The sequence below is a fragment of the Roseobacter sp. AzwK-3b genome (assembly GCF_000170875.1).
Taxonomy (GTDB): domain Bacteria; phylum Pseudomonadota; class Alphaproteobacteria; order Rhodobacterales; family Rhodobacteraceae; genus Roseovarius; species Roseovarius litoreus.
The window spans coordinates 1-57,671 of the sequence record NZ_ABCR01000012.1; the positions used below are offsets into that span (position 1 = coordinate 1).

Sequence of the window (57,671 nt, forward strand, 5' to 3'; positions counted from 1 at the left end):
GTACGGCAGAGCTTGTTCTCGACTGGTTGGAGTGGCGCGGGGACCAGATAACACCGCTTTTTTGTCCAATCTATCACGGCCACGCCATCGACCGACCGCTGGAAGCCTCGATGGTCAAGCGTCTCGTCAAGGACGCAGCGCGTGAGGCAGGGCTTGATGCGGATGACGTGGCGGCGTTCAGTGGGCATTCCATGCGCGTGGGCGCAGCTCAGGACTTGCTGCGCAACGGGTTTGACACGGCCGCGATCATGCGCGCGGGCGGTTGGAAATCCGTGAATGTCCTTGCGCGTTACCTCGAGCAGGCCGAACAGAATGTCTGGGCGTAATTGCGCACTAAGGCGCGCATGCTGACGCCCGCACAGTCATGAAGACATATGTCAGCAGCCTCTCGAGAACATCACATCTATTCGCCCGGTCCATTCATAGGCAAGCAGACCGATCCATTCTTTGATGCTGAGGTTCAGCTTCTCGAAATTGCCCGTCGGATCCCATTTGAATTCCAAGTCAGTTATTGATCGGTAATCTACAGGGAACGGCGTGATATCCCGCCAGCCAGCCGCACAAAATGTGGCGAGGCTGCGCGGCATATGAAAGGCCGACGTGACCAGAACCCACGGGCCTATTCTTGGATCATCCACCAGCTCACGCGAAAACGCGGCATTTTCCGCTGTATTGCGCGCCCGACCTTCCAAAATAATCCGCTCTGGGTCGACACCCAAAGACTCGAAATACGCCTTGGCCACGATTGCCCCGGACACACCGCCAGCTAAAAACTGACCGCTGCCGCCCGTGAAGATCAGCTTGGCATCCGGATAGGCAAGGGCCAAGGCCACGCCAGCGCTCATTCTGTCCCCGGCCCCATTGGTCTCGGGCAGGCCCGACGCGGCAGACATCGCTCCGTCTTCTCCGCCGCCCAAAACAATTATACCGGCCGGCGGTGCAATATCAGGCGCGGACGGGTAGCGCTGCTCCAATGGGCGCATGATAAGCTGACCAAGAGGCACAAACCCCATGAAAAGCACAAATAGCAGCGTGCCATTGACCCAAAAGCCGATTGCGGCCATGCGTTGCGCACGCACGGCGCGCCGCGCGAACAGCAGGAAAAAAACGATCCAGCTTTCAGGCTGCGCCACAAACCAGAACAGTTTTGACAGTATGAAAAAAACCGTATCTGACACGCGCCGCCTCCCCCGCCCTCCGATCGCGAGACAGTTAGACGACCTGCCGAAGATGACCACAGCAACCACTTGTCCCTGCCGAAATTAGGCTCAAATCGGCAACTAACCGCCCATTTTGGCGAGATTGGCACTGTGAATGTAACAAAATAATGACCCTCAAAACGCGCCCTTCCGCCCTAAAGCGTTTTGCGGAATGCAGTGTTTATGTGATTCTATGCAAAATTTCCGCCTTTAGCCGGTCCCTCCGGTCAAAGGCGGCTCGATTTAAATCACAATGTTCATCAAATGTTCCAAAATTTATTTCGGAAAGACACGCGCGACAGCATTGGTCGGAGGTGCCGCTGATACCGGCGACCAAAAGCGTTTTGCGGGTACCTGACTTACAGATGCTCGCAAAACGCGGTGCGGTGATCGATCATTGCTCACGCCCCACCTTGGCTGGTGCCTCAGGTAAAAGGCGGACCATATGAGCGAATAGCCCTTCACTCGCGGGCGTAGACATCCTCATATCGCACGATATCGTCTTCGCCCAGATAGCTTCCCGTCTGTACTTCAATCAACACCATCGGAACTTTACCGGGGTTTTCCAAACGGTGGACGGCGCCCAAGGGCACGTAGACCGATTGGTTCTCATACATGAGCTTCACCTCATCTCCAATCGTGACCCGCGCAGTGCCTGAGACCACGATCCAATGCTCGGCGCGGTGCACGTGGCTTTGCAGGCTCAACTGCCCCCCTGGCTTGACGACAATGCGCTTGACCTGAAACCTGTCAGAGAGCGCCAGCGTCTCGAAATATCCCCATGGCCTCTGATCACTGGGAAATTGGTCCGCCTGAGGCACCTTTTTTGAGCGCAACATTTTGACGACTGCGCCGACATTTTGCGCGCAGGACCGATCGGCGACCAGAACCGCGTCCGGCATGGCCACCACCATCACATCCTTCAATCCCAGACCCACAACTTGAAGGTCCGGGCTTTCAGAGCGCAGGAGGCTGTTTTCACAAGCGAGAGCTGTGGCGGGCCCCGATAAGCTCACCCCATTTGCGTCCGCGCCCGCCTCTTCGTGCACGGCCGCCCAGCTACCCAAATCCGACCAGTGATGGGTATAGGGCACAACGGAAAGATTATCGGCCCGTTCCATCACCGCGTAATCCAGCGAGATATCCTCCGCGCGCAACCAGGCCTCAGGATCAAGCCGCAAAAACCCAAGGTCTGCTTTTGCGTCATCATAAGCTTGCTGGACGTGATCAACGAGCTCTTCAGCATGAACAGAAAAGGCCGCCAATATGTCTTTTGCAGCAAACAGGAAAATGCCGGAATTCCACAAATAGGTCCCATCCTTGACCATGGATTGCGCCGTCCGCGCGTCGGGTTTTTCCACAAAGCGCTCCAGCAGCACCGCGGCCCCCGACCCGTCAGGTGCTGCGCTGAGCGCCAGGTAGCCATAACCTGTCTCTGCATGGGTGGGCGTAATACCGAAGGTCACCAGCCTCCCAGCGCGCGCGGCCTCGGCCCCTGTGGCCACCGCATCATGAAACGCATCAATATCCGGGATCACGTGATCTGACGGCGCGACCAACATCAACGCCTCAGGATCCTGGCTCGATATATGCAGGGCTGCCGCAAGGACCGCAGGGGCGGTGTTGCGCGCCTGCGGTTCAATCAAGATAGCGCCCGGATCCACACCTATTTCCGTGAGCTGCTCCGTCACAAGAAATCGGAAATCTGCATTGGTCACAGCCACCGGAGGCGCAAACGAAACCGCCACCGATCCGCCGCTCAAACGACGCGCGCAGCCCTGCAACAGGCTTTCGTCGCCGAGGATCTTGGCAAATTGCTTCGGATAGCTCTTGCGCGACAAGGGCCACAGACGGGTGCCAGAGCCCCCGCAAAGAAGTACCGGTGTGATGGAATACATTGTCTTCGCCTGCTCGTTTTTTTTCATTTAGAGACTTTTTGGATTACCTTAACGACAGCCACTAGGCATGACCAAGGCAATATTTTGACCGCCCCCTGAAACCCCGAAATAAAGCTGCCACTTTTAACCGAAAACCCCTTTTGGACAGCCAAGTCGCTTGCCGTAGGCGCCGCCCTCATATCGGCAAGCGTAACAGCCTATAGGCGTGCAATTCTCAAAAACGTGGCCAATATCACGACGCGCCGTTGAACGAACCGAACGCCAGATCGAAAACATCAAGGGCAACATGCGCAACGATTGACGCATCAAGATTTTTGGCGCCTCGGTCGCCAGATATATCTTAAAGAGATCGCGATACGCGCGAAGCTTTGGCCACCGAGCTCATCCTGTCGCTCGCCACAGTTGGCGTAAGACGCCTTGCGATCGGCGGAGCGCTTGCGGCAGTGAAGGCAACTCAGCGAACACAAGGCCAAGTTGACCTAGACGCCATTGCGAACACGGCAGCTTACCATCGGCTGCACACTATCGTGCGGGCAAACGGCGTCTCAGCAGATTAGCCCAAGCAAGGCTCAACCAAAACACTCCCAAATACGCGGAGTCTTACGTCAGGTGTTTTGACCCATAAACCCTTTATATGAAGAAAGCCTCTTCCGGCCAAAATGACCGTTCGCAGTGACACTTGAGCCTTTGTCGGCGTGCTCCCGAGGCGAACTCCCGCTTCGCGCAAATGGGACAAAGGTCGGACATAACGTGGTCCTTTGAACGCATCCAACCAGATCTGTGCAGGCGTAGGCTACGGGGATTGACGCCGTGCTCTGAGCATAAAACGTCGTCCTGCCCGCGAGGAAATGTGATGCCCCGAGACTTAACCGAGTACGAGGACGACCTGCTCAATCTGATCGCGCAACCGGATCAGATCGAACTGGTCAGCGTGCCGACTGGCGCACCAAGCCGTTCCGGTAAAATCAGTCAGCTCTTCCAATTGTATGGTGGATATTCTGACGACGCTCATGAAGACGAGCCAATCCGCAAGCTGCGTGCCCAGCCAGAAATCACGCCGGATATAGAGCGCGACTTTATCGAACGCGCAGAACAGTCGCTGATCGTGGCCACGGAAGAGTGCCCGCTCAGCCTTTGGGGCCGCATCTCCCGCTGGATTACATCTTTGCGCAGGTCCAAGCCAACGGTTACGCAGGAGTGCGCAGCACAACTTTCTTGAGGCGCGTAGACCAGCCAAAAGCTTAACTTGTCATCCGCCTGGGAGTTTTTAACGCGGTCTGCCTTTACCCGAAAACGACAGCTAAGAGCGGGACGCGCGCACCGATTGAACGGAGGCGTGAATTACGCAAAAATCTGTGAACAAAGTGTTTCGCGAAGCGCTTGAACCGCGTTTTGGTCCTGAAAGTTTCGCGCTCAAAGGACCTGCGCGTCCGCCCCGCTTATGGCCTCATTCTCAACCCATGCCGCAAACGCGCGGCGTCTTTGCGATTTCGCTTCCCCGAGATACCGCTGATAGAGCTTGTAGCGCTTCTCAACGAGCGAGGCCCCCAGGACGCAGTCCCCATTGATGTCGCGCTTGACGCTCATATTCACCCGCATCCCCTTTTGGGACAGGGCTTCAAAATCGATGATCTCATATGCGAGTTCTTCGATATCAGCGATATCCGAGCAGATATCATGCATCGTCGACGCCTGAGCTTTGCGCTTATGTTCAATGACCTCCGCTTTTGCGCGCGCAAAAGCCTCTTCCACAGCCACGAGACGGGTTTCCGCCTCCGCGAGCGTCAACGCAAGAAACCCGCGCGTGTCCTGTGGCATGAGATCCTCAGGCGTAATCTCCGGGCGGCCCAGAATGACGGACAGCCAGGCTTTGAGCAGCTCAGGATCCGGGCGCGAGGTCAGCCCATGTTTTCTGGCATTTCCGGCCACTGTCGCCTTGCCAGCGGCCGTTTTAGGCCCCGTGCTCTTTTGCGCATTGGCCCTGTTGCGAGGCGTATGTTTTTTCTCGTTCATGATTTGTTCCCACAAAGAAAATACATCCCGGCCGTAACTCTGCGTGTCGGGCATGTGTCCAGGTTTCGCACGGCTATCAGCATGGCTCTGCCGTCCCGTCGATAATGGGCTTCTGCTCACGCTCTTCTTTGCCACCGCAGGTCTCTTTTTGCGCAAATTTGCGCAATTGATCCCTGTCCAAGATCCGCACCTCGGCGCATCGGTTTGGTGGCGGGGTCAGTTTCTGGATCCGCATCAATTCCTTGTAGATAGGCTCCAACGCTTTGACCTTGTCCATCATTTTATAGGATCTTGAAACGCGCAGCTCTCCAGTCCCACGGCGCTTGTGGATCTTGAGCTTGAAGGATTTCAAAGCTGCAAATTTCTCGGGATCCGACGTGGTGACGTTAAGCTTGGGCACGCCCTGCGCGTCAACCCAGACGATGTCAGACAGGCCGGCGAAAGCAATCGCGTTGCGACGGTCTTTCTCCTCCTGCAGCAGGCGCGCAATTTCTGATCTCAAATGCTCCACTTTGCGTCTCCATACCGCCCCGCTCGGGGCGTCACTTCGCTTGTCAAGATCAACACAGCCCCGCCAGGTGCTCCTTGGATGTCGCAGATCCACCAGACTGAGGGCTGTGTTCGCTTAGCTGCGCGTGTGCCCGATGATGCGGGTGCCCCGAACCGGTTTACCCGATCCTTCAATGGTCACTGGGCGTGTTTTGACGAGCGCATCATAGTCACGCTTGGCGTCGCGTACGCGGCGCTCAAGCTCTTTGATTTCGGCCTCATGATAGCTCGCCCCCGTTGAGGTTGCGCGGTAGGCTCGTGACGCAAGCTCGATGGGCTCCATGCCCAATTTCTGGATCTCCCGCGCAGTGTCGGCGCGCAAGTCAGGCACCACCGCCACCGAGTACAAAGCGAAGCGCTTAGCTTGCTCGACAGCACTTTCCTCATTGTATTCCCCGCGATCACGGCCATGCTTTTCTTTCAGGACCCTCGTTTCCTCCTCCCACTTGGCTCTTGCCGCAGCCATGTGGGCCTCCATGACGGCCTCCATTGTATATCTGCGCAAGCACGCGTCTCGCATCGCCCTGTGCTGATGCAACTCCCACTCAAGAGCGACCACGCGTTCAGCCAAAATCTGTTCATACGCCGAGGCAGGCTGCAAACTATCTATCACCCCCGCACGGAACGCATTGTACTGATACATATCCTCGCCCACAGGCGGCACGTACTTAAACAACAGTTTCGTAAATGCCTCGAGGTCGAAATCCTCAGGATCGGCTTTTGATGTTACAGAATTCGTCATTGTCTACATCCTTCTCTTGGAGTGATACCCACACTCAAATACCATATGTAGACATAAATTTCAACGATTACACAACATGTAGTTATTTTATACTTAAAGCTCCTCTCGCACCCATATGTAGATCATGTCAGCAGGGACGCCTCCGTCGCCCCGATGAAAAACGCTCCATGTCCTTCAATCGCTCTCGAAAAGCCTCTGGCCAGGAGGGCCCACCCTTGCCCTGCATATACGGCAAACAGTCCCAAAGCCGCGCTTCTGCAGGACAACCGCAAGCGTGTTATCGCCAGCACGGGCAGCGCTTGGCGGGCGCGTCTATTTTGGCAAGCGTCGGTTTCGTCGCCACACGCGTTGTCACAGGCGGATGGGCTGCGCTCACGGTCGGCGCCGCGCTCTTATGCGGAGGCGCCACATCCTATGGGCTTTCTGCGGCGTTTTGCGAAAAACCTGACACAGCGATTTTCGCGAAATGCGGTGCTCGGTTCACTCGTTGCACGCGGTCCGCCTGTCGCTGATGCCTCAGGTTAAAGGCGGACCGCTTAAAGCTCAAGAAACGTGCCAGAGCATCACGATGCGCCGTCGAACAAACCGAATGCGTGATCAAAAGCATCGAAAGGGCATGCTCAAAGATGGATGAGTCTGGATTTTTGGCCACTCAATAGCTATGCATATGCCATGGAGATCGCAAAATGCTCGAAGCGTTGACACCCGAAGTAATCCTGTCACTCGCGACAGTTGGCGTAAGCGGACTTGCGATCTGTGGAACGCTCGTTGCATTGAAGGCAACCAAGCGAAAGCAAAATCAAGTTGACGTGGACGCCATCGTGAAAACCGCGCCTTACCATCGGCTGCACAACGCCTTGTAGGCGAATAGCGTCTGAGCATTTGATCCCAAAAAGAAACTCAATCAAAATACCCTAAAATACATATCAGCACCGTTCAATTATCGCGCCTCAAGATGGTGCGCACACATTATCACGCGCGCAAACGATCATAATGTCTCAAGAACCAGGCGTATGTTTCCTCCACACCGGCACGCAGAGGGATTTGGGCCGTCCAGCCCATGGCCGACAATCGGGTCACATCCATCAGCTTGCGCGGCGTGCCATCGGGCTTTGACCGATCCAGCCTGATCTCTCCGCGAAAGCCGACCACATCCGCAATCAACTCTGCAAGCTCCAGAATGCTGATATCCTCACCACAGCCCACATTGATATGGCTCAGCATCGACCTCGTGTTCGCAGCATAAACGTCAGGCTCCAGATCAAGCACAAAGAGGCTCGCCGCCGCCATATCATCCACGTGCAGAAATTCACGACGTGGCGTGCCACTACCCCAGATCGTCACATGATCCAATGACTGCTCTTTTGCCTCATGAAACCGACCCATCAAGGCCGGCAGAACATGCGAATTCTCCGGATGGAAATTATCGCCCGGCCCATACAAGTTGGTCGGCATGACGCTGCGACAATCAACCCCGTATTGCCGGTTGTAACTCTCACAAAGCTTGATGCCCGCAATCTTGGCCACGGCATAAGGCTCGTTTGTAGGCTCCAGCGGCCCTGTCAACAGCGTGTCCTCCGCCATCGGCTGGGCCGCATCGCGCGGATAAATGCACGACGAGCCAAGCTGCAAAAGCCGCCCCACCCCGGCGCGATACGCCTCATGGATGACATTCGCCTCAATCATCAAATTGTCGTAGATGAACTCCGCCGGGTAGGTGTTGTTGGCATATATCCCCCCAACCTTTGCTGCCGCCAAGATGACAATCTCGGGCCGCACCTCTTGCATGAAGGCACGCACAGCCGCCTGATCCGTCAAATCAAGCTGGTCGTGGGTGCGCGTGATCAGCTCGATATCAGCACCGTTCAGCTGCCGTGCCTCAAGATGGCGCGTAATGGCTCCACCCACCATGCCGCGGTGGCCCGCCACATATATCTTTTGCACCACGTCAGCCCTCCACTGAAATCGGCAGTGCCATGCCATTGTCTTTTAAGAGCGCATGGCGGCGCGCTGTTTTCAGGTCTTCCGCCACCATCTCTGCACACATCTCTTGCGCCGTGATTTCCGGCTCCCAGCCAAGATCCGCCTTGGCCTTTGCCGGATCGCCGAGCAGCGTTTCGACCTCAGCGGGCCGGAAATACCGCATACCTATTCACATAATGCCATCATTATATTGTGTCCAAGGTGTATCAAAACCCCAATTATTTTGAAACAAATCTGCTAAAAATTGCGCCCTATTGGGCGCACATCCCACCCAAAACTCAGCTTCACAAGAACCAAAATATGCGTCATGCTTCGTTCTCCAGTTCAGATCGTCTGGTCGTAATCGCCGACCAACGGCTCGGTCCGGATGACGGCATCGAGATCGGCGAAGATCGCGCGCATCTCGGCGTCGCTGTCGCTGCTTTCGCAGACCACCACGAGATTGGGGGTGTTGGAGGAGGCGCGCACCAGCCCCCATGAGCCGTTGTCGAGGATCACGCGGGCGCCGTTGACGGTGACCACTTGCCTGATGGGGCGACCGGCGAGCGTGTCGCCGGCATCGGCCTTGGCGACGAGCTTGGCCACGATCCGGTCCAGCACCGCGTATTTCTCGGTGTCGGCGCAATAGGGCGACATGGTGGGGGTCGACCATGTCTGCGGCAGGGCGCGGCGCAGGTCGGACATGGACATGTCGGGATTGCGGTCCATCAGTTTGCAGATCTCGACCGCGACACGCATGCCGCAATCATAGCCCCGGCCCACCGGTTCGGCGAGGAAGTAGTGGCCGGATTTTTCGAACCCGGCGAGGGCGCCGATCTCTTTGACCCGGCGCTTCATGTGGCTGTGACCGGTTTTCCAGTAATCGGCCTTGGCGCCGTTCTTGTGCAATTCGGGATCGCTGGCGAAAAGGCCGGTGGATTTCACATCGGCCACAAAGGTGGAGCCGGGATAGAGGCGCGACAGGTCGCGGGCCATGATGACGCCGACCTTGTCGGCGAAAATCTCTTCGCCCTCGTCATCGACGACGCCGCAGCGGTCGCCATCGCCATCGAAGCCGAGCGCGAAATCAGCGCCGGTGGCGCGCACGCTGTCGGCCATGTCGTGCAGCATTTCCATGGCTTCGGGGTTGGGGTTGTAGTTGGGGAAGGTGTAATCAAGCTCGTTATGGGAGGCGATCACCTCGACCCCGATACGCTTGAACAGTTCGGGCGCGAAGGCCGAGGCGGTGCCGTTGCCGGTGGCGCAGACGACGCGCAATTTGCGGGTCATGCGGAAATCGCCGACCAGATCATCGAGATACGCCTCGCGCACGCCATCGACGAATTCATAGGACCCGCCGGGGGCGGGCTGACCCTCGCCGCTCAGCACGATGTCGCGCAGTTCGGCCATTTCATCGGGGCCGTGTGTCAGGGGGCGGTCGAAGCCCATCTTGACGCCTGTCCAGCCGTTGGGGTTGTGGCTGGCGGTGACCATCGCAACGGCGGGCGCATCGAGGTGGAACTGGGCGAAATAGGCCATCGGCGACAGGGCCGGGCCGATGTCGCGCACCCGGATGCCGGCCTGCAGCAGGCCGATGATGAGCGCGTGCTTGATGGCCAGCGAATAGTCGCGGTAATCGTTGCCGACGGCGATTTCGGGGCGGATGCCACGGCGCTGCATCTGGGTGCCGAGGCCGAGGCCAAGCGCGGTCATGCCGGGCAGGTTGATCTCAACAGGGTATTTCCAGCGCGCGTCATATTCGCGAAAGCCCGTGGGTGCGATCATCGCATCGCGCAGGAATTCCGTAAGCGGTCGCTGGCCCTCACCTTTTACCCGCTTGTCTGACCTGCGATGCCATGTCCGATGGAGATCGGTGCAGGAGTTTCGCGATGGCGACTACGTTGGAGTTTCTCCGGGATTACGGGGTGGACATAAGGACCAACGGACAGCGACGCTGGCCGGATGAGATAAAGGCTCGGATCGTTGCTGAGAGTTTGCAGCCAGGTGTGAGCGTGAATGCAGTTGCGGCGCGGTATGGTCTTCGGGCGAACCATTTATCGGAATGGCGTAGTCGGGCACGTGATGGCCGGTTGGTTTTGCCTGTGGTTGAAGATGACAGCTTCTGTTTTGCACCGATCGTCGTGTCGGATGGTGGCGGCGGTGCGGATGTGCCGGCTGTCGCCGGGCAGCCCACAAAGCCTGACGGGTTGTCCTGTAAACCCATCGAGATTGCGATAGGTCGTGTGACAATCCGGGTCGATGGCACCACCAGTTCTGACCGGATTGCCGAGATCGTGCGGGCAATCGGGGCGCGGCCATGATGTTCCCGTCAAACCGCGTGCGGGTTCTGGTCTCGACGCAGCCAGTGGACTTCAGGAAAGGTCATGATGGTCTGGCGGCAATCGTGTCATCTGTGCTGCGCAAGGATCCGTTCACCGGCACGGTGTTTGTGTTCCGATCGCGCCGTGCCGATCGGCTGAAGCTTCTTTACTGGGACGGCACCGGTCTGGTGATGGCTTACAAGCGACTGGAGGAGGCAACCTTCACCTGGCCTGCGATCAAGGACGGGGTGATGGCGTTGAACCATGCCCAGTTCGAGGCGCTGTTTGCCGGGCTGGACTGGCGTAAGGTTAAAGCCTTAGAGGCGCGCCCCCCTGCTGCGGCAGAGTGAATCAACCATATGTTTTTGCGTGATTTTACTGGGGCATCTGGGTAGCTATGGCCTATGCAAACTGCCCCGCAACTTGATCTTTCCGCTATCCCGGCTGCGCAACGCGCGGCGGTTCTGGCGTTGATGGAAAAGGTAGCGGCGCTCACAGAAATAACCCAACGGCAAGAGCACCTGATCGCCGAGTTGAACCATGCCCTGCATGGGAAGCGGTCGGAAAAGCTGACCGAGGATGAGCGACAGCTGGCGTTCGAGGATCTGTCCATCGCACTGGCAGAGGTCGAGGTGCAGAAGGAACATCTGGCTGACAGGTCAGGTGACAAGACGACAACCAAGCCTGCGCCGAAGCGCACCATCGGCAATCTGCCGACAGCATTGCCCCGCATCGAAGAGGTCATCGAACCCGAGAGCCTGATTTGCCCTTGTGGCTGTGGCGTCATGCACAAGATCGGTGAAGACCGCAGCGAGCGGCTTGATATCGTGCCAGCGCAGTTGCGCGTCATCGTCACCGTGCGCCCGAAATACGCCTGCCGGACCTGCACCGACGGCGTGACCCAAGCCCCCGCACCATCGCATCTGATCATGGGCGGCCTGCCGACCGAGGCGACCATCGCCCATGTGCTGGTCAGCAAATATGCCGACCACCTGCCACTATACCGCCAAAGCCAGATTCTGGCGCGGGCGGGTCTTGATCTGCACCGCGCTGTGCTGGCCGATTGGGTGGGTAAGGCGGCGTTCCATCTCAAGCCCGTCGTCGACCGGCTGACCGACCATCTGAAGCGATCCAGCAAGCTGTTCATGGATGAAACCACGGCCCCGGTGCTGGACCCAGGGCGCGGCAAAACCAAAACCGGGTATCTCTGGGCACTGGCCCGCGATGACCGACCATGGGGCGGTGAGGACCCGCCAGGCGTGGTCTACTTCTATGCCCCCGGGCGCGCGGGCCAGAATGCCGAAACATTCCTGACAGGCTTTGATGGCATCCTTCAGATCGACGGATACCAGGGCTACAACCGGCTGACCAAGCCTACCCGCAAGGGCGGCAATCCCATTCGCGTGGCCCATTGCTGGGCCCATGCCCGGCGCAAACTGAACGAAGTCTTTGACCGCGATAGATCAGAGATCGCCGCCGAAGGCCTGCGCCGCATCGCCGGGATCTATGCCGTCGAAGCTGACATTCGTGGCATCTCCCCCGGCCAGCGATTGTCTGCCCGCCAGACCCACAGCGCTCCACTGGTCGCGGCATTCGGTGATTGGCTGCAGGCTGAGCGACGCAAGGTCTCTGCCAAATCCCGCTTGGGCGAAAAGCTGACTTACATCCACAATCACTGGGACGGGCTGCAGACCTTCTTGGCTGATGGTCGCGTCGAGATCGACAACAACCGCGTCGAAAACATGATCCGACCGATCGCTTTGAACCGCAAGAACTCACTCTTCGCGGGTCACGACGAGGGCGGCATCGCTTGGGGCCGCATTGCCTCGCTCATCGAAACCTGCAAAATCAACGGCGTCGAGCCCTTCGCCTATCTCAAGGCAACCCTCACAGCGATCGCCAATGGCCACCCGCAAAACCATATCGAAGACTTGCTACCGTGGAACTTCAAGCCGTCAAGCTAAGCCGTCAGTGTTGTCCAGCGAACGTGTGTGGACGCCCCCATGAATGCAAGTACTTTTTTTGGCACGATAGGGCATGTGATCAGGTGCAGTCGTGTGTCCGGCCTCGAAGTTACGGCCTTTATACGCCGCGGGCCTGTATGGAGATATGCAGATCGGGTCCAGTTCGCTTACCCGCGCTTGATAGCGCATCGTCCGCAATGATGGTTTTCCCGATCCAATCTCTTGATCGTTTGCCCTTACGTTCCTCCGTCCTGCTCACATTCGCGGCGACACCCCGGCGAGTTTGACCTATGCGGTCGCCATCGCCGGATCTCTGTAATCTTCAGCTTTGCGCATGAGCGCCCAGGCCGTGCGTGCCATTCGGTTGGCCAGCGCTACCGCAACCAGCATCTTTGGCTTGCGCTCAAGCATTCTCGCAAGCCACGAGCCTTCTGGGGCGCCCTTACGTGCTGCCCATCTGACCACTGCAACAGCGCCAACGATCAGCAACCTTCGGATGTCACGCTGGCCCATCTTCGAGGTTCGGCCAAGCCGTTCCTTTCCACCGCTTGAATGTTGTCTTGGCGTAAGGCCAACCCACGCCGCGAAGTCGCGCCCTTTTTTGAAGGTTTCCATGGGTGGTGCGAATGTAGTGATCGCCGCCGCGGTGATTGGACCGATGCCTGGAATCGTCGTCAACCGCCGCGCAGTGTCGTCGGTGCTTGCACGTCTGCGCAGTTCAGCATCCAAGTTCGCCACCTTCTCACTCAAGCCAGCGATCTGGTCCAAGAGCAGCTGCGCCAGATCTCGTACCACCGCAGGCAAAGCGCCGTCGTCGCCATTGATGACCGCAGCGAGGCGGCCGACATGAGCGGGACCTACGGGCGCGACGATGCCTTGCTCGGCTAAATGGGCTCGAAGGGCGTTGATCGTCTGTGTGCGTTGCCGAACCAGAAGATCGCGGGTACGATACGCCATCATTGCTGCTTGCTGTTCCTCGCTCTTCACGGCTACGAACCGCATGGTCGGACGCGATGCCGCTTCTGCGATTGCCTCCGCATCGGCCATGTCATTCTTTTGGCGCTTCACGAACGGCTTCACGTAGGCTGGTGGGATCAACCGAACTTCGTGACCGAGGCTGCCTATTGCACGGCCCCAGTGATGAGCGCTGGCGCAGGCCTCCATCGCCACAATGCAAGGCGGTTGCTTGCTCAGGAAATCAAGCAGCTGCGCACGCGACAGCTTGCGCCGGAATAAAACAGAACCATCTCCCGCGGCGCCATGCGCCTGAAATATGTTCTTGGCCAGATCCAGGCCGATGATGCTAGCCTCGTTCATGGACGCTCTCCTCGTAGAAGTGTTTCAACACCCACTACTTTGGCACATTCGATGCCGCCGGGGGGCGTCCACCCCATCGCTTACGGAATTCCCATGTGTTGGGGGTGACGGTGGGCAAGGGTTTGGTCATTCTGTCCTCTCAAAAAACGATGCGTAGAGACAAAAAGTCCCGACCGCGTCGGCAAACACGATCGGGACAAAGGTCGATCAGATGAGCCAAGTGCAGTCCGCAACGTCAGGCTCGGTAGATGAGGTTACATAAACGCTATGTGACTTCTGCCTTTAGCGCGTCGACCAGATCGGTTTTTTCCCAGCTGAAGCCGCCATCGCCATCGGGCTCGCGCCCGAAATGGCCGTAAGCGGCGGTGCGCTGGTAGATCGGCTTGTTCAGCTCCAGCTTGTCGCGGATGCCGCGCGGGGTCAGGTCCATGACCTTGGCGACGGCCTCTTCGATCTTGGCGGGCGGCACGTCGCCGGTGCCGTGGGTGTCCACGTAGATCGACAGCGGACGCGCCACGCCGATCGCATAGGAGAGCTGCAGGGTGCAGCGTTCGGCCATGCCTGCGGCGACCACGTTCTTGGCGAGATAGCGCGCAGCGTAAGCGGCCGAGCGGTCCACCTTGGTCGGGTCTTTGCCGGAAAACGCGCCGCCGCCATGCGGAGCGGCGCCGCCATAGGTGTCGACGATGATCTTGCGACCGGTGAGGCCAGCGTCGCCGTCAGGGCCGCCGATCACGAAGGTGCCGGTCGGGTTGACCCACCATTCGGTGCGGGCGGTGATCCATTCGGCGGGCAGAACCTCGCGGATATACGGCTCGACGATGGCGCGGATGTCGTCGCTGGTCTGGGCTTCGCTTTCGTGCTGGGTCGAGAGCACGATCTGCATGACTTCGACCGGCTTGCCGTTTTCGTAGCGCAGCGAGAGCTGGCTTTTGGCATCAGGGCGCAGCGAGGGTTCGACGCCGGATTTGCGCACCTCGGCCAGCCGGCGCAGGATCGCGTGGCTGAACTGGATCGGGGCGGGCATGAGCGCGTCGGTTTCGTTGGTGGCATAGCCGAACATGATGCCTTGGTCGCCTGCGCCTTCGTCACCGCGTTCGCCGGTCACGCCTTGGGCGATATGGGCGGATTGCTCGTGCAGAAGGTTGGTGATCTCGCAGGTTTCCCAGTGGAACTTGTCCTGCTCGTATCCGATGTCCCGGATGCAAGCCCGAGCGATGTCTTCGATCCGGTCCATGTAGACGCGCAGGCGGTCCTGATCCTGAAGTCCGACCTCGCCGCCGATGACGACGCGGTTGGTGGTGGCGAAGGTTTCCGCAGCCACGCGGGCGTTGGGCTCCTCGGCCAGGAAAGCATCGAGGATGGCGTCCGAAATCCGGTCACAGACCTTATCGGGATGCCCTTCTGAGACGGACTCGGAGGTGAAAATGTAGCTATCGCGTGTCATATCTTGTCCTCAATACCGGTAGTGCTCGGGCTTGAACGGGCCTTCGGGTTTCACGCCGATATACTCCGCCTGATCGGGCTTGAGCTCGGTCAGCTTGACGCCGATCCGGCCAAGATGCAGGCGAGCAACCTTTTCATCCAGATGCTTGGGCAGGATGTAGACCTTGTTTTCATACTGATCGCCACGCACCCAAAGTTCGATCTGCGCCAGCACCTGATTGGTAAACGAGGCCGACATCACAAAGCTGGGGTGGCCAGTGGCATTGCCAAGGTTCAACAGGCGGCCTTCGGACAGCAGGATGATCCGGTTGCCCGAGGGCATCTCGATCATGTCCACCTGTTCCTTGATGTTGGTCCATTTGTGGTTCTTGAGGCTGGCCACCTGAATTTCATTGTCGAAATGGCCGATATTGCCGACGATCGCCATATCCTTCATCTCGCGCATATGCTCGATGCGGATCACGTCCTTGTTGCCGGTCGTGGTGATGAAGATATCGGCGCTCGCAACTTCATCTTCCAGAAGCGTCACTTCGAACCCGTCCATCGCAGCTTGCAGCGCGCAGATCGGATCGACTTCGGTCACTTTCACACGGGCGCCGGCGCCGGCAAGCGATGCAGCACTGCCTTTGCCCACGTCGCCATAGCCACAGACCACGGCCACCTTGCCGGCCATCATCGTGTCGGTCGCGCGGCGGATGCCATCGACCAGCGATTCCTTGCAGCCATACTTGTTGTCGAATTTCGACTTGGTGACGCTGTCATTCACGTTGATCGCCGGGAAGGGCAGCTGCCCGTCGCGCACGAGCTGATAGAGCCGGTTGACGCCGGTGGTGGTTTCCTCGGACACGCCCTTGATCTGGTCACGCACCTTGGTGAACCAGCCGGGGCTTGCCGCCATGCGCTTGGCGATCTGCGCCTTGATGACCTCTTCCTCTTCCGAGGTGGGGACGGGAATGATGTCTTCACCCGCCTCGGCGCGCGCGCCCAGCAGGACATAGAGCGTAGCGTCGCCACCATCGTCGAGGATCATGTTCGGGCCGTCTTCGAAAAGGAACGACTTGTCGAGGTAATCCCAATGCTCTTCCAGCGTCTGACCCTTGATCGCAAAAACCGGAACACCCGATTTCGCGATGGCGGCGGCCGCGTGATCCTGTGTCGAGAAGATGTTGCAGCTGGCCCAGCGCACATCGGCGCCGAGCGCGACCAGCGTCTCGATCAGAACGGCGGTCTGGATCGTCATGTGCAGCGACCCAACGATGCGCGCGCCCTTGAGCGGCTTTTCCTCACCGTATTCCTCGCGCAGGGCCATCAGCCCCGGCATTTCCGTTTCCGCGATATCCAACTCTTTGCGGCCATATTCAGCCAGGTTGATATCCTTTACGATATAGTCAGTCATTATGGTCCGATCTGTGGAGGTCACGTTTGAGATATGTTGCGCCGCGAGCTATCAGTCCGCACCTTTTTTGAGGCCTGCGCCATGCAAAGCCTTGCTAAACTCGGGATGCTCCATGGCAAAATCGACAATCGCTTCCAAATAGCCGAATTTTGAACCGCAATCGTAGCGCTTGCCCGAAAGTGCTATAGACTGCACACGTCCCTCTTGAGCACGTACATTAATCGCATCGGCAAGTTGGATTTCGCCACCAGCACCGGGCGGCAGATCCTGAAGGATGTCCAGGATTTCGGGCTCGAGGATGTAACGACCGATCGAAGCAAGCCGCGACGGAGCATTCGACGCAGGTTTCTCAATAAGGCCAGCCACATCGCCCTCGTCTTGTCCCGGAACGATAATTCCGTATTTGGACACTTCGCTCTCTGGGACTTGCATGACAGAGAGCTGTGTTTTGCCCTGCGCAGCATACCCACTGACGAGCTGCGACATCGGACTATGCTGGGCTTTGATCACATCGTCTGCCAATAGAACCGCAAACGGATGACGACCAATCACCGGGCGCGCGCACAGTACAGCGTGCCCCAAGCCATAGGCGCGTGGTTGGCGGATAAAAATACAATTGACGTGGCTCGGCAGGATATGACGGACGCTTTCTGCCAAAGCACTTTTGCCTTTTTCCTCAAGTTCGCGCTCAAGTTCCGGGTTGGCATCGAAATGATCTTCGATAGCCCGCTTATGGCGCCCCGTTATGAAGACAAGCTCCGTCATCCCAGCTGCAACAGCTTCTTCCACCGCATATTGAATGATAGGTTTGTCTATAATTGGAAGCAGCTCTTTCGGCATGGCTTTTGTCGCAGGCAAGAAGCGTGTTCCAAGACCAGCGACAGGGAAAACTGCCGTTTTAATTCGAGATGTCATGACAGATAGAGTTCCTTATGTTTGCAAAACAGAGGTGGTCGCGGCAATTCGGACCAGTTGTTAACCGGGATTATTCACGACGCGCACGCCAGCAGTCAGTAGTTGCTCTTCTACGCGCGGGTGACCTGCTGTCCGGGTTTTTACGGCGGACGGGGTGTGTCTTCGAGAGCTTTTCAAGTTGGTGTTTCAAGATTGGCGGGTCGCGATGTCTGCGTCATGTGGGGCGCGGCGGGGCAGCGCGTCGCACAGGAGCCTTATGAGGCTCTGACGTGGGCATGAGGCTGGCAGCGTCATTATGATCCTGGTTTTCTTCTCGACGATGGTCGCGGTCAGTTTGACCAAGTGCAGGCGCAGCGTGTCGAACTGAGCGCGCCGCCATTGCGAGCGTTTCGGACAGGCCGCGCGGAGCGTCCACCACAACCAGTAGGCGCAGCCGTGAAGCATGAGCCGCATTTGGTTGGCGCTTGCGCCCATGCACGATGTGCAGTCCGAGGCGAGATGGCTCTTCCAGCCCTTGATGTGGTTATCGGCCTGACCGTGGGCGGATTAGATCTTCTCGTAAAGGTGCTTGCCGCGCGGGCCCATCAGATTGGTGACGATGAAGCGGGTGTCGCGTCCCATGGAGCTGACTTCGACCCGGGCAATGACGCGTCGCTCTTTCGACCACGACCGGGCCGCGTAGGAGAAGGACTTGAACCGGCGCGGTTTCTCGCCATTGCGTACATAGCGGTCTGCCGTGGAACCCTCCAGGGTTTGCACCAGCGCCTGGCCTTCAGCCGCATGCGCATGACGCGGTAGATTCCGCGTTTCATCAACTCTGGGACGCATCCCAGCTTTTCTGCAAGTATTGCACATATACAGTGGAGCCGGCATTGTAATGCACACGAAGGCTAGCTGCAGGTTCGGCTCCCATCTTGGCGTAGAAGCGATGTGCTGGGAGCAAAGCTTCTCCAACCACAATGCGAAACGCTGGAATGTCCTGCTGACGAAAATGCATGCATAAGGCAGTATACAGCCGTTTTGCCACGTCGCCTCCCCGTGCATCCAGAGCAACTGCGATGGAGAACAACTCAGCTCGTGGAAGCTCACACTCAAGTCCATCGTCGCCTCCACGCAGTAGTATCTCGATAATGCCCCAAAGTTTGCGAGGGCGGAGCACAACATGTACTAGTGAGAGAATTAAAGCAGGACAATCTCGCAGCATCTGTTTGTAGATCGGCCCCATGCCGATGCCGCCACTGACGAAACCGATCACATCTGAACCGTCACGCTGAACGATTAAAACCGCAGAGTCGCTACGATCGATGGCGCGGTAAAGAACTGTGAGAAACCGGACACCCAGACTTGAAAGAAACCCCTGATCTATGCGCGCAGCATGCAGCCGAGCGACCTGTCTCAGCGTTTCCCCATCAAGCGACAAGGGACACCGAAGGCCAATTTACTTCCCGCGCGATTTCCTCAGGTGGCGAAGGCAGATCGGGGAAAACCTTCCAAACAAGCCCAGAACGTGGTCGGGCGACAACCCAGACGGTCAGGGCGATCAGCGCAAGGTAAGCAAAAACACTCTGGTTCTGCACATACCACTCCTCGAGTAAACCCTTGTAGGGCATGATCAACTCATCATAGACCCGATTAGGGTCCTTTGCAGCATGCATCATGTCTTCTTCCCCACGGAACACAATTGAGCCAAGACCAGAAAGTCCCGGACGCACCGTGACAATTGTTTTCTGTGAGCGCGAGGGGAAAGCATCAAAACAGCGCTGCGTCTGAGGCCGAGGGCCAATGAGGCTCATGTCCCCCTTCAGGATGTTTATAAGCTGCGGCAACTCATTGATCTTAGTCTTGCGCAGGAAGCGGCCGACTGGCAGGACGCGGGGATCGTCCCTTAGTGTCACAGTACCAGTGCCCATGTTGGGGCTGTCTTTGAGCATGGTGGCAAATTTCAAAAGCTTGAACGGTTTGCCCCCGCGGCCCACTCGGTTTTGCGCGAAAAACACTTCACCCTCGCCAGTAAAGCGCAAGACTACTGCGACAGGGATCAGAAGCACCGCAAGCAAGAGAAGTGCTGTACCGGAAAGTACAATATCAAGTACTCGCTGCACCATGACCTACATCCTCGCGTCCAGATACTTACCCGTTTCCTTGTGATCGAATTCCGGAAGCATATCCTTGAAGAGTTCCACGATCTCGGGCTTGTCCCAAGGGGGAGCGTCGCGGATGCAGGCGATCTTGTTTGCGAAATGATCGAGCTTTGATACGTCGAAGTCCGGCGTGTTTAGAATGACACCGATCGTGTCGAAACGCTCCATGTCCAGTGTCTCAGCCCCAGTATAGAATTCCTCGAAATCTTTCTCACCGGTAGTGTCGGAGGTAAAAAAGAAGACTGGCCATTTGCCCGCGCAGATCAGTTCGGCGACGCGGCCTCGTGCCTCCTCTTCGGTGGCGCATTCATAAGGCTCATATCCCCGTGCGCGCAAGTAACGCACGGCGATATCGGAAAAGCGGATGAGGTTGAGCGCCTTGCTCAGCTTGGGAAAGAAGATGTCGCGGTTGTTGCCCAAAAGGCAGGACATCAGGCACAATTCACCCGATTCCTGCGGCGTCACGAAATAGCGGCGAACGTCGTTGGGCGCTGAAATTGGCTGGTTCTTTGCAAGGCGCTGGTTGAAACCGTGTAGGAGTGAGCCGTCGGAAAAGGCTACATTGGCGAATCGCGCGGTTGAGATCGGTATCGTTAGGCTCTCGCGCATCAAAAACATCTCCATAATCCGCTTGCTTGCCCCCATCATGTTGACAGGGTTGGTCGCTTTGTCGGTTGAGACGCAGAAATATTTAGTCGCTCCCTTGTCGCGTGCGGCCTGCAGCGTAGAGATAGTGTTGAGGATGTTCACTTGGATGAGCCGCATCAGGGTGAACGGGTCCTTCTCGCTGCGCACATGCTTTAGCGCCGAGAGATTGAGCACGTAATCATAAGCTAGATTTGCCGCCATCAGCGCCTCGAACTCACGGCTTCCACAATCAATTGCGAAGGTGCGAAAATCGGCGTCGTTGTACCCCAGCGTGCTACGAATGTCGCGCACGAGTTCGACCATGTTGTTCTCGCATATATCAACCACATGTAGCGCGCGCGGATTTCGCTTGAATATCTCGCGCGTTACGGCCTGTCCGATAGAACCGGCCCCGCCGATCACCAAGAAACGCGAGGCGCTGACCAGATCGCGCAACTCAGCATCATGGCGAGCAATATCCGTGTCGAAAAGCGCCAGATCGCGACCGATGAGATCGAGAATATTCATGTATGTAGCCTGTGGAACTGGTTTTCGGGAACGCTGGACGGCAGGTTGACGACTCGGTCGGCGAGCCAGCGGGAGGTCTCGAGCCCGTCGTTCTGGCACTCCGCAAAAGCGTTAAGGTCGCTCATCAGAGTCCAGATCGGCCGGGTCATCACACCCTTACCGTTGGTGTAGTCGAGAAATGCGTCACGTGCGTTGCGATCTTCCAGCCGGATGGCATTGAGCCAGTAATTCGTGGTCGTTGCCGCAATCGGATCGATGAAATGCAGCCCGTGTTCGGCGCAGAAAGCCCGGTAGCGCGCCGCCGTGTCAGCCTTGATCCGCAGCATTTCGGGCAGCTTTTCCATCTGTGCACAACCTAAGGCCGCGTTGAGATTAGGCATGCGGTAATTGTAGCCCACCTGGTCATGCACGAACTCCCATGCGTGCGGTACCTTGGCCGTGGTGGTCAGGTGTTTGGCGCGATCAGCGAGCGCCGTGTCATCTGTGACGATCATGCCACCGCCTCCGGTCGTGATGACCTTGTTGCCGTTGAAGCTTAGCGTGGCCAGAGTGCCAAAGGTGCCAGTATGGCGCGCGCCGACACGGCTGCCGAGCGACTCTGCGGCATCCTCGATCAGTGCAATGTCGAATTCGGCACATACCTCGGCGATTTCGGCGATCCGACAGGGCAGGCCAAAAGTGTGCATCGGCACACAGGCAGTGATGCGTGCGCCGGTCTCACGATTTATTGTCTTACCGCCCTCGTGCCTCGTGTTAGCCTCTAACCACCGGCGCAGGGCCACCGGGCTCATTCCCATCGTGTCTTCGTCCACATCTACAAACACAGGCCGCGCATTTGCGTAGCAAATAGCGTTGCAGGTCGCTACGAAGGTAACTGCTTGCGACAGCACCTCGTCACCCTGACAGACCCCAGCCACGATAAGCGCAATATGTAGAGCTGCTGTACCGTTCACGGTGGCAATCGCCCGAGCCGAGCCGGTGAATTCGGCTATCCGCTCCTCCAACTCGGAAACCCGAGCGCCAACCGACGAAACAAAATTCGAATCGATCGTGTCAATAAGGTAGTTGCGTTCATTTCCCTCAAAGACCGGCCTGTGCAAGGGGGTGAAGCTGTCACCATAAATATTATGTACAAAGGCGATCAGCGCGTCAGTATGATCTGGCAAAAAGGGTATCATGATACGTGGCCTCAGCATGAGCTATGCCGGCTCATTAACGCACTTGTCACGAAGGAATCCAACTACATTTCGGCCTTGACGGCTGGTTGAATTTTGCGTCCGGCGGCGTCATAAACGTGGATGATTATAAATCCATTGCGTCAAGCATCACTGCGTTCACCTTTTTAACATCGTATTTGTTTAAAGCCATTTCTCGCGACTTCTGGCCCATTGAGACAACCAAAGCAGGATTATCTATGAAGTTCTCCATTGCTGCAGCCAGTGCAGCGGCGTCGCGAGCAGGAATGAGGAACCCGTTTATCCCATCTTGAACAGTTTCACGACACCCGGGCGCGTCAGTGGTTATGACTGGACGTCCGGTCGAAAGCGCTTCAAGGATTGAGCGTGGTGTACCTTCACGATAGTAGCTTGGCAGAACGTACACACTGCAATTTTTGAGTACATCTCGAACATTATTCAGATGGCCATGGAAGCATATATTACCTAATTGGGACCACTTTTTTATTTCATCTGGAGTAATCGCGCTAGGATTGGGGTCGTAGTCTCCAACCAAATGAAATCTCACATCAGGAAATTTCCGACCAATCGCTCTCGCTGCTGCTAAATATTCTCGTATTCCCTTATCTGCGATCAAACGGGCGATTAGAAGAAATGATATGGGTCCACTTGGTATTGGTTGCTGCGGGTAATCCGATGTATTGACCCCTGAGCCATTGACTAAAATCGTCCGCGTTCTGGGGCCGAGCACGCGGAGCCGTCGTAAATCCTCACTATCGTCAGGGTTTTGAAAAAACACCCCATCAGCATTTTTCAAAGCGATCCAGTAGAGCACGATGAGCAACCACCTAACAAACCTCCGTTTACCTTTTGGCTTACCAGTGAATGCGTAACCGAGGCCATTAATCATCACAAAACGTTTCGAAACCCCAGCCAACCTGCCGGCCAGGGTTCCGAAAATGACAGGTTTGGATGTGTAGCCAAACACATGATCGGCACGGACTTCACGGAAAAGGCAATAGAGACCAAAGAGTAGTTTCAAATCCTGTATTGGCGTCAGGCCAGCACGGGACATTGCAATCGTATGCGGTGTCACCGACCAATTGCGCAACTTGTCCCCGAGCTCAGGATCATTTTCGAAATCTGGAGCAACAACATGTACATCGTGACCGCCGGCAACCATCTGCTTTATTAAATCTCCGCGGAATGTTGTCAGGGACCAAGCAAAATTAGACACTACTACCACTCTCATTTCAGGATTTTCCCCCATGGAAAGTCCGCTTTTGTTCTAAGATAAACCGTATGTCATCAGCGTGCACTTGTTCGAGATATTCGCGATGCGCTTGGGAAAGGGCTAGTTTGCTGGTATCGCCACCTTGGAAGAATAGTGGCTTTAGACCAATGCGCTTCGCGCCCTCTACAACTCTGTCCATCCCGGCGGACCGAAAGAACCGGGCAGTGCGTGCTGCCATAGTAGCTAATAACTGGAATCTCGGCACTACACCGGAGCCGTATTTGTCTAATATCTCGGGGTTGAGTTGCCGCCTCGAGACTCCAATGAATTCATGCACGTCCATGACCATCTGCGCGCCCCTTGCCTCTATATCGTCGAACCAAAGCAACTGTACTCGGTCATTCCCAAAATCACGCTGCCAATCGACAACGTGTTTTGCATAACGACCAGATTCGACTATCTCGGGGTTTTGTTCAATGGCACGGAAAAGATCGTCCGGGCTACGGCCCTTCGCGACTTCATGACGGAAAAGAGAATAGGTGCGCTCTACCGGATCGCGAAGCAGGATGATGATCTTTAGATCTGGGAAATTGGTGCGCAAACGATCCCTTGCTCGAGGATTATGAAAGTAAGTCGGACCAATTTCCCCAACTTTCTGTCCAGATTCGGCGTTAGAAAAATACCTTTGAAAATAGGTATGTAAATCGATCTCCGTTTCGCTGTCGAAAGCGAAGGTTTCTTTGGTAAATGCGGGCAGAGCGACTTTTGGGTGGGTACGCAATGCCCGGTCTAGCCATGAGCTCCCCGTCCTCTGTGGTCCAACAACGACAAAGTCGAGTCTGTTAATCATGGGGCACCTTTTTAAATTGAGTATTAGCGAAATACGCTTCAGCGTGGATCGGCTTTGTTGACGCCATCGGGCAGCCAAGCGCATGTCTCCGCCTCTTGAGCTGCGTCATTCAGGACTGACCACTCTTCTACCCGTTGATCAAAAGCACTCGTAACTGTCCTCTCGGTAGGTTTTATACCAGCCTCGAATGGTATCATCACCTAAGCAGAGAAACTCAGCGATGGCCTGCTAGCCCGGATAATTCAGGAAGATGTGGCGAGGATGGCGTAAAATTTTGAAAGCAGGTATTTTTCGGTTGTCGAAGCCAGAAATTCCAGTTTCAAAGGCAGGCCCCCTCACAATGGCTCACTCTACCTCCACCAAACCCGCTTTGTCACCTGTGAATGGCAGGCCTGTCCTGCTCAATTTTGACGGCGCGGATAAGAGCTCCGATGCCGGTCTGACGCTCTTGGGGGAGGTCAAACGCCGGGCCAATCTGGCGGGTTTGGTCGCAAAGTGCCTCCCGGATCCGCGTGAACCCGGCAAGGAGCGGCACAGCCTGGAAGACATCATCCCGTTCCGGATCATGATGATCGCGGCTGGGTATGAGGACGGCAAAGACGCGGATGATTTGCGCGACGAGCCGTCGTTCAAGCTCACTCTCGAGCGTGCCCGTGAGACCGGCGCTGTGCTCACAGCCCACGATCTCGCGGATGGAAAACCTGGCCGACAGGCGGGCGCTTATCCGGATGGCGCATGAGATGGTGCGGTTTTATTGCGCCTCGTTTGCACGCACGCCCCGACAGATCGTGCTGGATATCGACGATACCTTTTATACCGTCCATGGCCACCAGCAGCTGCGCCTGTTCAATGCGCATTATGATGAATACGGTTTCCAGCCGATCGTGGTCTTTGACGGCGATGGGCGTCTTGTCGGCGCAGTGCTGCGCCCGGCGCGCCGCCCACATCCGGCGTCTGATCCGCCGCGACTGGCCCGCGACCGCGATCCTGCTGCGCGCTGACAGCCACGACGGCACCTCGGAAGTTCTGGACCTGTGTGACAGCCTCAGGCTGCATCACGTGTTTGGCCTGTCTAAAAATGTGCGCCTGCGGGAGCATGTGAAAACCCTAGAGGCTTCCACGGCAGACCGCTACGCGCGAAAGGGTCAGAAACTGCGCCGGTTCAAATCCTTGTCTTATGCAGCACGGTCCTGGTCCACAGACCGTCGTGTCATCGCCCGGGTCGAAGTCGGCCCCATGGGACGCGACACCCGCTTCATCGTGACCAATCTGATGGGCCGTAACCGTTGTTCTGGCCCCACCTTTCCTGTGAGCGTTTGATCTGCGATTCCGTGCGTCATGGAATTAAGTAGGGATTTTCTCCATGGAGCACTCAACGGAGTTTCTCGCAGACGTTGATGAGATTGTTGGGCCGCGTGGTCAGCGGCGGTGGCCGGATGCGTTGAAAGCCCGGATTGTAGCTGAGGCGCTGGTGGAAGGCGCGACGGTGAACGAGGTGGCCCGCCACCCCCAACATGACGCAGACATCGCGCCCCGCTCCGACTGAAAAAGAAACCCAAAAGCCAGAGATGACAACGCGTCCACCGTGAAAACCCGGACGCCGATTGTGCTCACGCTCGTCATCGCATGCCCGCGCAAAACAGCAGCTTACCTCCAATGAAACCTGTGTCGTGAGTTATCCGGGCTAGGACTTCCCGTCATCAAGGAGGAATTTTGCATCGACGCGCCGTGGAACGTTTTGGTCTTCAAGATAACTGTGCACGCACGCGAAAGGCTTTTCTCTCTCCGACGGGGAAAGAAAACCGGGGCTGATCATGCCTTCGCAACAGTCGATACCACCGGAGATGTCAATTCAAAAAAAACGCGGTTTCTCAACTACTAAAAGGAGAAATGCAATTCTCTTCGGCGCACATCGTCGACAAAACACTGCCAGAATTTGTGTCTCCTTTGATCGAGTACGGTAGTCTGGTAACCCAGCGCTTCATTCCAGTTTCGACCTGCCCGGTGCTCCATCCATTCACGATCAGTGAGCCTTCTCCTCAAAAGATTGGCCAAACCCAACTTATCTCCAGGCTCTATCAGATCTATTCTCTCCAGAAGCTCTGGAATGCCAGCGGTAGTGGAGGCGATGCAGGGGCATCCACGGCTCATCGCCTCAATCAGTGCCCTTGGCAGGCCTTCTTTGAGCGAAGGCTGTAGGTAAAGATCGACGTTATCGAGCCAGCGTAGCACCGCCTCGCCCGCAGGAAGGGTGCCCTCGAACACCACAAGGTCGGACAGACCCAGCCTTTCTGCTTCAGACTTCCAAGGGGCCGGATCTCCCCCCCCGAGAATATGGAGCTTAAGCCGCGGCAGATCGTACCGCGCATCTGCCAGTGCCGCGAGAGTTGTCTGGATGCCTTTGAAACGTCCCTTGAGCGTGCCAATCAGACCAAGCCGGACCGGACGCTGGCTTAGAGTCTCAATACGCTCCAGCCGTGCGGTCAGAGCAGTTACGGGGACATCATGAAGCATGACATTGGACGCCGAGCAAGTATTTGCTGCTTGTGTTGGATATTGCTTTTGGAGGTAGGAGCGTGTGACATAGAGGGCATGCTCTGCACGCGCAACGGTGCGTTGCATGCGCCACCAAGCAACCGTTGCGTAAGCCTTGCCCGTGAGTGAGCCATAATTCCAAAGACCGTCCCAGGGACAGCCCGCAATCTCGACAGCCCAAGGCTTGCCAAGGACCCGTGCTGATTGAACAGCTAGCAGTCCGATCTCACTGGGGAGACGCGCAATCACCGCATCATGCCGGGCCACCAATTCCTGCATACGGCGTAGGGCCGCAGGACGATCTAGGGTCAACCCTCGAAGGCGTGACAGGTTTGAAAACAATTCGAAATCTACATGAGGTGCCGACGATAACTCGAGTTGCTGCACAGACTTACCCGGCGGCATACTTCCTCGCCGGGCCGCGACGGTGATGGTATCGAAATGGGCAAGGTAGCGTTTCCAAAGGGCAGCTTCAAACTGGCTTTCGGACCACACCTTTTCTCTTGATAGGATAAACCTATGGTCATGGGCGAAAATGGCTTTCATCATCTCATCTTAAGGCGGTTTAGGAAAAGATATGTTAGATAAAGCAAGGTCATCGACTGTAGGGTCGGGACCATGCCAGTCGTACTTGGCGTGCTAAACTGGAAAACAAATATGAGAAGTGCAACAATCACATAGGGATTTTGTGGTTGCCGCATAACCCATCGCGTTACGGCCCCGCAAAGTATGCCATAAAGCAGAAACACGATCACAACGCCTGGGTAGCTGAAGTTCCAGTAAGCCTCCGGAGCGCCATTAACAGGAGTGCCGCCGCCGCTATAGCCCTCCATGGTCTCTCGATCTCCGAAAAGCAGAGCCTTAGCGTGGGCACCTGCGCCACGGGGTTTATCGCGCCAGATGGAGCGAGGGACCCAGAAAGCTGCCGCGGCGACGTAGGTAGTTCCAAGAAGATGTTGGGCATGATCAGGCACCAGCGCTGCTATCGCCAACCCCGTGCCATGACGACGGTTTTCCAGTTCCTCTTGAGACATTTCCCAAGCCGAAGCCAAGTCAAAATCCATTAGAGCGGTGAAGTCAATTTGTCCACTCTGACCGCTGCGCCGAACTTCTCCTAGCACGCCGAGCGAAAGGACCGCTACGAGTCCCAGCAGAACTGCCCTCGTGGTCGGAATTCGGCGGTTGTGGTAGATCCAGACTGCAAGAAGCAGCGCAAATGATGCAAACAAGTCGGAACGGCTGCCCGTCACGATGATCTGTGTAACTGCGCTTAGCACAAACGCACCTATGAAAAGCGGGTTGCGGATTGCAGTCGGCCTAAAGGCATACCACAACAAGAGCAGGAAGGGCAGGAAGTTATTAAACACGAGAAAATGCCCGCTGAGTTGCCGCATGCGGAAACGTCCACCGCCAAGTGTCGACATGTGCGCTATCAGTCCACCTTGTAACTGCAGAAAAGCGAAGACGACCAAAAACATCACGATGAAAAGCAGCGCGATGCGCGCGCCGTCGATACGTATCGGCCGCTGCTCGCGGTGCGGGTACCGTCGCAGCATAATGGAAAAACCGGCATAGGTGCAGATTAGTGCCAACAGATTAATCAGGTTGAGCTTCAGTTGCGCCTCGAGGATTCGAGTCTCGGGCCAGCCGACAAGAAGCATATGGTCTGGCACGCCTTGGACTTGGTACCAAGCTGTAATTGGGGTCAGCAATTGATCCGGGCTGCGCACGATACCAAAGCTAACGGACATAACTGTTGGCAAGATAAGTGGGTGCAGCCAACCGATGGAGGTGCCGGCGAAGCGTTTTAACAAAAAGGGATAAAGGATCAGCAGCTCGATCATGAACTGGAAAAACGCGATCGTCAGTGCATAGAAGACATCGATGCTGGCTTGTGCGGAAAGGACAGCGAGCGTGGGTACAAAGCGCCAAAACACAAAATAAATGACAACAACCAAACGCATCACGTCCGAGATCGGTACGAAAGGATTGTTCCGCACCGATTCAGTGAAAGTAAAGGACTGGGATCGGAAAGTTACGTCGCTCACGGAGTTTGCACCGGGACGGGCTTGGTGATCGACCACGCCGTTAGGTCCAGACCGGTGACTGCGGCAAGGCGGGCATTGTCTTCTTCATATTGGGTGCGTAGGTGTTCCAGAGCTGCACGGTCCTCAGGGGATGTTTCGGCTGCGTCTTGAAATTGAAGAGCACCATAGCCCCGCTTCAGCACCGTGCGGAATGCCTGTGGCGGACGCAAACGCTTATTCAGAGACCGCACGGTGTTCTGCACTCGCGGAAACCGGACCCGCTCGGTACGGTTGCGGGCGGCATTCTCGATCCGTGGCAACCTCGCCGGATCAAGCCCGAGCCATGCAACAATTCCTGCGACCGCGCCCTGAGGGTCCCTGATCATATCCTCCATCACAAGCAATCGTACTCGATCCGGTCCAACTGCCGAGAGCCAAGGGGCAACATGCTCATGATACCGGCTGTAATGGAGATCGTTCTGCAGGACATAGGCACTTCCAGGATGGGTGCACCAGTCGGGCATCAGCGGGCGGCCCTCTCGAACAAGGTCGAGGTAGCGTGCAAAATCGAGGCCGGGTTTCAGCCGCGCGAGATTGTTTGCCGTGTATTGGAACGAACTGTACACGCGTGTGGCAGGCTCGCGCAGCACGATGATCACACGTGCTTGCGACATCGCGGTGATCGCATCCCGTGCAACGGGGTCGAACAGATAATGCGTGGTGCCCTCCATCCGGATCGGCGCTGTGGCGTCCTCGCGCGCGAAGAGGCTGCCCCAAGCGTCGGTTCCGTCAGCTGCGAAGCTTGGACGGCGCGCCAGTGGGTGGGCTGGATCGATCAGGAAAAAGGGCTCTTTAACTCGAGTGCCCTGAATGTTTGGATGCTGGCACAGCCAATCGAAAAGAGAACTGGTGCCGCATTTTGGCGCACCGACTATGAATAGGTTTGGCGTCATGTTCGCCGCGCTCTCGCCGCAATGGCTCGGAAATGCGCTGCATAGGCGGCCCCTACCTTCTCGGCCGAAAAATCCTGTGCGCGCACCTTGCCTGCCTCACCCAAGCGCCGCCTCAGCGCCGGATCGTCGATCAGGCGTTGCAGGGACTCCGCCAGCGCTTCGGGCTGGTCGACAGGTACCAACAATCCAGTTTCGCCATCCGCGATTATCTCGGCTGGGCCATGCGGGCAGTCGGTCGAGACGACAGGTGTGCCCATGGCCATCGCCTCGACCAGAACGTTGCCAAACCCTTCCCAGCGTGATGACAGAACAAAGATATCGGCTGCGCGCATGTAGCTGAACGGGTCGCGCTGAAAGCCCAGAAAGGTCACCCTTTCCGCCAGCCCCAATTCCATGACCATGACCTGGAGGCGCTCACGCAATTCCCCTTCACCAAGAATTTTCAGACGCAGTTTGGCTCCTTTCAGCAAGGCAAACGCCCGCAGTAGAGTGGGATAGTCTTTTTGTTTTGTGAGCCTCCCGCAGGCCAAAATCGTGCATACGCTGGTGCTGCCGGACCGGCTCTGCGAAAGCGCAGTCGCCACCTGCGCCGGAAGCGGTAGACCAACATTCGGTACCACCTCTACCCGGTCGCGCAGCGCAGGCACGATCCGGCGCAGTTCTTCTGCTACGCCAAAAGAAAGGGCGATAGCCGCGTCGAAGGCTGGAAAGCTGCGACGGATTAGTGCCAGTTCGATCCGTTCGCGAATCCTGGCGTCCTGTTCATGCGATACGCTCAGTGAATTCTGGATCGAAAGCACCTTCGCAGGCTTGTGTTGGGCTTTCTGTACCGCAGCCAATGCCGCGATCCCGGGCCCGGCCATCACGGCGCATAACACATCAGGTTTCCGCACATCCATCAGGCGAGCCAAAGGGGCTCGCGCCCGAATCAGTCGCAGCGTCGAGGAATTGATCCGGCCGGTATTTAGGATGATCTCGGTCGCGCCTTCGGGAAGGAACTCGGCATAGCTTCCAGGGCCGCGTGCGACGGCATAGACCGGCGTTATCCCGGCGGCCAGCAGGCCTGGTGCTAACCGGACTGCGTTCATCTCCGCACCGCCCCCGCCAAGCTGTGGCAGAAAAAACATCACTTCAAATCGATCAGACACAATCATCACTCCATCCTCGTTCCACCGAGGCGGTCATAAAGATCATGCCAGCTCTGCGCCACCCGTTGTGTCGAAAATCGCGCCAGTGCCGCTTCTCGGCCGCGCTGGCCCATGGCCGCGCGCTTTTTCGAGTCAGTGCTGAGATCACGCAGGGCGGCTGCGAGGCCGGCCCAGTCATCCATCCCCACGACGATTCCCGCCCCCGTCGACTCCAGCATTTCGCGGGCGGAACATACATCGACCGACACCACCGGCGTGCCGCATGCCATCGCCTCTATCATGCAGCGCGCCAGCCCTTCGCGCCGCGAGGCCACCAGCACTATGTCCAGCGCTGCCATCCAGTCGGCTACATCGCTGCGAAATCCATGAAAAACGACGCGGTCCTCCAGCCCCAGCGCGGCGACCATATCTGCGCAGACTTGGGCGTAAGACTCTGTATGCGGCTTGAAATCACCTACCAAGTGTAGCCGCACGTGGAGGTCTGCCAGCTGTGGCAGCACGTCGCGTATCACCTCCAACTGTCGCTTCTTGTCGAACACCCCCGCTACCATACCCACGGCGCATTCTTCGGCTCCGATCCCCAGACAGGCACGCGAAGCCGCACGGTGGTTAGGGTCGGGCGGGTGGAAAGCATCAAGGTCGACAATGCTGTTGATTGTATGCCGCCGTGCGGCGGGAACTGGCAGTCGATCCCCGACACGCTGAGCCATGTCATCTGAAAGGGTGATCAGCGCATCGAGCCGCTGGGCTATTCGGTGCCAGGACGCGCTATAGCGATCACTTTCGGGCTTGGTGTCGCGCAATGTCAAGGCAAGCGGTACGCGCCTCAACCGCGCGGCGTACAGCAGGATCTGCACGCCGCGAATGTCATTTCCATGGAGGATGTTAGCGCTTAGCGCCAGTGCTCGCGTGGCAGCGAGGCTCAGTTGCGCGCTTCGCGCGATCCTTCCGGCGCCCTCGTCAAAGGCAAAGTTCAACACCCGCGCGCCCCCGGCACGCCACCGTGCGTTCCGCGGCGTCTCGCGGTTGGTCAACAACGTCCAGCGGAAATCATCCGCCAGCGCCTCAAAAATATGCGTGGCACTTTCCATGCCACCGTTGGAGCCGCGATCAGTCTGATAAGCGGCAAAAAGAATGTGTGGGGTCATTTGGTATCCTTGGGCACGATTCCGTCCAGCACCCGCCGTGCGCGCTTTTCCCAAGTATACTCCGCCTCCAGCAGGTCGCGGCCCGCCGAACCAATACGTGCACTTAATTCCGGATCAGCCGTCAATCGCCGCAGCGCAGAAGCGTAGGCATCAGTATCACCTGGCGGGCATAAGAGCGCTGTCTCGCCATCGCTAACCACCTCTCGCAGAACGGGCAGGTCGGCAGTAACCACGGGGCGTTCGGCAGCCATGTACTCAAACAGCTTGAGTGGCGACATCCAGCGCCCGATATCCCCACTTCCAGAATGGCTGACTTTCGCGGCATAGGGCGCTATGAGGATGTCACAGTCTGCCATCCGCTCGGCCACCTGCTCATGGGGGATGTGACCATGTAGGATCAGGTTGTCCTGTCCTGCGCAGGCGGCGCGCCAGCGGGTGAGATCAGCGTCGGTGCCACCATGAACGTCAAAGCGAAGGTCTGGGAACAGCGGAGCGAGTAACGCTATCGTCTCCATACCCTTGCCAGGGTAGAGATGCCCGAAATAGCCCACCCGCAGAGGTCCGTCATGCGCCGCTGGCGGGCCGGGCCGAAATCCAGGCTCGGCTCCGTCATGGGCCACAACGATGTCACAGCCCGGATGGGGTAAGCCATATTCCAACACCAGATCATCGGCAAGCGTCTGAGAGATGGTGACGATCCTGCGCAGGTGAGGGTGTGACCAAGCAAAACCCACTGTTTTGTGATCTTTGCTGTCGGTACGAGGAACGGCATGCAATTCAAGAATGGTCGAAAGCCCATTTTCCATTGCGAGTTTAGCAAAAACTGGAGACCTAGTGTATGCAACATCCAAACGGCCTAGTTTAATTGATAACAAAATTACCAACTTGTAGATAAAAAAGGTAAGCCGCCGTGCGGGCATAACAGGAATCGGAATAAATGACAGCCTAAAATTAGGGCGGCCTACAAATCTCAGAAAATCTACTATCGGATAAAGAAATACACCTATTGAGCTCTTGCAAACACGATTTACAGCACCAAACATTGCAGCCTGCTGAATTGCGTTTGCTTTTCGCGATCCGATTTTAGAGAAAGCCATAAACAGTACTTTACACATCTATTCGCACTTCCTCACCTGAGCGATGAAAATCCAGTTCATCTAGAGCAGCGCCCTATTAAGGCCTTAGGATTGCTGCGAGACGGCGAAAAACACTACTTCTGTTTAAGATAAGTCTGTTGCGTTGTAGCGAAAAAGGGAAGATCCAATCACTAGGTGCAAGCTTCAATCTACCCAAATCTTGCCAGAAACAAAAAACGTCACTTTCAACGGGCTCAAGATACCTCATCGGAACGTAAATTATATTATATTGATTCCGATATTCACAATCCCGGGCTATGGGAACAAATTTATGTTTTCTTAGATACAAATCAATTTCATGAGCCTTGGTTTGATTTTGCCAAAATGAAACGGACTCCACTTCTACTTTGATTATCTTGCATCTTCCACCCTGCAAAATTTTACTTGCCCCACGCAACACGCGAGATGTAGCTCCTTCCACGTCGATCCAAAGTCCAACAGAATTGCGCTCTGGTAAATATTGTGCAGCAATAGAATCAAGAGTTCTTGCTTCGCATGTAACTTCTTCGGTAGCGCCCTCGGTACGCGGCAACAGAGAACCTTTTGTTGATGAGTTGCTTTTTCCTTTGGGCACTTTCAGTGCTACTTGCCCGGCTGTTGTGTCCAGCGCAAAATTTAATGCCATTACTCCATACTTTTGAAGTTGGAGTGTCTTTTGTCTAAAAACATACGGATTCGCTTCTATTGCTATGGCAGATTTTTTAAGTTCTGTCACAGCTCTGAAAGATGCAGTGCCTTCATGTGCGCCGCACTCCACCAGTACATCAATATCAAGCTTCTCGATCAGCCGAAAATAAAGATTGTCAAGGCACTTGGCCGTTTTCAAGCCAAATATCAGTCGATAACGCGTACCGTGCTTTGGTGCATTCGACGCTGTTGCAATCGCGGACAAGGCGTTCAGTTGGGATAAATCATGTTGGTTGAGTTCACGCTCAACAACGTGAGGGTTATTGTCAGTCATGCCTCTTTAACTCCAACTTAGGTGTTTGGACAGGAGTTGACGGCGAAATTAAATGAGGAATAATCCGCCAATTAAGCTTTCCATCCATTGCTGATCGCACAATTCTCTTGCCCCAGTCACGAAGTGAGTTTGTGTAATTGTATGGCGCAAGCCAATAACTGTTTGCCGGCCTACACCACTCCTCCATGTAGGGTAATGTCTTAATATCTCTGGCTTTAAGGCTGATAATCTCATCTGGTGAAATGGTGCGAATGAATTTAACGTTTGAGGTTTTACGAATTGTGCCGAGCGGTGCAATTTTGGTCTTTTTTTTATTTCGGTAGAATATAGGCCAGGGCACAAATGCACACACTGGATCTCTAAATACATATCCTTTGAAGCCAAGTTGTACTGCCAATGCACTATGAGCTCGTTCAGATTCTTGGAAAATGAAACCTGAGCTGATCGCGCGTTTGACGTGTATTAAACCAGTGTCAGAAACTTGCAGGTTTTGAGATCGATACACATTTGCTACGTCACAAATCTTTGGTTCATTTTTAACATCTAGATATTTACGAAAGGTCAAATTTATGTGGAGACCATGCTTGATCATATCAAGTATTCCGCAGGCCTTAAGTATATCATCCGTTGCGGGTCTCACAATTTGCATATCATCTTGAAACAAATTCATGAACTGATACCCGCGACGTCCAGCTATTGCCAAAGCTTCGTTCATATTTTGGTAAAGCCCGCCATGGCGATGCGACGCACCATATGCGGTCATTACCTCAATCCCATCCTGCTTACGGAAGTCGTCCAATATCTTGATCTGGTCCGGATCGGTACTAGCGTCATCGATGATGAGCAGGTTGAATTCAGGAGCACATTCCTGATGTGATCTGACAAAGTTTTTGAGGTAGTTAGGTCTATTAAATGTGAAAACCACACTCAACACATTAGTGGGCGACACAGTTGTTAGAGGATTCGACACGATATGAAGCCTTATATCTGCGCACGGAAATAGTCAACTGTTCGCTCCAGCCCCTCCTGCAAGGCGACTTTCGGCTCCCATCCCAGCTTGTTCCGGGCAAGATCGATATCGGGGCATCGCTGCATAGGGTCGTCCTGTGGAAGCGGTTGAAAGGTGAGAGTCGAGCGAGATCCGGTCAGCGCGATCACCGCCTCAGCCAATTCGCGGATGGTGAACTCGCCCGGGTTGCCCAAGTTAACCGGCCCGGTAAAGCCCACGGGGCTGTCCATCAGCGCCAGGAACCCATCGATCAGGTCATCGACATAACAGAACGACCGGGTTTGAGCGCCGTCGCCATAGATGGTGACGTCTTCGCCACGAAGCGCCTGCACGATGAAATTCGAAACCACTCGCCCGTCATTGGCGTGCATCCGCGGCCCGTAGGTATTGAAGATCCGCGCTACCTTGATATCCAGTCCCATTTGCCCGTGATAATCAAAGAATAGCGTCTCAGCACATCGTTTGCCTTCGTCATAGCATGACCGGGGACCAATTGGGTTTACGTTCCCCCAGTAATCCTCGCGCTGTGGATGTACCGACGGATCGCCATAAACTTCAGAGGTCGAGGCCTGGAAAATTCGGCAGCCCAGCCTCTTGGCAAGCCCCAGCATGTTGATCGCCCCATGCACCGAGGTCTTGGTGGTCTGCACCGGGTCATGCTGATAATGGATTGGGGCGGCGGGACAGGCGAGGTTCCATATCTCGTCCACCTCCACGAACAGTGGAAAGGTCACGTCATGGCGCATAAACTCGAACTGCGGGTGGTTTTGTAGGTGATAAAGGTTCTCCTTTCTGCCAGTGAAAAGGTTGTCTACGCACAGCACCTCGTCCCCCCGCTCCAGCAGCCGATCAATTAGATGAGAGCCAAGAAACCCCGCCCCACCAGTCACAAGAACGCGCTTACGGATGTTATATAGGCGTTTCATTGTGTCACCGAACCTCGCTTACTTGCTATACAGAACAGCCGTCCTGCATTTTCATCGCTATTGTGCCTTTTTTTGTGGAGATCAACGAGGTATCTGTTTATGCGTGGCGCGTCTATGCGCCAGTGGCTGTTCCAGAGCAACCTTGTCAGAAGCCTAAGCCACCAACCAGACATTTCGAAACCATAAATGACTTCAATGTCGAAATTCGGTTCAAGCGCATCACGTAGAGATTGAAACGAAAAGTGTTGGAAATGTTTCTCGGCCACAGTTTTTCCAATTGAAGGCACAGTAACAATCAGCTTTCCCTTATCCTCCATAACACCCGCGACGCCATCAAGAAATGATGGCAAGATCGCTGGATCAATATGTTCCAGAACCTCAATAGCCGATGCGATGTCAAACTTTCGGCCAGTTATATCCGACAGATCAGCACAAATCCATTCTGCCGCAGGGGTAAACATACGCGCCCAAGCCAGAGCGTGCTCATCATAATCAACCCCAGTCAATTGAATGTGTTTATGATTTATGTCCTTTGAAAGATAGTGTAAGAGAGCGCCATCTCCGCATCCTATGTCGATGTACGAAATGCTCCTTATAGGCTGCGAAGCCGCATTCGCATTTTCGATATAATCAGTTACTAACTCCAAGGCGGCTACGTATGACGCTGAAAATGTCCAAAAACGGGCTAACCGTGGGTTAACTCCTGGAGTAGGTATAAAATGATAAGGAAATGCGTATTGATCACTTTGTATAGTTTGGTCGCCCTTTGGTTGAAATTTTTGATAATTGGTCACTTTTCATCCTCACTTTTGTCCGCGGTAAACACATACCCGTGTGGTGCGAAGCGGGTAGGAAGTAAATAATCTAATACCAATGCCAATGGCCAAAGGAGAAAAGAAATAACGGAAATCGGCAAAGAAATAAATGTTAACAGTTTATTATCAGATCTAGAGGATCGAGACAAAAGGACGCAAATGGTTTCAAAAAGCCCACCTCTTTCTAAAATATTTACATTATTAAATGTCGAAAGAAGATACAAAATTTGGTGACGTGTGTATCGAAAGTGATCATTGGGTTCATCGTGAAGAGGGAATATAAATGGGGTTGATCCTATCAATCGGCCACCAGAGTTCAGAATTTCATGAAGATTTTCTATGGCTGACTTTGGCTGAAGAACGTGCTCTAGTACTTCGATGACCAGAACCACGTCAAAAGTCTCACTAAGATTCATGTCGCAAATATCTGCAACAATGTCGGGTTCACGGTTTGGGTCAATATCTAGCTCAATGATCTCAAATTGTTTTCTCCTCGCATATTGGCGAGCTAACTCTCCAAATTCACCACCTGAGCCAATTGATAAAAGACGACTACCAGGTTCAACCCTATCAAGTTCGTAATTTACGAAACGAGAAAGCCGCCAGCGAGTTTGCACCTTAGACAATATTAAGGGTAACTTTCGTAGCCAAGTAAATATAATCTTCATTTTCTTTATTCGCATTCGTTTAGGTTGGTGTTTACAGGGGATAATAGTGGAATTTTACGGATTATTTTTAATCAAAATATTTTTCAGTTTTACTAATCTCGCCAGAAGCGGTTCAACTGTTTCTTGATGGCGGAGAATGAAGATTGTCGAGCTATAAATCGCAACAAACGCCGTTGCTGGGACTACCGCGTTCACAAGGGGCGACATTGAAAGCGAAGATTGGAGGCCATAGGCGAAGGCCCAAGCTAATGTTCCAGCCAATAGGAAGGGAGACAAATGTCTTGCATATTTACTCCAGCTCGCCCCGCAAAGCAGCATCGATGCAGTGGTCATCGACACGAAGTGGATGACCAGTGCGCCAAAAACCCCGCATGCCACTCCCGTTAGTCCCCAGCGTGTTCCGATTAAAGCTCCCGTGGCGACCAACGCAGCGTAAAACAGATTAATCACTGCAAGGCGATACACAGTACCTTCCGCTAGGAGTAGGGCTCCAGAAACCTTATAGCCCAGCCGGAAAAACATACCGAGCGACAAGATTTTTAGAACTGGAACAGCATTCGCCCAGTCGGGGCCTAACAATATCCAGATAATTTCCTCCGCCAATAGCCACATCAGCGCTGAAATTGGAATAATTAGGAAAGCAGCGAATGCGTGCGCCATAAAAAAAGCGGCTACGGGACTTGATCGTTGGGTCTCTCGACGTTTCTTAGAAAAACCGCTGAATAGAGTTTCCTGAAAAATCGAACCAATAAGCTTGTTGGATAGCTCCATCAGGCTGTATGCTCGACTATAATACCCTAGGGCTGTGGGGCCCATCGTGGATGTTATAATGAGATTGTCCACGCGCTGCGCAGTATTTGACATGAGCTGTGCCAAGAATACCCCGCCACCGAAGCGCAGCATTGGCTTGACTTCGGAGAATGTCATTGAAAAGTTCGGCCAGACCGGAACCCGCCAGAAGACCAATACAGCGCGCATCAGTGTTTGCACAAATGTCCCTAGGATAATTGCCCAAAACCCAAACCCAAGCGCCGCCAAAGCTACGGCCACTGCGCCATAGCCGATCGCCTGGCTGGCAATTTCGGTCTTCGCAAGGAATTTGAATTCCATCTCTCGCGACAACAAGCTTGCCGACGGATTGATCGCTGCGGATAGAATAAAACTGGCCAGCATGACCGGCATAATCTGTACAAGTTCAGGTACGTTCATAGCACCACCAATCGGACCGACCAACGACCACAAAATTGTGCTAATGCTAAGTGCCGCGGATAGCATCAATGTCTGGGCAATTCCGATAATCCGCGGCGTGAGTGTCTCCGCCTGAATGAGGTAAGCGCCAATGCCAAAGCGGACGACGACTTGAGACAACGTCAGGATCACCTGCGAAGCTGCGACTATCCCAAAATCCTCTGGAGTAAGCAGGCGGGCTAGGACAATCACGACTCCCAGTGTGATCACCTGATTGCCCAGTTTGCCACCAAACATCCAAAAAGCTGCTCGAAGCATCATTTACTAACTAAGTCCAATCCATATTCGTGCTTTGCGTCTCCCGCATCAACCCAAGGGTCATGCACATCCACCTGCACGCCATAATCGAGCAATTCGGCCACCACGCAGGTCTGGGCAGTTTTCCTTTAACGCCAGCCCGAGGATCAACACACGCGCACCATCAAACTGAAGGCTTTGTTTCAGAATTGCCTTGACAAGTTGGTTTGCCACTTAAGCCACCATTCCGTCATTGATACGTCGCCCCGCCAAGATCGCCTGCGGATGATAGCCGATCGCCTCGGCCTTGTGGGTCAGGTAATAGGGGTCCACCCCGATGCAATGCCCACCGACGATGCCGGGCCGGAATTGCAGGATATCCACTTCGTCCGAGCCGCTTTTAGCACTGCGTCGGTGTCGATCTCCATCTTGTTGAAAATGATCGACAAATTGTTCACCAGCGCGATGTTCAGATCCCGTTGCGTGTTCTCGATCACCTTCGCGGCTTCAGCGATGCGAATGCTCTCGGCTTTGTAGGTGCCCGCAGTGATTATGCTCGCATAAAGCTGATCGACTTCTTCGGCGACTTCGGGCGTGGAGCCCAACGTCACCTTTTGGATATCGGGAAGCGGTTCTGCTTGTCGCCATCGTTAATCCGCTCGGGCGAGTATGTCGCGAAGAAGTTGGTGTTGAAGGTGAGCCACAGGGCTATCGCGTTTAGAAATCTGCGATGCCAGAGCGTGCTCAAAAGCAGAACGAAACTTGTGTTCTCGTCGCGCTCATTGGCCGCTGTAGCCGTTTTCGGTGCTCAGGTTGTCGTCCCAGACCCAAACGCGATTCCCCCGGAGAGACCCCAAAACGCGTTCCAGCACCGGGACGCAATCTGCTTCGGCCGCACTTGCATAGACGGTGCTCTCATAGATCACGATATCGCCGCGTTTGAGGACATGGCTTAGAGGTTCGAGGGCCTTGATTAGAGGGATCAAGTCCGGGCGCTTGTTCGCATCGATTGGCTTGGGCACCATTACCATGTAGACGAATGCCGCAGCCAGATCAGCCAGATCGGTATTAAAGGTCAGATGTTTCGCTACACACAGGTCATCTGCTGACACCTCCTGCGTGGCATGCTTACCGATGCGCAGTGCATCTATCCGTTCCACATTGATATCGAACCCGATCACAGAACCGGAATTTCCCAAACTCGACCGCGAGGGGGAGACCGACGTAGCCAAGGCCGATCACAGAAGTTGTTTTCATGGCAGGTGTCATTTTCCTGAAAACTCTCGATACCATTCTACGAACCTTGCGATACCATCCTTGAAATCAGTCTGCGGACGATAGCCCGTTAGTGTTTTCAGCAAATCTGCATTTGCCCAGGTCGCAGGCACGTCACCTGTCTGCATTCCCATGTAATTCCGCTCGGCCTTCTGCCCGATGCAATCCTCGATCGCATCAACAAAATCCAACAGCCGCACTTTTTCGGAATTACCTATGTTCACGACGCGGTAGGGGGCCACTGGCGAGAGGCTGTCGCCTTCTGGTACGACACAATTTTCCGGACGTGAGGGCGCGACATCAATCAACAGTCGGATTGCGCGGACCAAGTCGTCGACATAAGTGAAATCGCGGTACATGTTGCCGTTGTTGTAGATATCGATGGGCCGTCCATCGAGTATCGCATCGACAAACTTATAGAATGCTAGATCCGGCCGACCCCAAGGGCCGTAAACGGTAAAAAACCGGAACATCGTCGTCGGCAGATCGTAAAGATGCGCATACGCATGGCCCATGCTTTCATTGGCCTTTTTGGTCGCGGCATAGATAGTCAGTTGTGTATCGGCCTTTTGCGTTTCGAAAAACGGCATTTCGGTGTTGGCACCATAGACCGAGGAGGTGGACGCCATTAGCAAATGCTGCACACCGAGGCGGCGCGCGGCCTCCATTACATTGAATGTGCCGATGACGTTGGCATCGAGATAGGCACGGGGGTTCTCAAGGCTATAACGCACACCGGCCTGAGCCGCGAGGTGCACGATCACGTCTGGTTCAAATTCATCCACGACACGGTCGAACAGTTCCTGATCTTCCAGCATTCCCTCGGTCGCGGCAAAGTTTGGATTCGGCAGCAGTATTCGATGGCGCTGCTGTTTGAGGTCGACATCGTAATAATCGGTCATCCCGTCATAGCCATGGACGACAAACCCTTCGGCCAGCAGCAGCTTGGCCAGGTGGAACCCTATGAAGCCTGCCGTTCCAGTGATCAAAACACGCATTATCGACCAATTCCCACGTAGGCCGCGAAGCCAGCATCGCCAGCATCCTCGGGAGAATAAATATTTCGCAAATCGGCCATTCTGGCCTGAGACATGTTCTGCGCCAGTCGAGAAAGATCCAGCGCACGGAACTCATTCCACTCTGTTAGGATGACGAGCAAATCAGCACCACGCACGGCCTCGTAGGGATCGTCGTGCCAGCTAACGTTCGGCAACAGTGCCTCGCCCTCGCGTCTGCCTTGTGGATCAACCACGCGCACCTTAGCACCACCACCAACAAGCGCCGGGATTATGGTGAGGCTGGGAGCATCACGCATATCATCGGTATTAGGCTTAAAGGTCACGCCGAGAACTGCCACGGTTTTACCGTTGAAACTGTCATCACAAAGGTCCCGCAACTTTTCGACCATTCGAAGTTTTACAGCATCATTCACGCGGATCACGGCCTCGACGATGGTCTGCGGCACAGCGTGTTCTTGGCCGATGCGCGCGAGCGCCGAGGTGTCTTTGGGGAAGCATGAGCCACCATAGCCGGGGCCCGCATGCAGGAACTTGTTGCCGATGCGTCCGTCGAGTCCCATGCCGCGAGCAACTTCTTTTACATCCCCCCCAGCGCGCTCGCAGAGTGCTGCAATTTCATTAATAAAACTAATCTTGGTCGCCAAGAATGCATTGGCAGCATATTTTATTATCTCAGCAGATTCCAAATCAGTGGTCAGGATCGGGAAATCACGTAGGTAAAGAGGGCGATAGATTTCAGCCATAACTTTGGCCGCGCGCTCAGATTCAATGCCCACAACCACACGGTCGGGTTTCATGAAGTCCTCAATAGCCGCCCCCTCACGCAGGAATTCAGGGTTTGACGCCACATCAAAATCGGCGTGCGGATTGGTTTCAGCCACGACTTGCTTGACCTTGCGGTTTGTCCCGACTGGCACGGTGGATTTGGTGACGATCACCGCATAACCCGTTATTGCCCTAGCCACGTCCTCTGCAGCCGCCATCACGTAAGTCAGATCGGCATGCCCGTCACCACGGCGCGTGGGTGTCCCAACTGCGATGAACACCGCATCAGCGCCATCAACTGCAGCTGCGATATCAGTTGTGAACGACAAACGTCCCGCCGCCACATTGCGGGACATGACGTCTTCAAGGCCTGGCTCGAAGATCGGCACTTCGCCCTGGTTCAGCTTGTCGATTTTCTCGACCGCTTTATCGACGCACACGACGTTATGCCCGAAATCGGAGAAACAGACCCCTGAGACAAGACCGACATAGCCGGTACCGATCATTGCTATTTTCAAAATGACATCCTCTACGTCACGTTAGGCTTTTCTTCGGCGGCATTGCGCCAAAACATTCAAAAAGTGGCCGCTCATGGCTAGGTGAAGCGTGAACTGCTCCGCGTCACACAAATCACCTGAGCCTCTATTGACGCCCGGTTTGATCAACTCGCATTCGTGCATCTCGTGAAGTTTAAACGAGTTTCTCAGAGCAGTGTTTCTGCTTATGCCAGTGCGCATGTGCACATGTTCACATTGGCATTGATCTTCTGCTTTTCATTATCTCTAGGCCCTTCAGCTCTTGACCCAAGAATGCGCATTCCCAAGAGGCCCACCCAGAACTTACCCTAGCGGCCGCATTAACCAAAGCACTGGAGCGTTTTTCAAGAAGCAATCGACCACTCACTGGCCCTTTTTCGGTTCGCGTCTCATGATTGTAGTATATTTAAACGCTTTCAAACTTGGCACTGGCCACGAGTGGAGGTCCGGCCTCAGCCCGCGATCAGCCCCATCTGCTCCAGCTTCAAAAGCACCTGGTGCGCGCAGTTGTCGACCTCGACATTCTCGGTCTCGACCCGCAATTCGGGATCTTCCGGCACGTCATAGGGATCCGAAATCCCGGTGAATTCCTTGATCTTGCCTTCGCGCGCCAGCCGGTACAGCCCCTTGCGGTCGCGCCGTTCGCATTCCTCGAGGCTGGTGGCGACATGCACCTCGACAAAGGCACCGTATTGCTCGATCTCCTCGCGCACAGCCCGCCGCGTCGTGGCATAGGGCGCGATCGGCGCACAGATCGCGATGCCGCCATTCTTGGTGATCTCCGAGGCGACATAGCCGATGCGCCGGATGTTCAGGTCGCGGTGCTCCTTGGAAAAGCCCAGCTCCGAGGACAGGTTCTTGCGCACGATATCGCCATCCAGAAGCGTCACGGGACGCCCGCCCATCTCCATCAGCTTGACCATCAGCGCGTTGGCGATGGTCGATTTGCCCGATCCGGAAAAGCCGGTGAAGAACACGGTAAAGCCCTGCTGGCTGCGCGGCGGACGGGTGCGGCGCAACTCGGCCACCACCTCGGGAAACGAGAACCAGTCTGGAATCTCGAGGCCCTCCTGCAAACGGCGGCGCAGCTCGGTGCCCGAAATGTTCAGGATGGTGACGTTGTCGCGATCCTCGATCTCGTCGATCGCCTCGTATTGGGCGCGCTCCTGCACATAGACCATGTGCTTGAAATCGACCATTTCGATGCCGATCTCGGCCTCATGCTCGCGGAACAGATCCTGTGCGTCATAGGGGCCGTAGAAATCCTCTCCGGCGCTGTTCTTGCCGGGGCCGGCATGGTCGCGCCCGACGATGAAATGGGTGCAGCCATGGTTGCGCCGGATCAGCCCGTGCCACACCGCCTCTCTCGGGCCGGCCATGCGCATCGCCAGATTGAGCAGACTCATCGTGGTGGTGGCGTTGGGGTATTTGTCCAGCACCGCCTCATAGCAGCGCACCCGGGTGAAATGATCCACATCGCCCGGCTTGGTCATGCCCACGACCGGATGGATCAGCAGGTTGGCCTGCGCTTCGCGCGCCGCGCGGAAGGTCAGTTCCTGATGCGCGCGGTGCAGCGGGTTGCGGGTCTGGAAGGCCACGACCTTGCGCCAGCCCAGCTTGCGAAAGAGCGCGCGCAATTCGTTGGGCGTGTCGCGGCGCCCCCGGAAATCGTAATGCACCGGTTGCTGGATGCCGGTGACCGGCCCACCAAGGTAAACCTTGCCGGCCGTGTTGTGCAGGTAGTTCACCGCCGGATGCGCCAGATCATCCGCGCCAAAGACCTTCTCGGCCTCCCGCGCCTTGTCGGGGGTCCAGCGGTCGGTGACCGTCATCGTGCCAAGGATCACACCCTCCTGATCGCGCAGCGCGATATCCTGCCCAAGCTCAAGCGTTTCGGCAAAGCTTTCCGAGACATCGAGCGTGATCGGCATCGGCCAGAGCGTGCCATCGGCCAGCCGCATGGTCTCGACGACGCTGGTGTAATCGGCTTCGCTCAGAAAGCCCTTCAACGGGTTGAACCCGCCATTCATGAGCAGTTCCAGATCGCAGATCTGACGCGGTGTCAGATCCCAGCTTGTCAGATCGCCGGCCTCGATCTTCAGCTTCTGGGCGGACTCGTACGAAACGAACAACTCGGGGATAGGGGCTTGGCTTATTTCCATGATCTTCTTTGAACTTTCAGAATTGAGGGCGTGCCGACTTTCGGGATTACTCGACGGTCACTGATTTCGCGAGGTTGCGCGGCTGATCTACGTCCGTGCCTTTGGCCACGGCGATAAAATATGCCAGCAACTGAGCAATCACGGCGTAAGCAAACGAGGTGGTAATTTTTCCGGCCTCGGGTACAAGCAGGTCACACTCCTGGCTCGCGCCAATCCGCACCAGTTTCGCACCGCGTGCGGATACTTCGGCGACGTTGGAGCTGGTTTTTTCATGCAGATCGCCTTGGCTGTCAAACATGATGACGGGTGTGCCCTGATCAATCAAAGCGATCGGCCCGTGCTTGAGCTCTCCCGCGGCGTAAGCTTCCGCGTGGATGTAGGAGATCTCCTTGATCTTGAGGGCCGCCTCGAGCGCCAGCGGGTAGTTCACGTCCCGTCCTAGAACATAAATATCCGAGGCCGTCGCCAATTCCGACGCTGCTGCCTCAACGTCAGCCGCACGGCCCAGCGTATCCGCCACGATTCGAGGCAGAGACGTGAGCTCAGACACGAGCTCTGCCAGATCATCTGTGCCAAGAGCACCGCGCTGCCGTCCGGCGCTCAGAGCAACCCCCATCAACGCCAGAAGCTGTCCCGTAAACGCTTTTGTCGAGGCCACGCCGATCTCGGGGCCCGCTTGGATATCCAAGACAGCATCCGCTTCGCGCGCAACGGAACTTGTCGATACATTGACCACGGCCACGCGTGCGGAAACTTTGCCGGCCAAAGCCGTTAAGGCGGACAGCGTATCAGCCGTCTCTCCCGATTGGCTGACAACGATTACTATCTCGCGGCCCGTCAAGGGACGGTTACGATACCGATACTCGCTGGCCAAATCGATTTCGACAGGGATGCGGGCAATGGCTTCGATCCAGTAGCTGGCCAAGTGACATGCATAATGCGCCGTCCCACACGCCAGTAGGATGATGCGATCCGCCGCTGCAAAATCTATATCCGGAAGAATCGGCTTCAGATCCTGCTGCGTATGATTAACCAGTGTGATGAGCAACCGGCCGAGGCTTTCTGGCTGCTCTTCAATTTCCTTGCGCATGTAATGCGGCCAGCGGCCTTTATCCGCTTTAAGCGCATCGCTGGCAATCGTCAGTATGTCTCGCGTCACGGGCCGACGGGCTTGGTCAAAGATCGCAACCTCGTTCGGACGAATGGCAGCCCAATCGCCATCCTCAAGATAGCAGATTTGATCGGTGAACGGGGCGAGCGCAAGCGCGTCAGACCCCACAAACATCTCCCTGACACCGTCCCGCATGTCACCATACCCGATGGCCAGAGGCGATCCTTGACGCGCCACAAACATCAATTCTGGATAACCGTCGAAGATGACCGACAGAGCGTATGACCCAACCAAGGTATCAAGAAGGTCCGCAAAGGCCTCATCAAGCGTGTCAACTTGAGCCAAACGATTATTCAGCCAAGCCGCAGCCACCTCTGTATCCGTCTCAGAAGCAAGCTCTACGCCCTGCTCTGCAAGCTCCGCGCGCAGTTCGGTGTGGTTTTCTATAATACCATTATGAACCAGCGTGACATTGCCGACTTGGTGAGGATGGGCATTGGGCACAGAGGCCGCCCCATGGGTCGCCCACCTGGTGTGTCCGATGCCTACACGTCCCACCGGGCAGTCCTGTTCCAGGTCCGATTTCAGATTGGCCAACTTACCGACGGCACGCCGCAGCGTCACCGACGTCCCATCATGCAGCGCGATGCCGGCACTATCGTAGCCCCGGTATTCCAGACGCTCGAGCCCAGCAATCAAGCGCGCGCAGACATCGCTTTGCCCAACAATGCCAACAATTCCACACATATTAGTCCAATGGGCCTTTGAGTTTGGGGCCGAGGATAAACTGGATCGTCATAGGCAATCTGCTAACCTCATCAAATTGAGAAGCCCCCATCACGCCGCATCCTCTTGAGCATCATACCCGCCGGGGTTTCGGCTCTGCCAACCCCAGGCATCGAGACACATGTCGTGCAAATCGCGGGAGGGCATCCAACCCAACATATCCCGCGCCCGCGCGGCATCCGCAAAGAACCGCGGCAAATCGCCTGCGCGCCGCGCCGCGATCTCGGTGGGCACGCGGACACCCGCCGTCTCCTCAAAGGCGCGAACCATCTCGCGTACGGTGATCCCCTGCCCTGTGCCGACATTGAAGATCTGCATGCGCTCGCCGGTTGCAAGATGCATCAAGGCCGCGACATGCGCCTCGGCCAGATCCATCACATGGATGTAATCCCGCTCTCCGGTCCCGTCGCGCGTCTCATAGTCATCACCAAAAATCGTGAGATGCGGCCGTCGGCCCACCGCGACCTGCGCGATGTAGGGCATCAGGTTATTCGGCACGCCCGACGGGTCCTCACCGATCTCACCCGAGGGATGCGCGCCCACCGGGTTAAAATACCGCAAGGCCGTCACGGCGCGGCCCTCCCGCGCTCCGATCCAATCTCCGAGGAGCTGCTCCACCACCAGTTTTGTGCGCCCGTAAGGATTAACGGGGTTCGTGGGGTGCGCCTCATCGTAAGGCAGATACTCCGGCGTGCCATAGACCGTGGCCGACGAGGAAAACACGATTTTCGAGCAATCAATCTCAGCCATCGCCCGCAGCAGGCTCACCGTCCCGCCGACATTTACATCATAGTAGAGTGCGGGATCCGCAACACTTTCCGCCACGGATTTCAGGCCGGCGAAATGAATCACCGCCTCCGGCACCCAGCTCGCCATCACGCCGCGCATCGCCTCGTAATCGCGCACGTCGCGCTCGATCACATGTAGCACCCGCCCCGACAAGGCCTCCAGACGCTTGATGACCCGCGGCGAGCTCGTCGCAAAACTGTCGACGATCAGCACGTCATGCCCTGCCCCCAGCAGGCTCAAAACCGCATGGCTGCCGATATACCCGGCCCCGCCTGTCACAAGAACTCTCACGACAAAGCCCCCGCAGCCCGCGGGTCACCCAACACTGTCACACCAAAAGAGATCAGGGCCGCCTTAGTGATCCACGGCCAGTTGCCGCTTGAGTTTCATCTCGACCTCATCGTCGAGCAGGGCTTTGGCCTCGATCGGCCCAAGCTCCGTGAGCGACTTGCGCATCACCGGCAGCACCTCATCGGGCAGTAAAGCCTCAAGCTTGTTGGTCACGGCTAGGTAGTTTTCCAAAAGCTCGCGCAGCATCAGCGCAGGCCGCACTGCCTCGCCATGCGCAAAATCTTTCAAGTGCCACCGATCATCCGCCACTTTCTCCAGGATATCGAGATCCGCGAGCATGGCCATCTTGCGCCGCACGGTCGCGCGGTTGATGCCGGTATAGGTCGAGATTTCATTCACGGATGTGTAAAACCCTGTCTCGTCGGCAATCTCGGCCAGTGTCGCCTCTGTGAGCCCATCCCGCTCCACAAGCCGGAAGAGATCGCGCCGCGTGCGCAGCACAACGGCAAATCCAATAAGCCCTAGATCCAGATCATTGCCCAGATGCCGCCGCATGATCGAGAGCGCCCCGTAGGTCACCTTGGCCATGCCAAGGGCTACGAGTTTCATGGAGCGGGGATCGATCGTCAGCATGGGCGGCCTCTCATAAGCAGGGTGTGGGACCGCTGCCGTCCGGAACTCCGCCACTGCGATGTGGGCATACCCTATCACGCCCAAATCTCCTCACCATGTTCATTTTGAACATGGTCAAACTTGACATTTTCACGCGCTGTTCTGCGGGGCACACTTTGACCAAGTGATAAAACGAATCATCGCAACACGCATCACCTCGGGGTCCTCGCATGCAACCAATCATTCATACCCCGGCAACCGCGCCAAACTTGGACTTGGGAGAAGAGCGCACCCGGTCGCGTGAACCGCATGAAGAGCGCTCGCCACACGACACCGATACAATTCCCAACCACAGTATCCACGAGACCCTGACCCAACCGGGCCCCTGCCCGATCACGCAAACCGCCCCGCAAACCCCTCAGGATACGCAAAAACACTCAAACCCCCGATAACGCAAACTCTCAATCAAATATCGCCACAGCGCCAAGACACCCAAGACCGCCCCGCACGCCCCTCAATGCATCAGACATTCAGCAACACAGTTAGGGATCTCGCGCGCAGACCGCGCCGCTCGCACGCACACAACCCGCACGATCATAGCTACCGCACGGACCGACACAGCGATTGTGTCTCCGCGCTCGGCTCAACCGCACCACCCTCACAAACACCACCGCACATCTCACCGTGAGACCTAGGTGATGAAGCGCCGGTTCTCAACCGTCATTTTGTCTCGTTTCGAAAATTCTTTGCCAAAAATCAACGCCCGGGATTCCCCGAATAAAATCATAAATTATTCATTTTTTATTGATCTTTACCCGCCCACTCCTTGATGGCCGAATTGTGTCTCAAATATGAATTCGATACAGTTGGTGGTTGGCCTACATCCCGCGATATGACAGGCTTGTGCCAAACCCGATACAGGGTGCAACAGATGGACACGCAATGACCCTCGAAGCCCAAATCCGCTGGTACCTGGTGCAGTTCAAACCCAACAGCCACAAGATCGCGGCACGCAACCTGCAACGCCAAAGCTTCCAAACATTCCTGCCCATGCAAGACGTCACCCGCAGACGCGCCGGAAAGTTTCACACAGCCCCTCAACCACTCTTCCCCGGCTACATGTTCGTCTCCCTCGATACCATCCGCGGCCCCTGGCGCCAGATCAACGCAACGCTCGGCGTCTCCAAGCTCGTCAGCGTCGCCGGCCGCCCGCAGCCTGTCCCCGACACTCTGGTCAATGCGCTCCTTGAGCGCTGCGATGACGACGGCAAGCTATTGCCACCGGAAACCTTCAGCCCAGGCGAGCAGGTCACGCTGCGAAGCGGACCCTTCGCCTCCTTCGTCGCCACAGTCGAGAAAATGCAACCCGATCGCCGCGTCTGGGTCCTGCTGGAGTTCATGGGACAAGCAACCCGTATTCAAGTGGATGCCGATATCCTCAGCGCCGAGCCATCACGGGTGTCGCGAAAAGCCTGACCCAACCAACGCGGCCCACTTCAAAGCTGACGCATCAAAGCTGACGCATCAAAGCGTTTCACGAAAATCTGTCGCACAGATTTTTGCGAAACGCAGAGCTCCTCTCAATCGTTGCACAGCACCCACCTTTGGCTGATGCCTCAGGCCAAAGGTGGACCACTTCAGGTGAAGGGCAGACCGCGTCCCACGCTGCGCCAAGGGGACAGCATATCGCGACAATTCGTGTTGGAGCGTGGTCGCAAAACGTCGGTCGCGAAACCCTGCGCTCAGAACTGCGCCGTCGCCGCCGGCAGATCTCATTCAGCCTCGGGCACATACTCGATCACCAACATGCCGGCATCATCGACATGAATACGTCGATAGCACGCATCCAACTCCTGCTCCTCACAGCTCACCTGAGGCGCGGCAATTTCCATATACATCTGGTCCGCCACCACCACGAAACGGAGCCATTTCGACGTAAAGCCAAACTGCTCCCCGGCATGAAACAGCAAAACCGGAGCGCCGTTGAATCGCCGGTAAGCCAAGCTGTTTTCACTACACACCATCGCATTGTAATCAATCACCACCTCAAACTGTGGCCCTGCGCCCAGGTCGATCGCAATCATTGGAAGGCGTTTAAAAATTAAACGGCCTGCCCCCTCGGGACATCCCCTTTGTTCGATTTGCTCCAGCACTTTGGTGGCCGCCTCAACCGCAGAGGCCTGTGCAAGACTCATGCGCGGCGTCAGGCCCAAGAGGATGAAGCCCGCCAAGAGCACCAAGACATGCGGCAAGGCCTTGCTGGAGAAACGCGTCCAATATGTCATGCGACCTCATAGCGCCCGTGCGATGCCAAGGTCTTATGGCGCAACATGGCTGATATGACCTGTCCCCAAGAGCGGGGGCCGCATTGCGGTTGCCATATCCGCGTAGTTCTCGAGCTGCCAGCCCCCTGACCAGACAGGACCAACCAGCAAGGGCTAAGTCCTGCCACTCTGTGTGGACAGATCATAGCGCGGGCTGCCGTGCAACTTGGCACGGTACAGCCTCACCAAAGAAATCATTTTCGAATGCACAAAGCTGTACAAAGCTGCGAAAGCCAAAAAGACCAGCCAACTGGCATGGGCCGAATGTTGCAGCACAACACCAAAGACCACCGGAGTGGCGATGAACGGCACCATGACCAGTGTCGCAAGAGGGTTCGACCAGCGCCGGTTACCACATCCGAGCCACAAGACCTCGAGGCCGCGCCTGACAATCTGGTGAAAATGCAGACGGTCCGGCGAAAACACCGGCACCCCCTTGATCACGCGCCGGACAATCGAATGGAGCATATCCATGATCGGCCAGAACAACGTCAGCAGCACCGCTCCTACGGCAATTGAGCCGTCCAGAACGACCAGCGATATCGCCAACCAGATCAGAAGATGCCCAATGGTATAGGATCCCGCATCCCCCAAAAAAAGTTTTCCGAACGGCCAATTAAACACGAGGAACGCCAAGGTGGAGACCGTGATCAGGCAGGCAAGCATGGCGATCTGACCAAAGCCGCCGCCCCACCCGATCGCCGCCAAACCCAAAGCGGTGGCCACGATATTTATGGCAGCCAATCCGTTCATGCCATCCACAAGATTGAGAGCATGACAGAAGCCCGCCGCCACAAGAATGGTCAAGACCACCGCGATGGGCGCAATTGTCAAAATGATATCAACCCCAGGCAAATCGGCGCGCGTGACCCAAAAGCCGAACAACGCCATTGCCAAACCGGCGGACACGATCGCCGCGACAAGGCGTCGACGCGCAGACACCCGAAGGCCGGCATCTTCCAAAGCCCCTGCAATCAGTACCGGGAGGCTGGAGAGAATCAGCGATATCGTGAACACGCCGTTCGACAGGTCAAACAACGTCACCGCGCCGATGCAAACACCAAAAAACACTGCGATACCACCGAAGCGCAGCGGGTCTCCTGTATGGGAGGCTTGTATGGCCACGAGATCGTTTCTCGGGCGAATGAAGCGCTTGATTGGGGATGCGCCCCACACCATTAGCCAGGCGAAGACAAACGTCGTCCCGAATGCGGCCACCAAAGAACTCAACAGAAGCTGTGCCACGGGCCCTCCAAAGCTCAACGAGAATTGTCGCTGTTCGAGACTGGGTAACTGGTCTCATGTTGCTACAGCGAATCATCATTTATAATTTTGTTTTCGTAGAAGCCTTTACATATATATTCTCATTTTGAAACTGACCTAGTTTCAAATTTTGTCTCATATTGAATTTTATACTTGAGGATCACAGGCAGTGTTGCTTGCAAAACACAACCGTCCCATCGCTGGATCACGCCTATCAAGAGCGCCAGAAACCCAGACTCCCCAATGATAAATGAAATTTTTTGATTTAACTTCAGGCGCTTGGTGTGCAAAACAAGATCAACACATGCCGCATCTTGGATCACGCACCCAGCCCCACGTCCGCAACACCGAAGATGGTTTGGTCTCGAAATATCAAGCATCACACTGCAAGCGTTGCGAGAAAATCTCACTATGGTATAACGCAAACTGGTTTTAAGGCGTGCTGCCGTTTGCGAGTTCCACACCATGATCTTAACATGTCAGTAGGATAGCAGGTCACACATGCTTCAGCCAAAAACCAAGGTCGCACTCAGCGGTCTCGTGTTGACTTTCGTCGCCGGCTGCGCCGCGATGCCAGGCAACGGTCCGGACTCCGCAACGGTCCTCGAATTTGCAGACGCCTCGTCAAGTGTCGAAACCCCGACACTTGGCTACGATTACGCCTTGGTTGACATCACCAGCGACAAAATTCCGTTCGTGACCCAAGACGTCGATCAAGCAAGCGCAAGCTTTGGCGTTTCCAGCGACGTTATCCCGGAAATCCGTCTTGGCGTTGGCGACATCATTCAGCTGACGGTCTTCGAGAGCGAAGCAGGTGGGCTGTTCATTCCACGTGAGGCAGGGGTTCGACCGGGCAACTTCGTCGAGCTTCCACCGCAGGAAATCGGTCGGAATGGCAGAATAACCGTCCCTTATGCGGGTGAACTGACGGCCGCAGGTCAGACACCGGAAACCCTCGAAGCAAACGTCGAAAGTCGTCTCGAAGGCTTGGCAATCGAGCCGCAGGTGACTGTGACAATGCTGGAGCGGAATTTTGCGCGCGCATCCGTCATCGGGGCCGTGGAAGAGCCTGGTAAGTACGTGGTGCGGACCGGCGGCGACCGGATCCTTGACTTCATTAGTATCGCGGGTGGGATCACGTCCGAGGATCACAGCACATTTGTGTCGTTCACTCGCGGAGGCTCTGCGGTCACAATCCCCTACGAGACCTTGACGGGCAATCCTCGAGAAAACATCTACGTCGCGCCAGGCGACACGATCAACGTGACCTCCGAGGCAAAGAAATTCTACGTCTTCGGCGCCTCAGGGGTCGGGGAGTATGACTTCAACGAAGCCCAAATCGATCTGCGTGCGGCGTTAAGCCAAGCCGCAGGCCTGAACGACGGAGCAGCTGATCCAAGTCAGGTGCTTATTTACAGAACCGAACATCGCGAGGCGTTGAATGCGATGGGGGTTGACACCACGAACCTTAAAAGTGCGGACGAGGCTGCGATCCCAACCGTATACCGGGCGGATTTCCGGAAGCCTGATAGTTTTTTCATGGCCTCAAACTTCCAGGTGAGAGATGGAGACATGGTTTATGTCACCAATGCTCGTGCTGTCGAATTGGGCAAGTTCTTTAACGTGATCCGGACCGTGACTGGAAATAGCGTTGCGATCGACGCTGATTTCAACACACTCACTCGTTAACCTCGAGAGAGCAGACCCAAGACGCTCTCTAAAAGGGGCCGCGCCTATGGCGCGGCCCTGTCAATTGAGAGCCACATGCGCATTGGGACGGTCTTGATACATGCCTCGTCATCACATCCGCACCCTGCAACGCAAATCCCTGTCGCACCTTATGTCCTTAGGGCTGCAATGGCTTATGACGTTACTTCTTGCGGTAACCCTGTTGCTCAACGGTGCAGCCGACCCCAATACCCGCCCTGCGCTGGCCATAGGCTTTGCTCTCATCTCACTTCTCGCGCTGCTGTTGTCAGTGAAAAACCGCGCAAGCCGCGCGCTTGTGCGACATGCACTTTTTTGGGGTCTCTTTTTGAGCCTGTGGTCGATCCTCCAAGCCGTTCCTTTACCTCTTTGGCTGCCGGTTCACCCTGTTTGGCGAGACTTGTCAGCAACCTTGGGGACCACGCACGGGTATGTCTCTGTCAATCCATCAGCCACCTGGCACGCCTTACCAAGCCTGATCCTGCCCTTTACCGTCTTCGCAACAACCGTAATGCTGTCTCAAAACGAAGCCCTGGCCCGCAGCTTTTGGCATAAGCTGACGCTCGTGGGCGTTACTGTTGTCCTCGTCTCCGTATTACGTCAGGTGTTTTTCCCAGACAGTCTGGTCTTTTCCGGCCAAGCCTTGGGTGCAGGACAATTCTCCGGCGTCTTCATAAACAGAAATTTGGCCGCATCAGCCTTTGGACTTGCCGCCTTCGCGCTCCTGGGAAGTCTTGCCATCCATATGGCCAAGGATCCCTGGCTAAAAAAGAAACAAGAAAAAGGCGAGCAAAGCAACAAGTTCTGGATGTATGTCTTGCTCGCAAGCGCTTTGTTTCTGACGGCTGTGTGTTTGATCCTGACTCGGTCCCGAGCCGGCTCTCTGGTCAGTCTAGTGCTTCTGTTGCCTTGCCTAATTCTAATTCTCCGCCATGGTCTGCGCGAACGATTTGCACCCTGGACGCTCATCCGCTGGCTAACGTCGAGTTTTCTTCTGGGCGTGATTGCCTTGCTGCTTTTCTTGGCAGCCTATGGCGAGCCTGTCCTCTCCCGCGTTGAGGCAACCAACGACACCGGGCGTTGGTGCACCTGGGCATCAACCCTCGAGGCGATCAAGGATAACCCCCTCTTCGGCACTGGGCTTGGGACCTTTCGAGACATTTTTCCGATGTACAGGAATTCGGGCTGTGACGGATCCGGCTCTGCCTGGCACCGGGCTCATAATTCGTTTCTCGAGATCTATTTGGGGATTGGGCTGCCCGCTTTATTGTTTGCGGCGGCGGTCTATGTGCGTGTAGGAAAAGTCTTGCACCATGGTCTGACAATGCGTCGATCCCTCAAAGGAATTCCAATCGCGATGACAGGGGCCGTTTTGTTCGTATCCACACATTCACTGGTCGATTTCCCCCTGCAAATCCCTGGTATCGCCCTCTACTTTACCGCACTGATGGCCGCCGGAATGGGACTATGTCTTAAAAAACAACAAACGCGACGCAAGCCCCGTCGAATTCATTCGATGTCAGCAAATGTCCGGCATCAAAGGAGCAAATCTTCAGGTTAGTTTTGTTTGCGTGCTGGATTTTTTAACTTGGCGTGTGTTGAACAATTCGTCACACGAAATAACTTGACCCCCTATCTGAACAAGGATGGGACTGATGAAGCGCTGGCTTAGCTACATCTCCAGGACGGGCAGTCCTATAGAAGACGTCCCAAAAATGCCAGAGTTGGCTCCGAACGCGCCCTTCTATGCCATAGGCGATATTCACGGAAGCACAGCACTCATACGAAAGATCCTCTCCCAAATTGAAGACCCGCCAGCGTTGCGTGCAGCGGTGGTATTCCTCGGGGATTACGTTGATCGTGGAGAGGACAGCGCGGGCACCTTGGCGCAACTCTACGATCTTTCCCGAGACACCAGCAGGCCTTGGATATTCCTTCGAGGCAATCACGAACAGATGCTTTTGGATTTCCTTGATTCACCCGATACTGCTGGACCATTTTGGCTTATGGCAGGAGGCAGACAGACCCTTGCGAGTTTTGGAATCGGAACGCCATGGCAGAATATGGACGCCGAAAATCTACCGCGCTTACGTGACACGTTGCGGGAAAAACTTGGGCGAGACTTAGAAGCTTGGTTGCGACAGATGCCCGTCAGTTGGAAGACTGGAAATGTGTTTTTATCGCATGCCGGAACAGATCCTGCACTTGAGTTGGAGGCGCAGACCAATGACACACTCCTTTGGGGCAAGACCCGTGGCAAAGCTGGTCCTCGTGCTGATGGTATCTGGAGCGTTCAAGGTCATGTGATTGTCGAAACGCCACAAATTTCCAATGGCCGGGTTTTTCTCGACACTGGGGCTTATGCAACAGGTATCCTGACCGCGGCTCGGTTCGAGCAGGGTAAGGTCAACTTTTTTTCAACGTAACGTCGATATAGGCTCTGAACCGCCCAGATAGCGCCGCGCAAACGCGTCTCGATCAGTCTTTATCCAGAGTTCTTGCGGAGCCGTTCGTTCAGACCACGCAAGATACGCTTCGGTCATCCCTCTTTCCATATTGAGAATAAACGAAATTAAAGACAGCCGGTACCACATATCACCGTCTAAAGGAGCGCAGACCAGAACATCTCTCACACGCCGCATTGCGTTTGCTCGGAAGACCTGGACCGAAAAACTGCCTGTCTCATCCAACCTCCTCACTCCATTTCGGCGGGCAGCGAGATCGCTGACGTACAGTGCCAACACAGCTTTCGTCTTGCGGACCGGCAAATTGCATACCAGATCATCATGAGGCGCCTGCGTCGTGTAGGGCTGCAACCGATCGATGTCAGCAAGAACCGAGCGCCCTTTCCTGACCTCTTCTTCAAGGCGAACATGGTCGACATGTGGAAGATATGACGTAAGGGCCATCACGCTCACGATCACCGCAAGACATGTCAGCACTAGCATCATCAACTTATCGATCACTGTAATACCGCTTGTACGCATACCCGTAGTAATAGTCGCCGGAGTAGTACCCATAAGCGCGCGCGCGACGCGCATCAAAGAAATTCAAAACTGCGCCAAAGCACTTTTCACGCAAGCGAGGGTCAGCCAGAAAGAGGCGCTCGACATCCACAATATTCGTGCGCCCCCACTTCATCACAAGTACGAAACCGTCGAGAAACGGCAATGTCGCGCGGGCATCAATGACAGGCGCCAATGGAGGCAGGTCGAGAATGACAAAGTCATACCGAACCTTCAGTTTCTCGACCAACGCGTGCATCGCGTCACCACCCACAAGATCACTGGTATGAACTACTCGTCCGCGTTTGTTGGGAATGACATCCAACCCTGTTTCTCGATCGCTATGGACAGCTTGCTGCCAGTCCATGCCATCCTGAAGAATATCCACAAGCCCTTCGCCTATGTCTTTATTGAATGATTTGGTAAGACCGGGATTACGAAGGTCAGCATCAATCACTATGACGCTATGCCCCTGGCTAGACAAAAAATTGGCGAAATTGGACGAACTTGTTGTCTTCCCTTCACCGGGAAATGCGGAAAAGACCCCAACAACTTTTCCCTTGCCCTTTTTGCCCGAAGACGTCGAGCGAAGCGTAACGGACATTTTTACCGCCCGTAAGGTCTCGGCAAAACTCGACAGTGGCTTATCGAGACCGTATCTGAGCAATTCTGGAAAGGCGACTTCATGCACGGATTGAGAGCTCGCTTTACTGCGAGCGGTCGATGAGATCTTTTTCGATCCCGTGACCTCTTGCAAGCCGCCCAAAAATTCCAAACCCAAAATGCGCTGGATCTGCTCACCGGTTCGAACCTTTTTGTCCCGTAGCTCAGCAATAGCGATCCATCCCGAGGCCGCCATTATGCCGAGCACAAGACTCAACACTGTAATGCGCGACGTATTTGGAAAGCTGGCTCCTCCTGGAACCTTTGCAGGATTG

At 55.7% G+C, this 57,671-nt stretch carries 51 protein-coding genes and 4 pseudogenes (1 of these 55 running past the window's edge); 12 read left to right on the forward strand and 43 right to left on the reverse strand.

Going from position 1 to position 57,671, the window contains the following annotated elements:
- Positions 1-326, forward strand: a 326-nt coding sequence (locus RAZWK3B_RS17065) for a tyrosine-type recombinase/integrase (protein ID WP_007817357.1), incomplete at its 5' end; no start/stop codon positions are given.
- A gap of 51 nt (positions 327-377) precedes the next feature.
- Here RAZWK3B_RS17065 and RAZWK3B_RS17070 read toward each other — a convergent pair.
- Positions 378-1,178 carry a YdcF family protein gene (locus tag RAZWK3B_RS17070; protein WP_007817358.1) on the reverse strand — a complete coding sequence of 267 codons (801 nt, stop codon included), beginning with the start codon at positions 1,176-1,178 and terminating at the stop codon, positions 378-380.
- Positions 1,179-1,660: 482 nt separating this feature from the next.
- Complete coding sequence (locus RAZWK3B_RS17075; RefSeq protein WP_007817359.1) at positions 1,661-3,124, reverse strand: mannose-1-phosphate guanylyltransferase/mannose-6-phosphate isomerase; 1,464 nt, start codon at positions 3,122-3,124, stop codon at positions 1,661-1,663.
- An 826-nt stretch (positions 3,125-3,950) separates the two neighbouring features.
- Here RAZWK3B_RS17075 and RAZWK3B_RS17080 point away from each other — a divergent pair.
- Complete coding sequence (locus RAZWK3B_RS17080; RefSeq protein ID WP_007817361.1) at positions 3,951-4,316, forward strand: hypothetical protein; 366 nt, start codon at positions 3,951-3,953, stop codon at positions 4,314-4,316.
- Positions 4,317-4,510: 194 nt separating this feature from the next.
- Here RAZWK3B_RS17080 and RAZWK3B_RS17085 read toward each other — a convergent pair whose 3' ends face one another.
- From RAZWK3B_RS17085 to RAZWK3B_RS17095, 3 genes are all read right to left on the reverse strand, one after another.
- Positions 4,511-5,110 (reverse strand): hypothetical protein, encoded by a 600-nt coding sequence (locus tag RAZWK3B_RS17085; protein ID WP_007817363.1) that lies wholly within the window; start codon positions 5,108-5,110, stop codon positions 4,511-4,513.
- Positions 5,111-5,186: 76 nt separating this feature from the next.
- Positions 5,187-5,621, reverse strand: coding sequence for a hypothetical protein (locus RAZWK3B_RS17090; RefSeq protein ID WP_007817364.1), 435 nt, complete (start codon positions 5,619-5,621; stop codon positions 5,187-5,189).
- Between the two features lie 114 nt (positions 5,622-5,735).
- A complete protein-coding gene (locus RAZWK3B_RS17095; RefSeq protein WP_007817365.1) occupies positions 5,736-6,401 on the reverse strand; it encodes a hypothetical protein in 666 nt (221 codons plus the stop codon).
- Between the two features lie 686 nt (positions 6,402-7,087).
- Between RAZWK3B_RS17095 and RAZWK3B_RS21265 the strand changes: the two genes are divergently transcribed.
- Positions 7,088-7,264, forward strand: coding sequence for a hypothetical protein (locus RAZWK3B_RS21265; RefSeq protein ID WP_007817366.1), 177 nt, complete (start codon positions 7,088-7,090; stop codon positions 7,262-7,264).
- Positions 7,265-7,373: 109 nt separating this feature from the next.
- Here RAZWK3B_RS21265 and fcl read toward each other — a convergent pair whose 3' ends face one another.
- From fcl to RAZWK3B_RS17110, 3 genes and pseudogenes are all read right to left on the reverse strand, one after another.
- Positions 7,374-8,384 carry a GDP-L-fucose synthase gene (gene fcl, locus RAZWK3B_RS17100; protein WP_050774267.1) on the reverse strand — a complete coding sequence of 337 codons (1,011 nt, stop codon included), beginning with the start codon at positions 8,382-8,384 and terminating at the stop codon, positions 7,374-7,376.
- A pseudogene (locus tag RAZWK3B_RS17105) lies at positions 8,350-8,553 on the reverse strand (GDP-mannose 4,6-dehydratase); the annotation flags it as partial. The gene fcl and the pseudogene RAZWK3B_RS17105, both read right to left, overlap by 35 nt.
- Before the next feature lie 155 nt (positions 8,554-8,708).
- Positions 8,709-10,148 carry a phosphomannomutase/phosphoglucomutase gene (locus RAZWK3B_RS17110; protein ID WP_007817369.1) on the reverse strand — a complete coding sequence of 480 codons (1,440 nt, stop codon included), beginning with the start codon at positions 10,146-10,148 and terminating at the stop codon, positions 8,709-8,711.
- Positions 10,149-10,252: 104 nt separating this feature from the next.
- Here RAZWK3B_RS17110 and tnpA point away from each other — a divergent pair, with 104 nt between their 5' ends.
- The 3 genes from tnpA to tnpC are packed head-to-tail and all read left to right on the forward strand — an operon-like array spanning position 10,253 to position 12,648.
- A complete protein-coding gene (tnpA, locus tag RAZWK3B_RS17115) occupies positions 10,253-10,684 on the forward strand; it encodes an IS66-like element accessory protein TnpA (protein WP_007811945.1) in 432 nt (143 codons plus the stop codon).
- Positions 10,681-11,034: an IS66 family insertion sequence element accessory protein TnpB gene (tnpB, locus tag RAZWK3B_RS17120; protein ID WP_007812645.1), complete on the forward strand. Its 354-nt coding sequence runs from the start codon at positions 10,681-10,683 to the stop codon at positions 11,032-11,034. Before tnpA ends, tnpB begins: the two co-directional genes overlap by 4 nt.
- Positions 11,035-11,088: 54 nt before the next feature.
- Positions 11,089-12,648, forward strand: a complete 1,560-nt coding sequence (gene tnpC, locus RAZWK3B_RS17125; RefSeq protein WP_007813144.1) for an IS66 family transposase — start codon at positions 11,089-11,091, stop codon at positions 12,646-12,648.
- A 288-nt stretch (positions 12,649-12,936) separates the two neighbouring features.
- Here the strand turns inward: tnpC and RAZWK3B_RS17130 are convergent, their stop codons facing one another.
- The 11 genes and pseudogenes from RAZWK3B_RS17130 to RAZWK3B_RS20700 form a co-directional block, all read right to left on the reverse strand.
- Positions 12,937-13,965: an IS110 family RNA-guided transposase gene (locus tag RAZWK3B_RS17130; protein WP_007817370.1), complete on the reverse strand. Its 1,029-nt coding sequence runs from the start codon at positions 13,963-13,965 to the stop codon at positions 12,937-12,939.
- 265 nt (positions 13,966-14,230) lie between these two features.
- Positions 14,231-15,412: a methionine adenosyltransferase gene (gene metK, locus RAZWK3B_RS17135; RefSeq protein ID WP_007817372.1), complete on the reverse strand. Its 1,182-nt coding sequence runs from the start codon at positions 15,410-15,412 to the stop codon at positions 14,231-14,233.
- A 9-nt stretch (positions 15,413-15,421) separates the two neighbouring features.
- Entirely contained in the window at positions 15,422-16,810 is a 1,389-nt protein-coding gene (gene ahcY / locus RAZWK3B_RS17140; RefSeq protein WP_085977148.1) for an adenosylhomocysteinase, read from the reverse strand.
- A 48-nt stretch (positions 16,811-16,858) separates the two neighbouring features.
- Complete coding sequence (gene galU / locus RAZWK3B_RS17145; RefSeq protein WP_037296175.1) at positions 16,859-17,722, reverse strand: UTP--glucose-1-phosphate uridylyltransferase GalU; 864 nt, start codon at positions 17,720-17,722, stop codon at positions 16,859-16,861.
- Between the two features lie 186 nt (positions 17,723-17,908).
- Positions 17,909-18,595: pseudogene (locus tag RAZWK3B_RS20695) on the reverse strand (transposase).
- Positions 18,534-19,142, reverse strand: a complete 609-nt coding sequence (locus RAZWK3B_RS17155; protein ID WP_007817380.1) for a GNAT family N-acetyltransferase — start codon at positions 19,140-19,142, stop codon at positions 18,534-18,536. Before RAZWK3B_RS17155 ends, RAZWK3B_RS20695 begins: the two are co-directional and overlap by 62 nt.
- Positions 19,132-19,827, reverse strand: coding sequence for a sugar transferase (locus tag RAZWK3B_RS17160; RefSeq protein ID WP_007817382.1), 696 nt, complete (start codon positions 19,825-19,827; stop codon positions 19,132-19,134). The genes RAZWK3B_RS17155 and RAZWK3B_RS17160 overlap by 11 nt, the downstream gene beginning before the upstream one ends.
- A 3-nt stretch (positions 19,828-19,830) precedes the next feature.
- The gene (locus tag RAZWK3B_RS17165; RefSeq protein ID WP_007817384.1) at positions 19,831-21,018 is read right to left on the reverse strand and encodes a UDP-N-acetylglucosamine 4,6-dehydratase; all 1,188 of its coding nucleotides are present in this window, start codon (positions 21,016-21,018) and stop codon (positions 19,831-19,833) included.
- Positions 21,015-22,196, reverse strand: coding sequence for a LegC family aminotransferase (locus RAZWK3B_RS17170; protein ID WP_037296176.1), 1,182 nt, complete (start codon positions 22,194-22,196; stop codon positions 21,015-21,017). Before RAZWK3B_RS17170 ends, RAZWK3B_RS17165 begins: the two co-directional genes overlap by 4 nt.
- Positions 22,197-22,320: 124 nt before the next feature.
- Entirely contained in the window at positions 22,321-23,463 is a 1,143-nt protein-coding gene (locus tag RAZWK3B_RS17175; RefSeq protein WP_050774268.1) for a glycosyltransferase family 4 protein, read from the reverse strand.
- Positions 23,447-24,277, reverse strand: a complete 831-nt coding sequence (locus RAZWK3B_RS20700) for a sulfotransferase family protein (RefSeq protein ID WP_157132297.1) — start codon at positions 24,275-24,277, stop codon at positions 23,447-23,449. Before RAZWK3B_RS20700 ends, RAZWK3B_RS17175 begins: the two co-directional genes overlap by 17 nt.
- A gap of 340 nt (positions 24,278-24,617) precedes the next feature.
- Here RAZWK3B_RS20700 and RAZWK3B_RS17190 point away from each other — a divergent pair.
- Both RAZWK3B_RS17190 and RAZWK3B_RS17195 read left to right on the forward strand, forming a co-directional pair.
- Positions 24,618-25,555 (forward strand): annotated as a pseudogene (locus RAZWK3B_RS17190) (IS1380 family transposase); the annotation flags it as partial.
- Positions 25,556-25,640: 85 nt separating this feature from the next.
- Entirely contained in the window at positions 25,641-25,823 is a 183-nt protein-coding gene (locus tag RAZWK3B_RS17195) for a transposase (protein ID WP_007817394.1), read from the forward strand.
- A gap of 332 nt (positions 25,824-26,155) precedes the next feature.
- Here RAZWK3B_RS17195 and RAZWK3B_RS17200 read toward each other — a convergent pair whose 3' ends face one another.
- The 19 genes and pseudogenes from RAZWK3B_RS17200 to RAZWK3B_RS17285 all read right to left on the reverse strand — a co-directional run bounded on the left by RAZWK3B_RS17200 (position 26,156) and on the right by RAZWK3B_RS17285 (position 48,455).
- The gene (locus tag RAZWK3B_RS17200; protein WP_007817395.1) at positions 26,156-27,358 is read right to left on the reverse strand and encodes a glycosyltransferase; all 1,203 of its coding nucleotides are present in this window, start codon (positions 27,356-27,358) and stop codon (positions 26,156-26,158) included.
- Entirely contained in the window at positions 27,358-28,860 is a 1,503-nt protein-coding gene (locus RAZWK3B_RS17205; RefSeq protein WP_050774269.1) for an oligosaccharide repeat unit polymerase, read from the reverse strand. The genes RAZWK3B_RS17200 and RAZWK3B_RS17205 overlap by 1 nt, the downstream gene beginning before the upstream one ends.
- Positions 28,857-29,792, reverse strand: a complete 936-nt coding sequence (locus RAZWK3B_RS17210; protein ID WP_037296177.1) for a sulfotransferase family protein — start codon at positions 29,790-29,792, stop codon at positions 28,857-28,859. Before RAZWK3B_RS17210 ends, RAZWK3B_RS17205 begins: the two co-directional genes overlap by 4 nt.
- Positions 29,789-30,946, reverse strand: a complete 1,158-nt coding sequence (locus tag RAZWK3B_RS17215) for a glycosyltransferase (RefSeq protein ID WP_007817399.1) — start codon at positions 30,944-30,946, stop codon at positions 29,789-29,791. Before RAZWK3B_RS17215 ends, RAZWK3B_RS17210 begins: the two co-directional genes overlap by 4 nt.
- Positions 30,946-32,088, reverse strand: a complete 1,143-nt coding sequence (locus RAZWK3B_RS17220) for a glycosyltransferase family 4 protein (protein ID WP_007817401.1) — start codon at positions 32,086-32,088, stop codon at positions 30,946-30,948. Before RAZWK3B_RS17220 ends, RAZWK3B_RS17215 begins: the two co-directional genes overlap by 1 nt.
- On the reverse strand, positions 32,085-33,203 hold the full coding sequence (locus tag RAZWK3B_RS17225; RefSeq protein WP_083799228.1) for a glycosyltransferase: 1,119 nt from the start codon (positions 33,201-33,203) through the stop codon (positions 32,085-32,087). Before RAZWK3B_RS17225 ends, RAZWK3B_RS17220 begins: the two co-directional genes overlap by 4 nt.
- A 58-nt stretch (positions 33,204-33,261) precedes the next feature.
- Complete coding sequence (locus RAZWK3B_RS20705; protein ID WP_083799230.1) at positions 33,262-34,185, reverse strand: FkbM family methyltransferase; 924 nt, start codon at positions 34,183-34,185, stop codon at positions 33,262-33,264.
- The gene (locus RAZWK3B_RS21270; RefSeq protein WP_157132298.1) at positions 34,178-35,110 is read right to left on the reverse strand and encodes a glycosyltransferase family protein; all 933 of its coding nucleotides are present in this window, start codon (positions 35,108-35,110) and stop codon (positions 34,178-34,180) included. Before RAZWK3B_RS21270 ends, RAZWK3B_RS20705 begins: the two co-directional genes overlap by 8 nt.
- A 56-nt stretch (positions 35,111-35,166) precedes the next feature.
- Positions 35,167-36,120 (reverse strand): UDP-glucuronic acid decarboxylase family protein, encoded by a 954-nt coding sequence (locus RAZWK3B_RS17235; protein ID WP_037296179.1) that lies wholly within the window; start codon positions 36,118-36,120, stop codon positions 35,167-35,169.
- A complete protein-coding gene (locus RAZWK3B_RS17240) occupies positions 36,117-36,914 on the reverse strand; it encodes a class I SAM-dependent methyltransferase (RefSeq protein WP_083799233.1) in 798 nt (265 codons plus the stop codon). Before RAZWK3B_RS17240 ends, RAZWK3B_RS17235 begins: the two co-directional genes overlap by 4 nt.
- Positions 36,911-37,603: a class I SAM-dependent methyltransferase gene (locus RAZWK3B_RS20710; protein WP_157132299.1), complete on the reverse strand. Its 693-nt coding sequence runs from the start codon at positions 37,601-37,603 to the stop codon at positions 36,911-36,913. The genes RAZWK3B_RS17240 and RAZWK3B_RS20710 overlap by 4 nt, the downstream gene beginning before the upstream one ends.
- A 54-nt stretch (positions 37,604-37,657) precedes the next feature.
- Positions 37,658-39,112 (reverse strand): lipopolysaccharide biosynthesis protein, encoded by a 1,455-nt coding sequence (locus RAZWK3B_RS17245; RefSeq protein WP_037296184.1) that lies wholly within the window; start codon positions 39,110-39,112, stop codon positions 37,658-37,660.
- A 2-nt stretch (positions 39,113-39,114) separates the two neighbouring features.
- Positions 39,115-40,287: pseudogene (locus RAZWK3B_RS22015) on the reverse strand (nucleotide sugar dehydrogenase); the annotation flags it as partial.
- A gap of 66 nt (positions 40,288-40,353) precedes the next feature.
- Complete coding sequence (locus RAZWK3B_RS17260) at positions 40,354-41,361, reverse strand: GDP-mannose 4,6-dehydratase (protein WP_007817416.1); 1,008 nt, start codon at positions 41,359-41,361, stop codon at positions 40,354-40,356.
- Positions 41,361-42,665 carry a UDP-glucose dehydrogenase family protein gene (locus RAZWK3B_RS17265; RefSeq protein ID WP_037296186.1) on the reverse strand — a complete coding sequence of 435 codons (1,305 nt, stop codon included), beginning with the start codon at positions 42,663-42,665 and terminating at the stop codon, positions 41,361-41,363. Before RAZWK3B_RS17265 ends, RAZWK3B_RS17260 begins: the two co-directional genes overlap by 1 nt.
- Before the next feature lie 470 nt (positions 42,666-43,135).
- Complete coding sequence (locus tag RAZWK3B_RS17270) at positions 43,136-44,845, reverse strand: bifunctional sulfate adenylyltransferase/adenylylsulfate kinase (protein ID WP_007817420.1); 1,710 nt, start codon at positions 44,843-44,845, stop codon at positions 43,136-43,138.
- A 46-nt stretch (positions 44,846-44,891) separates the two neighbouring features.
- The gene (gene glmS / locus RAZWK3B_RS17275; RefSeq protein ID WP_007817423.1) at positions 44,892-46,703 is read right to left on the reverse strand and encodes a glutamine--fructose-6-phosphate transaminase (isomerizing); all 1,812 of its coding nucleotides are present in this window, start codon (positions 46,701-46,703) and stop codon (positions 44,892-44,894) included.
- Between the two features lie 90 nt (positions 46,704-46,793).
- Positions 46,794-47,822: a UDP-glucose 4-epimerase GalE gene (galE, locus tag RAZWK3B_RS17280; protein ID WP_037296187.1), complete on the reverse strand. Its 1,029-nt coding sequence runs from the start codon at positions 47,820-47,822 to the stop codon at positions 46,794-46,796.
- A 63-nt stretch (positions 47,823-47,885) separates the two neighbouring features.
- On the reverse strand, positions 47,886-48,455 hold the full coding sequence (locus RAZWK3B_RS17285) for a hypothetical protein (RefSeq protein WP_007817427.1): 570 nt from the start codon (positions 48,453-48,455) through the stop codon (positions 47,886-47,888).
- Between the two features lie 921 nt (positions 48,456-49,376).
- On the opposite strand from RAZWK3B_RS17285, the gene nusG reads away from it, so the two are divergent.
- On the forward strand, positions 49,377-49,910 hold the full coding sequence (nusG, locus tag RAZWK3B_RS17290; protein ID WP_007817428.1) for a transcription termination/antitermination protein NusG: 534 nt from the start codon (positions 49,377-49,379) through the stop codon (positions 49,908-49,910).
- A gap of 296 nt (positions 49,911-50,206) precedes the next feature.
- On the opposite strand, the gene RAZWK3B_RS17295 is transcribed toward nusG, so the two are convergent.
- From RAZWK3B_RS17295 to RAZWK3B_RS21275, 3 genes are all read right to left on the reverse strand, one after another.
- Complete coding sequence (locus tag RAZWK3B_RS17295; protein ID WP_007817430.1) at positions 50,207-50,719, reverse strand: hypothetical protein; 513 nt, start codon at positions 50,717-50,719, stop codon at positions 50,207-50,209.
- 153 nt (positions 50,720-50,872) lie between these two features.
- Complete coding sequence (locus RAZWK3B_RS17300; protein WP_157132300.1) at positions 50,873-52,003, reverse strand: MraY family glycosyltransferase; 1,131 nt, start codon at positions 52,001-52,003, stop codon at positions 50,873-50,875.
- Positions 52,004-52,122: 119 nt separating this feature from the next.
- On the reverse strand, positions 52,123-52,344 hold the full coding sequence (locus tag RAZWK3B_RS21275) for a hypothetical protein (RefSeq protein ID WP_157132301.1): 222 nt from the start codon (positions 52,342-52,344) through the stop codon (positions 52,123-52,125).
- Between the two features lie 178 nt (positions 52,345-52,522).
- Here RAZWK3B_RS21275 and RAZWK3B_RS17305 point away from each other — a divergent pair, with 178 nt between their 5' ends.
- The 3 genes from RAZWK3B_RS17305 to RAZWK3B_RS17315 all read left to right on the forward strand — a co-directional run bounded on the left by RAZWK3B_RS17305 (position 52,523) and on the right by RAZWK3B_RS17315 (position 56,154).
- Positions 52,523-53,710: a polysaccharide biosynthesis/export family protein gene (locus RAZWK3B_RS17305; RefSeq protein ID WP_007817434.1), complete on the forward strand. Its 1,188-nt coding sequence runs from the start codon at positions 52,523-52,525 to the stop codon at positions 53,708-53,710.
- Between the two features lie 100 nt (positions 53,711-53,810).
- The gene (locus RAZWK3B_RS17310) at positions 53,811-55,289 is read left to right on the forward strand and encodes an O-antigen ligase family protein (RefSeq protein WP_083799238.1); all 1,479 of its coding nucleotides are present in this window, start codon (positions 53,811-53,813) and stop codon (positions 55,287-55,289) included.
- Between the two features lie 94 nt (positions 55,290-55,383).
- Positions 55,384-56,154 (forward strand): metallophosphoesterase family protein, encoded by a 771-nt coding sequence (locus RAZWK3B_RS17315; protein ID WP_007817438.1) that lies wholly within the window; start codon positions 55,384-55,386, stop codon positions 56,152-56,154.
- Here RAZWK3B_RS17315 and RAZWK3B_RS17320 read toward each other — a convergent pair.
- Positions 56,146-56,694 (reverse strand): hypothetical protein, encoded by a 549-nt coding sequence (locus RAZWK3B_RS17320; RefSeq protein ID WP_007817441.1) that lies wholly within the window; start codon positions 56,692-56,694, stop codon positions 56,146-56,148. The two genes, RAZWK3B_RS17315 and RAZWK3B_RS17320, sit on opposite strands and share 9 nt — an antisense overlap.
- Positions 56,684-57,671: the 3' portion of a Wzz/FepE/Etk N-terminal domain-containing protein gene (locus RAZWK3B_RS17325; protein WP_007817442.1), read on the reverse strand. The gene runs 1,340 nt beyond the window's last position; 988 of the gene's 2,328 nt are visible here — the last part of the coding sequence; its start codon lies beyond the right edge, outside the window; its stop codon occupies positions 56,684-56,686. The genes RAZWK3B_RS17320 and RAZWK3B_RS17325 overlap by 11 nt, the downstream gene beginning before the upstream one ends.

What these genes read in the sequence shown, in the direction of transcription:
- RAZWK3B_RS17075 (WP_007817359.1), bottom strand. Translation starts at nt 3,124, where the DNA reads ATGAAAAAAAACGAGCAGGCGAAGACAATGTATTCCATCACACCGGTA.
- RAZWK3B_RS17080 (WP_007817361.1), top strand. Translation starts at nt 3,951, where the DNA reads ATGCCCCGAGACTTAACCGAGTACGAGGACGACCTGCTCAATCTGATC.
- RAZWK3B_RS17085 (WP_007817363.1), bottom strand. Translation starts at nt 5,110, where the DNA reads ATGAACGAGAAAAAACATACGCCTCGCAACAGGGCCAATGCGCAAAAG.
- RAZWK3B_RS17095 (WP_007817365.1), bottom strand. Translation starts at nt 6,401, where the DNA reads ATGACGAATTCTGTAACATCAAAAGCCGATCCTGAGGATTTCGACCTC.
- RAZWK3B_RS21265 (WP_007817366.1), top strand. Translation starts at nt 7,088, where the DNA reads ATGCTCGAAGCGTTGACACCCGAAGTAATCCTGTCACTCGCGACAGTT.
- fcl (WP_050774267.1), bottom strand. Translation starts at nt 8,384, where the DNA reads ATGGCATGGCACTGCCGATTTCAGTGGAGGGCTGACGTGGTGCAAAAG.
- RAZWK3B_RS17110 (WP_007817369.1), bottom strand. Translation starts at nt 10,148, where the DNA reads ATGATCGCACCCACGGGCTTTCGCGAATATGACGCGCGCTGGAAATAC.
- tnpA (WP_007811945.1), top strand. Translation starts at nt 10,253, where the DNA reads ATGGCGACTACGTTGGAGTTTCTCCGGGATTACGGGGTGGACATAAGG.
- tnpB (WP_007812645.1), top strand. Translation starts at nt 10,681, where the DNA reads ATGATGTTCCCGTCAAACCGCGTGCGGGTTCTGGTCTCGACGCAGCCA.
- tnpC (WP_007813144.1), top strand. Translation starts at nt 11,089, where the DNA reads ATGCAAACTGCCCCGCAACTTGATCTTTCCGCTATCCCGGCTGCGCAA.
- RAZWK3B_RS17130 (WP_007817370.1), bottom strand. Translation starts at nt 13,965, where the DNA reads ATGAACGAGGCTAGCATCATCGGCCTGGATCTGGCCAAGAACATATTT.
- metK (WP_007817372.1), bottom strand. Translation starts at nt 15,412, where the DNA reads ATGACACGCGATAGCTACATTTTCACCTCCGAGTCCGTCTCAGAAGGG.
- galU (WP_037296175.1), bottom strand. Translation starts at nt 17,722, where the DNA reads ATGACATCTCGAATTAAAACGGCAGTTTTCCCTGTCGCTGGTCTTGGA.
- RAZWK3B_RS17160 (WP_007817382.1), bottom strand. Translation starts at nt 19,827, where the DNA reads ATGGTGCAGCGAGTACTTGATATTGTACTTTCCGGTACAGCACTTCTC.
- RAZWK3B_RS17165 (WP_007817384.1), bottom strand. Translation starts at nt 21,018, where the DNA reads ATGAATATTCTCGATCTCATCGGTCGCGATCTGGCGCTTTTCGACACG.
- RAZWK3B_RS17170 (WP_037296176.1), bottom strand. Translation starts at nt 22,196, where the DNA reads ATGATACCCTTTTTGCCAGATCATACTGACGCGCTGATCGCCTTTGTA.
- RAZWK3B_RS17175 (WP_050774268.1), bottom strand. Translation starts at nt 23,463, where the DNA reads ATGGGGGAAAATCCTGAAATGAGAGTGGTAGTAGTGTCTAATTTTGCT.
- RAZWK3B_RS20700 (WP_157132297.1), bottom strand. Translation starts at nt 24,277, where the DNA reads ATGATTAACAGACTCGACTTTGTCGTTGTTGGACCACAGAGGACGGGG.
- RAZWK3B_RS17195 (WP_007817394.1), top strand. Translation starts at nt 25,641, where the DNA reads ATGGAGCACTCAACGGAGTTTCTCGCAGACGTTGATGAGATTGTTGGG.
- RAZWK3B_RS17200 (WP_007817395.1), bottom strand. Translation starts at nt 27,358, where the DNA reads ATGAAAGCCATTTTCGCCCATGACCATAGGTTTATCCTATCAAGAGAA.
- RAZWK3B_RS17210 (WP_037296177.1), bottom strand. Translation starts at nt 29,792, where the DNA reads ATGACGCCAAACCTATTCATAGTCGGTGCGCCAAAATGCGGCACCAGT.
- RAZWK3B_RS17215 (WP_007817399.1), bottom strand. Translation starts at nt 30,946, where the DNA reads ATGATTGTGTCTGATCGATTTGAAGTGATGTTTTTTCTGCCACAGCTT.
- RAZWK3B_RS17220 (WP_007817401.1), bottom strand. Translation starts at nt 32,088, where the DNA reads ATGACCCCACACATTCTTTTTGCCGCTTATCAGACTGATCGCGGCTCC.
- RAZWK3B_RS17225 (WP_083799228.1), bottom strand. Translation starts at nt 33,203, where the DNA reads ATGTGTAAAGTACTGTTTATGGCTTTCTCTAAAATCGGATCGCGAAAA.
- RAZWK3B_RS20705 (WP_083799230.1), bottom strand. Translation starts at nt 34,185, where the DNA reads ATGACTGACAATAACCCTCACGTTGTTGAGCGTGAACTCAACCAACAT.
- RAZWK3B_RS17235 (WP_037296179.1), bottom strand. Translation starts at nt 36,120, where the DNA reads ATGAAACGCCTATATAACATCCGTAAGCGCGTTCTTGTGACTGGTGGG.
- RAZWK3B_RS20710 (WP_157132299.1), bottom strand. Translation starts at nt 37,603, where the DNA reads ATGAAGATTATATTTACTTGGCTACGAAAGTTACCCTTAATATTGTCT.
- RAZWK3B_RS17245 (WP_037296184.1), bottom strand. Translation starts at nt 39,112, where the DNA reads ATGATGCTTCGAGCAGCTTTTTGGATGTTTGGTGGCAAACTGGGCAAT.
- RAZWK3B_RS17260 (WP_007817416.1), bottom strand. Translation starts at nt 41,361, where the DNA reads ATGCGTGTTTTGATCACTGGAACGGCAGGCTTCATAGGGTTCCACCTG.
- RAZWK3B_RS17270 (WP_007817420.1), bottom strand. Translation starts at nt 44,845, where the DNA reads ATGGAAATAAGCCAAGCCCCTATCCCCGAGTTGTTCGTTTCGTACGAG.
- glmS (WP_007817423.1), bottom strand. Translation starts at nt 46,703, where the DNA reads ATGTGTGGAATTGTTGGCATTGTTGGGCAAAGCGATGTCTGCGCGCGC.
- RAZWK3B_RS17285 (WP_007817427.1), bottom strand. Translation starts at nt 48,455, where the DNA reads ATGCTGACGATCGATCCCCGCTCCATGAAACTCGTAGCCCTTGGCATG.
- nusG (WP_007817428.1), top strand. Translation starts at nt 49,377, where the DNA reads ATGACCCTCGAAGCCCAAATCCGCTGGTACCTGGTGCAGTTCAAACCC.
- RAZWK3B_RS17295 (WP_007817430.1), bottom strand. Translation starts at nt 50,719, where the DNA reads ATGACATATTGGACGCGTTTCTCCAGCAAGGCCTTGCCGCATGTCTTG.
- RAZWK3B_RS17305 (WP_007817434.1), top strand. Translation starts at nt 52,523, where the DNA reads ATGCTTCAGCCAAAAACCAAGGTCGCACTCAGCGGTCTCGTGTTGACT.
- RAZWK3B_RS17310 (WP_083799238.1), top strand. Translation starts at nt 53,811, where the DNA reads ATGCCTCGTCATCACATCCGCACCCTGCAACGCAAATCCCTGTCGCAC.
- RAZWK3B_RS17315 (WP_007817438.1), top strand. Translation starts at nt 55,384, where the DNA reads ATGAAGCGCTGGCTTAGCTACATCTCCAGGACGGGCAGTCCTATAGAA.